Annotated in this window: 60 protein-coding genes, 1 tRNA gene and 1 riboswitch (1 of these 62 cut by a window edge); of the genes, 28 read left to right on the forward strand and 33 right to left on the reverse strand. The window is 68.2% G+C overall.

The window, feature by feature from the left end; translation table 11 throughout:
- Window positions 1–819: the 3' portion of an anthranilate phosphoribosyltransferase gene (trpD, locus tag DIZ26_RS15955; protein WP_112241938.1), read on the forward strand. The gene continues 258 nt to the left of window position 1, outside the view; 819 of the gene's 1077 nt are visible here — the last part of the coding sequence; its start codon lies off the left edge, out of view; it ends in the stop codon at window positions 817–819.
- Here the strand turns inward: trpD and DIZ26_RS15960 are convergent.
- A complete protein-coding gene (locus DIZ26_RS15960) occupies window positions 807–1349 on the reverse strand; it encodes a dihydrofolate reductase family protein (protein ID WP_112242184.1) in 543 nt (180 codons plus the stop codon). The two genes, trpD and DIZ26_RS15960, sit on opposite strands and share 13 nt — an antisense overlap.
- A gap of 113 nt (window positions 1350–1462) precedes the next feature.
- Here DIZ26_RS15960 and argG point away from each other — a divergent pair, with 113 nt between their 5' ends.
- The 5 genes from argG (at window position 1463) to DIZ26_RS15985 (ending at window position 5449) form a co-directional block, all read left to right on the forward strand.
- Complete coding sequence (gene argG / locus DIZ26_RS15965; protein ID WP_112241940.1) at window positions 1463–2902, forward strand: argininosuccinate synthase; 1440 nt, start codon at window positions 1463–1465, stop codon at window positions 2900–2902.
- Window positions 2903–2963: 61 nt separating this feature from the next.
- A complete protein-coding gene (locus DIZ26_RS15970; protein WP_112241941.1) occupies window positions 2964–3164 on the forward strand; it encodes a helix-turn-helix domain-containing protein in 201 nt (66 codons plus the stop codon).
- 26 nt (window positions 3165–3190) lie between these two features.
- Entirely contained in the window at window positions 3191–3625 is a 435-nt protein-coding gene (locus tag DIZ26_RS15975; RefSeq protein ID WP_112241943.1) for a helix-turn-helix transcriptional regulator, read from the forward strand.
- Window positions 3626–3645: 20 nt separating this feature from the next.
- Complete coding sequence (locus DIZ26_RS15980) at window positions 3646–4056, forward strand: VOC family protein (RefSeq protein WP_112241945.1); 411 nt, start codon at window positions 3646–3648, stop codon at window positions 4054–4056.
- Between the two features lie 169 nt (window positions 4057–4225).
- Window positions 4226–5449, forward strand: a complete 1224-nt coding sequence (locus DIZ26_RS15985) for a serine hydrolase domain-containing protein (protein ID WP_112241947.1) — start codon at window positions 4226–4228, stop codon at window positions 5447–5449.
- 124 nt (window positions 5450–5573) lie between these two features.
- On the opposite strand, the gene DIZ26_RS15990 is transcribed toward DIZ26_RS15985, so the two are convergent.
- From DIZ26_RS15990 to DIZ26_RS16000, 3 genes are all read right to left on the reverse strand, one after another.
- Window positions 5574–6380: a hypothetical protein gene (locus tag DIZ26_RS15990; protein ID WP_157979734.1), complete on the reverse strand. Its 807-nt coding sequence runs from the start codon at window positions 6378–6380 to the stop codon at window positions 5574–5576.
- Window positions 6377–6763: a VOC family protein gene (locus DIZ26_RS15995; RefSeq protein ID WP_112241951.1), complete on the reverse strand. Its 387-nt coding sequence runs from the start codon at window positions 6761–6763 to the stop codon at window positions 6377–6379. The genes DIZ26_RS15990 and DIZ26_RS15995 overlap by 4 nt, the downstream gene beginning before the upstream one ends.
- A 100-nt stretch (window positions 6764–6863) precedes the next feature.
- Window positions 6864–6952 (reverse strand) — tRNA-Ser (locus DIZ26_RS16000).
- Window positions 6953–7151: 199 nt separating this feature from the next.
- Between DIZ26_RS16000 and DIZ26_RS16005 the strand changes: the two genes are divergently transcribed.
- From DIZ26_RS16005 to DIZ26_RS16025, 5 genes are all read left to right on the forward strand, one after another.
- Complete coding sequence (locus DIZ26_RS16005) at window positions 7152–8072, forward strand: AEC family transporter (protein ID WP_112241953.1); 921 nt, start codon at window positions 7152–7154, stop codon at window positions 8070–8072.
- A gap of 201 nt (window positions 8073–8273) precedes the next feature.
- Window positions 8274–9503: an MFS transporter gene (locus tag DIZ26_RS16010; protein WP_112241955.1), complete on the forward strand. Its 1230-nt coding sequence runs from the start codon at window positions 8274–8276 to the stop codon at window positions 9501–9503.
- 41 nt (window positions 9504–9544) lie between these two features.
- Window positions 9545–10777 carry an MFS transporter gene (locus DIZ26_RS16015; protein ID WP_112241957.1) on the forward strand — a complete coding sequence of 411 codons (1233 nt, stop codon included), beginning with the start codon at window positions 9545–9547 and terminating at the stop codon, window positions 10775–10777.
- A 173-nt stretch (window positions 10778–10950) separates the two neighbouring features.
- Entirely contained in the window at window positions 10951–11616 is a 666-nt protein-coding gene (locus DIZ26_RS16020; protein ID WP_112241959.1) for a Type 1 glutamine amidotransferase-like domain-containing protein, read from the forward strand.
- Window positions 11617–11861: 245 nt separating this feature from the next.
- A complete protein-coding gene (locus tag DIZ26_RS16025; RefSeq protein ID WP_112241961.1) occupies window positions 11862–12455 on the forward strand; it encodes a gamma carbonic anhydrase family protein in 594 nt (197 codons plus the stop codon).
- 30 nt (window positions 12456–12485) lie between these two features.
- Here DIZ26_RS16025 and DIZ26_RS16030 read toward each other — a convergent pair whose 3' ends face one another.
- The 5 genes from DIZ26_RS16030 to DIZ26_RS16050 all read right to left on the reverse strand — a co-directional run bounded on the left by DIZ26_RS16030 (window position 12486) and on the right by DIZ26_RS16050 (window position 17266).
- A complete protein-coding gene (locus tag DIZ26_RS16030; RefSeq protein WP_112241963.1) occupies window positions 12486–13121 on the reverse strand; it encodes a sucrase ferredoxin in 636 nt (211 codons plus the stop codon).
- A gap of 421 nt (window positions 13122–13542) precedes the next feature.
- Window positions 13543–14820 carry a cupin domain-containing protein gene (locus DIZ26_RS16035; protein WP_112241965.1) on the reverse strand — a complete coding sequence of 426 codons (1278 nt, stop codon included), beginning with the start codon at window positions 14818–14820 and terminating at the stop codon, window positions 13543–13545.
- Window positions 14817–15290, reverse strand: a complete 474-nt coding sequence (locus DIZ26_RS16040; RefSeq protein ID WP_112241967.1) for a BatC protein — start codon at window positions 15288–15290, stop codon at window positions 14817–14819. The genes DIZ26_RS16035 and DIZ26_RS16040 overlap by 4 nt, the downstream gene beginning before the upstream one ends.
- Window positions 15291–15395: 105 nt before the next feature.
- On the reverse strand, window positions 15396–16436 hold the full coding sequence (gene cobC, locus DIZ26_RS16045) for an Rv2231c family pyridoxal phosphate-dependent protein CobC (protein WP_232828372.1): 1041 nt from the start codon (window positions 16434–16436) through the stop codon (window positions 15396–15398).
- A 38-nt stretch (window positions 16437–16474) separates the two neighbouring features.
- Window positions 16475–17266, reverse strand: a complete 792-nt coding sequence (locus tag DIZ26_RS16050) for a carbon-nitrogen hydrolase family protein (RefSeq protein ID WP_232828373.1) — start codon at window positions 17264–17266, stop codon at window positions 16475–16477.
- 75 nt (window positions 17267–17341) lie between these two features.
- Between DIZ26_RS16050 and mobA the strand changes: the two genes are divergently transcribed.
- Window positions 17342–17884 (forward strand): molybdenum cofactor guanylyltransferase, encoded by a 543-nt coding sequence (mobA, locus tag DIZ26_RS16055; protein ID WP_112241970.1) that lies wholly within the window; start codon window positions 17342–17344, stop codon window positions 17882–17884.
- Between the two features lie 28 nt (window positions 17885–17912).
- On the forward strand, window positions 17913–18890 hold the full coding sequence (locus DIZ26_RS16060; protein WP_112241971.1) for an NAD(P)H-quinone oxidoreductase: 978 nt from the start codon (window positions 17913–17915) through the stop codon (window positions 18888–18890).
- 1 nt (window position 18891) lies between these two features.
- Here the strand turns inward: DIZ26_RS16060 and DIZ26_RS16065 are convergent, their stop codons facing one another.
- On the reverse strand, window positions 18892–19467 hold the full coding sequence (locus DIZ26_RS16065) for a TetR/AcrR family transcriptional regulator (protein WP_112241972.1): 576 nt from the start codon (window positions 19465–19467) through the stop codon (window positions 18892–18894).
- Window positions 19468–19540: 73 nt separating this feature from the next.
- Here DIZ26_RS16065 and DIZ26_RS16070 point away from each other — a divergent pair, with 73 nt between their 5' ends.
- The 4 genes from DIZ26_RS16070 to DIZ26_RS16085 are packed head-to-tail and all read left to right on the forward strand — an operon-like array spanning window position 19541 to window position 23994.
- On the forward strand, window positions 19541–19957 hold the full coding sequence (locus tag DIZ26_RS16070; protein WP_112241973.1) for a VOC family protein: 417 nt from the start codon (window positions 19541–19543) through the stop codon (window positions 19955–19957).
- 49 nt (window positions 19958–20006) lie between these two features.
- The gene (locus tag DIZ26_RS16075; protein WP_112241975.1) at window positions 20007–20588 is read left to right on the forward strand and encodes a PadR family transcriptional regulator; all 582 of its coding nucleotides are present in this window, start codon (window positions 20007–20009) and stop codon (window positions 20586–20588) included.
- A complete protein-coding gene (locus DIZ26_RS16080) occupies window positions 20585–21304 on the forward strand; it encodes an ABC transporter ATP-binding protein (protein WP_112241977.1) in 720 nt (239 codons plus the stop codon). Before DIZ26_RS16075 ends, DIZ26_RS16080 begins: the two co-directional genes overlap by 4 nt.
- Window positions 21304–23994: an ABC transporter permease gene (locus DIZ26_RS16085; RefSeq protein ID WP_112241979.1), complete on the forward strand. Its 2691-nt coding sequence runs from the start codon at window positions 21304–21306 to the stop codon at window positions 23992–23994. The genes DIZ26_RS16080 and DIZ26_RS16085 overlap by 1 nt, the downstream gene beginning before the upstream one ends.
- 19 nt (window positions 23995–24013) lie before the next feature.
- Here DIZ26_RS16085 and DIZ26_RS37880 read toward each other — a convergent pair whose 3' ends face one another.
- Window positions 24014–24181, reverse strand: a complete 168-nt coding sequence (locus DIZ26_RS37880) for a hypothetical protein (protein ID WP_198676116.1) — start codon at window positions 24179–24181, stop codon at window positions 24014–24016.
- 25 nt (window positions 24182–24206) lie between these two features.
- On the opposite strand from DIZ26_RS37880, the gene DIZ26_RS16090 reads away from it, so the two are divergent.
- Window positions 24207–24734 carry a CGNR zinc finger domain-containing protein gene (locus DIZ26_RS16090; protein ID WP_112241982.1) on the forward strand — a complete coding sequence of 176 codons (528 nt, stop codon included), beginning with the start codon at window positions 24207–24209 and terminating at the stop codon, window positions 24732–24734.
- 40 nt (window positions 24735–24774) lie between these two features.
- Window positions 24775–25383, forward strand: a complete 609-nt coding sequence (locus DIZ26_RS16095; RefSeq protein WP_112241984.1) for a bacterial proteasome activator family protein — start codon at window positions 24775–24777, stop codon at window positions 25381–25383.
- A gap of 13 nt (window positions 25384–25396) precedes the next feature.
- Here the strand turns inward: DIZ26_RS16095 and DIZ26_RS16100 are convergent, their stop codons facing one another.
- Entirely contained in the window at window positions 25397–26209 is an 813-nt protein-coding gene (locus tag DIZ26_RS16100) for an HAD family hydrolase (protein WP_112241986.1), read from the reverse strand.
- A 602-nt stretch (window positions 26210–26811) separates the two neighbouring features.
- Between DIZ26_RS16100 and DIZ26_RS16105 the strand changes: the two genes are divergently transcribed.
- Complete coding sequence (locus DIZ26_RS16105; RefSeq protein ID WP_232828374.1) at window positions 26812–27321, forward strand: WhiB family transcriptional regulator; 510 nt, start codon at window positions 26812–26814, stop codon at window positions 27319–27321.
- A 173-nt stretch (window positions 27322–27494) separates the two neighbouring features.
- On the opposite strand, the gene DIZ26_RS16110 is transcribed toward DIZ26_RS16105, so the two are convergent.
- Window positions 27495–28295: an HAD family hydrolase gene (locus DIZ26_RS16110; protein ID WP_112241988.1), complete on the reverse strand. Its 801-nt coding sequence runs from the start codon at window positions 28293–28295 to the stop codon at window positions 27495–27497.
- On the reverse strand, window positions 28292–29566 hold the full coding sequence (serS, locus tag DIZ26_RS16115; RefSeq protein ID WP_112241990.1) for a serine--tRNA ligase: 1275 nt from the start codon (window positions 29564–29566) through the stop codon (window positions 28292–28294). The genes DIZ26_RS16110 and serS overlap by 4 nt, the downstream gene beginning before the upstream one ends.
- A gap of 105 nt (window positions 29567–29671) precedes the next feature.
- Between serS and DIZ26_RS16120 the strand changes: the two genes are divergently transcribed.
- Window positions 29672–31261, forward strand: coding sequence for a diacylglycerol kinase family protein (locus DIZ26_RS16120; protein ID WP_112241992.1), 1590 nt, complete (start codon window positions 29672–29674; stop codon window positions 31259–31261).
- Here the strand turns inward: DIZ26_RS16120 and DIZ26_RS16125 are convergent.
- The gene (locus DIZ26_RS16125) at window positions 31229–31747 is read right to left on the reverse strand and encodes a DUF4446 family protein (RefSeq protein WP_157979735.1); all 519 of its coding nucleotides are present in this window, start codon (window positions 31745–31747) and stop codon (window positions 31229–31231) included. The genes DIZ26_RS16120 and DIZ26_RS16125 overlap by 33 nt on opposite strands.
- 124 nt (window positions 31748–31871) lie before the next feature.
- Between DIZ26_RS16125 and larB the strand changes: the two genes are divergently transcribed.
- Window positions 31872–32588 carry a nickel pincer cofactor biosynthesis protein LarB gene (larB, locus tag DIZ26_RS16130; protein ID WP_112241994.1) on the forward strand — a complete coding sequence of 239 codons (717 nt, stop codon included), beginning with the start codon at window positions 31872–31874 and terminating at the stop codon, window positions 32586–32588.
- 41 nt (window positions 32589–32629) lie between these two features.
- Window positions 32630–33982 carry a nickel pincer cofactor biosynthesis protein LarC gene (gene larC, locus DIZ26_RS16135; RefSeq protein ID WP_232828385.1) on the forward strand — a complete coding sequence of 451 codons (1353 nt, stop codon included), beginning with the start codon at window positions 32630–32632 and terminating at the stop codon, window positions 33980–33982.
- Window positions 33983–33994: 12 nt separating this feature from the next.
- Here the strand turns inward: larC and DIZ26_RS16140 are convergent, their stop codons facing one another.
- The 4 genes from DIZ26_RS16140 to DIZ26_RS16155 form a co-directional block, all read right to left on the reverse strand.
- A complete protein-coding gene (locus DIZ26_RS16140; protein WP_112241998.1) occupies window positions 33995–34312 on the reverse strand; it encodes a cupin domain-containing protein in 318 nt (105 codons plus the stop codon).
- Window positions 34313–34322: 10 nt separating this feature from the next.
- A complete protein-coding gene (mptB, locus tag DIZ26_RS16145; protein WP_112242000.1) occupies window positions 34323–35882 on the reverse strand; it encodes a polyprenol phosphomannose-dependent alpha 1,6 mannosyltransferase MptB in 1560 nt (519 codons plus the stop codon).
- A complete protein-coding gene (locus DIZ26_RS16150; RefSeq protein WP_112242002.1) occupies window positions 35879–36634 on the reverse strand; it encodes a glycosyltransferase in 756 nt (251 codons plus the stop codon). Before DIZ26_RS16150 ends, mptB begins: the two co-directional genes overlap by 4 nt.
- A 170-nt stretch (window positions 36635–36804) precedes the next feature.
- On the reverse strand, window positions 36805–37407 hold the full coding sequence (locus DIZ26_RS16155) for a dihydrofolate reductase family protein (protein WP_112242004.1): 603 nt from the start codon (window positions 37405–37407) through the stop codon (window positions 36805–36807).
- A gap of 243 nt (window positions 37408–37650) precedes the next feature.
- Between DIZ26_RS16155 and DIZ26_RS16160 the strand changes: the two genes are divergently transcribed.
- Window positions 37651–38850: an arginine deiminase gene (locus DIZ26_RS16160; RefSeq protein WP_112242006.1), complete on the forward strand. Its 1200-nt coding sequence runs from the start codon at window positions 37651–37653 to the stop codon at window positions 38848–38850.
- 325 nt (window positions 38851–39175) lie between these two features.
- Here the strand turns inward: DIZ26_RS16160 and DIZ26_RS16165 are convergent, their stop codons facing one another.
- The 3 genes from DIZ26_RS16165 to DIZ26_RS16175 form a co-directional block, all read right to left on the reverse strand.
- Window positions 39176–40144 carry a DUF5926 family protein gene (locus DIZ26_RS16165; RefSeq protein ID WP_112242008.1) on the reverse strand — a complete coding sequence of 323 codons (969 nt, stop codon included), beginning with the start codon at window positions 40142–40144 and terminating at the stop codon, window positions 39176–39178.
- A 59-nt stretch (window positions 40145–40203) separates the two neighbouring features.
- A complete protein-coding gene (locus DIZ26_RS16170) occupies window positions 40204–40620 on the reverse strand; it encodes an ATP-binding protein (RefSeq protein WP_112242010.1) in 417 nt (138 codons plus the stop codon).
- Window positions 40621–40845: 225 nt separating this feature from the next.
- On the reverse strand, window positions 40846–41715 hold the full coding sequence (locus tag DIZ26_RS16175) for a glycerophosphodiester phosphodiesterase (RefSeq protein WP_232828375.1): 870 nt from the start codon (window positions 41713–41715) through the stop codon (window positions 40846–40848).
- Window positions 41716–41867: 152 nt separating this feature from the next.
- Here DIZ26_RS16175 and DIZ26_RS16180 point away from each other — a divergent pair, with 152 nt between their 5' ends.
- Both DIZ26_RS16180 and DIZ26_RS37885 read left to right on the forward strand, forming a co-directional pair.
- Complete coding sequence (locus DIZ26_RS16180; protein ID WP_198676117.1) at window positions 41868–42668, forward strand: alcohol dehydrogenase catalytic domain-containing protein; 801 nt, start codon at window positions 41868–41870, stop codon at window positions 42666–42668.
- 18 nt (window positions 42669–42686) lie between these two features.
- On the forward strand, window positions 42687–42845 hold the full coding sequence (locus DIZ26_RS37885; RefSeq protein ID WP_198676130.1) for a zinc-binding dehydrogenase: 159 nt from the start codon (window positions 42687–42689) through the stop codon (window positions 42843–42845).
- Window positions 42846–42858: 13 nt separating this feature from the next.
- Here the strand turns inward: DIZ26_RS37885 and DIZ26_RS16185 are convergent, their stop codons facing one another.
- From DIZ26_RS16185 to DIZ26_RS16205, 5 genes are all read right to left on the reverse strand, one after another.
- Complete coding sequence (locus DIZ26_RS16185; RefSeq protein ID WP_112242012.1) at window positions 42859–44196, reverse strand: LLM class flavin-dependent oxidoreductase; 1338 nt, start codon at window positions 44194–44196, stop codon at window positions 42859–42861.
- Window positions 44193–44933, reverse strand: coding sequence for an ABC transporter ATP-binding protein (locus DIZ26_RS16190; protein ID WP_112242014.1), 741 nt, complete (start codon window positions 44931–44933; stop codon window positions 44193–44195). Before DIZ26_RS16190 ends, DIZ26_RS16185 begins: the two co-directional genes overlap by 4 nt.
- A complete protein-coding gene (locus DIZ26_RS16195; protein WP_112242016.1) occupies window positions 44909–45763 on the reverse strand; it encodes an ABC transporter permease in 855 nt (284 codons plus the stop codon). Before DIZ26_RS16195 ends, DIZ26_RS16190 begins: the two co-directional genes overlap by 25 nt.
- Entirely contained in the window at window positions 45760–46842 is a 1083-nt protein-coding gene (locus DIZ26_RS16200; RefSeq protein ID WP_112242018.1) for an ABC transporter substrate-binding protein, read from the reverse strand. The genes DIZ26_RS16195 and DIZ26_RS16200 overlap by 4 nt, the downstream gene beginning before the upstream one ends.
- Before the next feature lie 81 nt (window positions 46843–46923).
- The gene (locus tag DIZ26_RS16205) at window positions 46924–47478 is read right to left on the reverse strand and encodes a flavin reductase family protein (protein WP_112242020.1); all 555 of its coding nucleotides are present in this window, start codon (window positions 47476–47478) and stop codon (window positions 46924–46926) included.
- Between the two features lie 392 nt (window positions 47479–47870).
- On the opposite strand from DIZ26_RS16205, the gene DIZ26_RS16210 reads away from it, so the two are divergent.
- Together DIZ26_RS16210 and DIZ26_RS16215 are read left to right on the forward strand one after the other, a co-directional pair.
- Window positions 47871–48386: an RNA polymerase sigma factor gene (locus DIZ26_RS16210; RefSeq protein ID WP_232828377.1), complete on the forward strand. Its 516-nt coding sequence runs from the start codon at window positions 47871–47873 to the stop codon at window positions 48384–48386.
- Window positions 48379–48948, forward strand: a complete 570-nt coding sequence (locus DIZ26_RS16215) for a methylated-DNA--[protein]-cysteine S-methyltransferase (RefSeq protein WP_112242024.1) — start codon at window positions 48379–48381, stop codon at window positions 48946–48948. Before DIZ26_RS16210 ends, DIZ26_RS16215 begins: the two co-directional genes overlap by 8 nt.
- Before the next feature lie 97 nt (window positions 48949–49045).
- Here the strand turns inward: DIZ26_RS16215 and DIZ26_RS16220 are convergent, their stop codons facing one another.
- The 6 genes from DIZ26_RS16220 to DIZ26_RS16245 form a co-directional block, all read right to left on the reverse strand.
- Window positions 49046–49726: a class I SAM-dependent methyltransferase gene (locus tag DIZ26_RS16220; protein ID WP_112242026.1), complete on the reverse strand. Its 681-nt coding sequence runs from the start codon at window positions 49724–49726 to the stop codon at window positions 49046–49048.
- A 38-nt stretch (window positions 49727–49764) separates the two neighbouring features.
- Window positions 49765–51126 (reverse strand): purine-cytosine permease family protein, encoded by a 1362-nt coding sequence (locus DIZ26_RS16225; RefSeq protein ID WP_112242028.1) that lies wholly within the window; start codon window positions 51124–51126, stop codon window positions 49765–49767.
- A riboswitch (TPP riboswitch) is annotated at window positions 51120–51235 on the reverse strand. (Overlaps the previous gene by 7 nt.)
- 21 nt (window positions 51236–51256) lie before the next feature.
- The gene (locus tag DIZ26_RS16230) at window positions 51257–51913 is read right to left on the reverse strand and encodes an alpha/beta fold hydrolase (RefSeq protein WP_112242030.1); all 657 of its coding nucleotides are present in this window, start codon (window positions 51911–51913) and stop codon (window positions 51257–51259) included.
- Window positions 51910–52764, reverse strand: coding sequence for a hypothetical protein (locus DIZ26_RS16235; protein ID WP_112242032.1), 855 nt, complete (start codon window positions 52762–52764; stop codon window positions 51910–51912). Before DIZ26_RS16235 ends, DIZ26_RS16230 begins: the two co-directional genes overlap by 4 nt.
- A 63-nt stretch (window positions 52765–52827) precedes the next feature.
- Window positions 52828–53556 carry a DUF3152 domain-containing protein gene (locus tag DIZ26_RS16240; RefSeq protein WP_232828386.1) on the reverse strand — a complete coding sequence of 243 codons (729 nt, stop codon included), beginning with the start codon at window positions 53554–53556 and terminating at the stop codon, window positions 52828–52830.
- A gap of 158 nt (window positions 53557–53714) precedes the next feature.
- Window positions 53715–54908 (reverse strand): ATP-binding protein, encoded by a 1194-nt coding sequence (locus tag DIZ26_RS16245; protein ID WP_112242034.1) that lies wholly within the window; start codon window positions 54906–54908, stop codon window positions 53715–53717.
- Window positions 54909–54976: the final 68 nt, after the last annotated feature.

Consider the following 54976-nt stretch of genomic DNA (forward strand, 5'->3'; position numbering starts at 1 on the left):
ATCGTCGGCACCGGCGGGGACGGGACCGGCGCCGCCAATCTCTCCACCCTGGCAGCGATCGTCGTCGCCGCGACGGGCACCACGGTCGTCAAGCACGGCGGTCGCGCCGCATCGTCAACCACAGCAGGCTCGGCCGACCTGATAGAGCACCTCGGCATCCCGCTCGACCTGCCAGCAGACCGCGCCGCTTCGGTCGCAGCGCTGGCCGGAATCACCTACCTTTTCGCCCCACGCTTCAACCCGGCCCTGCGCCACGTCGCCGCAGCACGCCGGGATCTCGCCGTACCGACTGCCTTCAACGTGCTCGGCCCACTACTCAACCCAGCCCGCCCTCGGCATCAACTCGTCGGCGTCGCCGACGAGCGCATCCAGCCAGTCATCGCCGCAACCCTCGCCGCCCGCGGCACCACAGCCTTCGTTGCCCGCGGCAACGACGGGCTCGACAAACTCACCACCACAGGCCCGTCCCACATCTGGATCGTCCGCGACGGCACCTGCACTCCGACCACGCTGGACCCCCGCGACCTCGGCCTCCCCCTGTCGACCCCCGCCGAACTCCGCGGCGGCGATCCCTCCACCAACAAGGCGATCCTCGAGCGCCTCCTCACCGGCGTACAGGACCCGATCCGCAACGCGGTCCTCCTCAACGCCGCCGCAGCCCTGACCACCACAACCCTCACCAACAAGCCTTTGCACGACCAACTAGCCGCTCACCTCAAAACCTGCACCAGTGTGCTCGACTCAGGCCAAGCCGCCGACACCCTGCAACGCTGGATCGCCGCCGCTCGCGGGTTCATGAAAGTCGTTCAGGGGCGGTAGCGAGTGAGGGTGACGCCGGACTTGAAGGTTTTGGTGTCGACCAGGCGGAGGGTGGGGAAGGAGACGCCGGCAGGGAACAGGCGGCGGCCGTGGCCGAGGACTACCGGGTAGGTGAAGAGGCGGAACTCGTCGACCAGGCCGGCGGTGATCAGTTGGTGGACCAGGTCGATGCTGCCCGTCGTGACGATGTCCTTGCCTGGGGCATCTTTCAATGCGGAGACCGCCGCGAGATCACGCAGGACGGTGCTGTTCTTCCACTCCGGATCCTGTAGCGAGGTGGAGACGACGTACTTCGTGACGTTGTCGAGGTACGCCGAGATGCCGGTCTCGTCGTCGGTCTGCTTCGGCCAGTAGCCGCGCAGATCCTGGAAGGTCTGCCGCCCGACCAGGAACGCGTCGGCGCCGTCCTGCTGTTTCTTGATCTCGGCCAGCTGGTCGGACATGTCCCCGTCCGCGGGACCGAACCAGCCGTCGGTCGCCTCGATCACGCCGTCCACCGTGATGTTCTCGGTTACCACTAGGTCTCGCACGATCACACCTCCGTTGTCTTCGTCGGTACCCAGGCAACGTCGGAACGACCGCACCACCCTCGACAGCTCGTCCGGGTTTGCATGATCATGCAATGGAGTGCATACTTATCCTCATGTCCAAAGTCATCGCCTCCCTGCCCGTCGGCGAGCGGGTCGGCATCGCCTTCTCCGGAGGGCTCGACACGTCGGTCGCGGTCGCGTGGATGCGCGACAAGGGCGCCGTACCGTGCACCTACACCGCCGACATCGGCCAGTACGACGAACCCGACATCGCCTCCGTCCCCGGTCGCGCCAAGGCGTACGGCGCCGAGATCTCGCGCCTCGTCGACTGCCGCGCAGCGCTGGTGGAGGAGGGGCTGGCGGCGCTGACCTGCGGCGCGTTCCACATCCGCTCGGGCGGCCGCTCGTACTTCAACACCACCCCACTGGGCCGGGCGGTGACCGGCACACTGCTGGTCCGGGCGATGCTCGAGGACGACGTCCAGATCTGGGGCGACGGGTCGACCTTCAAGGGCAACGACATCGAGCGGTTCTACCGGTACGGGCTGCTCACCAACCCGAACCTGCGGATCTACAAGCCCTGGCTCGACTCCGCCTTCGTCACCGAACTCGGCGGCCGGCAGGAGATGAGCGAGTGGCTGCTCGCGCACGACCTGCCGTACCGCGACAGCGCCGAGAAGGCCTACTCGACCGACGCGAACATCTGGGGCGCGACCCACGAGGCGAAGACGCTGGAACACCTGAGCACCGGTGTCGAGATCGTCGAGCCGATCATGGGCGTGAAGTTCTGGGACGAGTCGGTGGAGATCCCGACCGAGGACGTGACGATCGGCTTCGAGCAGGGCCGGCCGGTGACGATCAACGGCAAGGAGTTCGCCAGCGCCGTCGACCTGGTGCTGGAGGCCAACGCGATCGGCGGCCGGCACGGACTGGGCATGTCCGACCAGATCGAGAACCGGATCATCGAGGCGAAGAGCCGCGGCATCTACGAGGCGCCGGGGATGGCGCTGCTGCACGCGGCGTACGAGCGGCTGGTGAACGCGATCCACAACGAGGACACGGTCGCGGCGTACCACAACGACGGCCGGCGGCTCGGCCGGCTGATGTACGAGGGACGCTGGCTCGACCCGCAGTCGCTGATGCTCCGGGAGTCGCTGCAGCGCTGGGTCGGCGCGGCGATCACCGGCGAGGTGACGCTTCGGCTGCGGCGGGGTGAGGACTACTCGATCCTCGACACGACCGGGCCCGCGTTCAGCTACCACCCCGACAAGCTCTCGATGGAGCGCACCGAGGACTCGGCGTTCGGCCCGCTGGACCGGATCGGCCAGCTCACGATGCGGAATCTCGACATCGCCGACTCGCGGGCGAAGCTGGAGCAGTACGTCGGGCTGGGCATGATCGGGTCCGCCCACGCGGAGCTGCTCGGCACCTCCGACACCAACCTGATCGGCGAGATGTCCGAGGGCGGCGCGGACGCGATCGCCTCGCGTGGCCAGGTCGACGCCGACGACGAGCTGCTCGACCGCGCCGCGATGGAGTTCGGCACCGACTGATGCCGACCGTTTGACAACTAGGGGTTGACAGTGACAACCCCTGGTTGTCATCGTGGTCGCCATGACTGATCACGAGGAAGTTTTCGACCGGATCAAAGCCGCCCGCGACCAGGCGATCCACCACACCCGGCTGGCCCGGCAGTTCGCGATCGAGCGCCGCGATCTGATGCAGAGCCTGCTCGACCAGGGCGTCTCCCAGTCCGACATCGCCCGCGAGCTGGGCGTCAGCCGGCAGGCGATCCAGAAGATGATGGCCTGCTAGCGCCGAGATCTGGCACGATCTGTTGGGTGAGCAACAAACCGGCTTCGTCGCAGCGCCTGCGCGACCTCGCGCTGTTGCGGCGGGTCCGCGACCGGATCGACCGCGAGCACGCCCAACCGCTCGACGTCGAGGCGCTGGCACGCGGCGTCAACATGTCGGCCGGTCACCTCAGTCGCGAGTTCAAGCTCGCGTACGGCGAATCGCCGTACTCCTATCTCATGACGCGGCGGATCGAGCGCGCGATGTCGCTGCTGCGACGCGGCGACCTGAGCGTCACCGAGGTGTGTTTCGCGGTCGGCTGCCAGTCGCTCGGCACGTTCAGCACCCGGTTCACCGAGCTGGTCGGCGTTTCACCGAGCGTCTATCGGCGCGAGGTCGGCACCGCCACCGAGGGCATGCCGTCGTACTTCTCCAAGCAGGTGACCAGACCGATCAGGAATCGAGAAGCGCCGGTCGGCTAGCCGGTTCTATCGTGACAGCCATGGACATCACGATTCACGCGAGCTTCCTGCCGCACGACGACCCGGACGCGGCCCTGGCCTTCTACCGCGACATCCTCGGCTTCGAACTCCGCAAGGACGTCGGCTTCAACGGGATGCGCTGGCTCACCGTCGGCCCGGTCGGCCAGCCGGGTACCTCCATCGTCCTGCACCCACCGGCCGCCGACCCCGGTATCACCGAGGACGAGCGGCGCGTCATCACCGAGATGATGGCCAAGGGCACGTACGGCGGTCTGCTGCTGGCCACCAAGGATCTCGAGAGCACCTTCGAGCAGGTCCAGGCCAGCGACGCCGAGATCGTCCAGGAGCCCACCGACCAGCCGTACGGCGTCCGCGACTGCGCCGTCCGCGACCCAGCCGGCAACCTGATCCGTATCCAGCAGGTCAACTGATCTCCTCGCTCGCGTGACGCCTGACGGCTCTGCTCATCGACCGTCAGGCGATGCTCCCTGTCCTGCGAACTCGCCACCGCGGCAAGCCGTGTCAGCGCGGTGTAAGACCGGTGTCAGACCGGTCGGTCAGAGTTCCTTGCAGATCGAACACCGTAGGCAAGGGAGACAGATGATGGGCAACAGCGGCTTCTCCGAGGCAGGGCTGCGCAGGCTCCACGACGTACTGACGCGGCATGTCGAGTCGGGGAAGATCCCCGGGCTGGTCGCCCTGGTCGACCGAGGCGGCGAGACGCATGTCGAGACGATCGGCACGATGCAGCACGACGGCGGCGCACCGATGCGCCGGGACACGATCTTCCGGATGGCGTCCACGTCGAAGCCGGTCGCGGTGGCGGCGGCGATGGTACTGGTCGACGAATGCAAGCTGCGGCTGGACGATGTGGTCGATCAGTGGCTGCCCGAACTCGCCGACCGGAAGGTGCTAACGCGGATCGACGCGCCGCTCGACGACACCGTGCCGGCGCGGCGACCGATCACCGTACGGGATTTGCTGACCTCGACGTTCGGGCTCGGCATGGACATGACCTCGCTCGGTACGCCGATCATGGGCGCGATCTTCGAGCAGGGGCTCACGCCCGATCTGCCGACACCGATGCCCGAACCGGACGAGTGGATGCGTCGCCTCGGCACGCTTCCGCTGATGCACCAGCCCGGCGAACGCTGGCAGTACCAGATCAGCAACGACCTCCTCGGCGTACTGGTCGCCAGGGTCACCGGACAGTCGTTCGAGGCGTTCCTGCGCGAACGGATCTTCGACCCGCTGGGCATGAAGGACACCGGCTTCCACGTACCGGCCGAGAAGCTCGACCGGCTTCCGACCCTCTACGCCCCCAACCCGCAGACGGGTGAGTTCCTCGTCTGGGACGAGGCCAAGGGCGGACGGTGGAGCGAGCCGCCGGCGTTCCAGGGCGGTGGCGGCGGCCTGGTCTCCACGGTCGACGACTACCACGCGTACTTCCGGATGCTGCTCAACCACGGAATGCACGGCAATGAACGGATCCTGTCCCGGCCGGCCGTCGAGCTGATGACCACCAACCGGCTCACCCCCGAACAGAACGCCGCGCGGAACACCATGGCGACCGAGAACGTCCACATCTCGTTCGGCCAGGGGCAGCACGGCGGCTGGGGTATGGGGATGGCCGTACGCACCTACCGGGGCGACTACGCACCCATCGGCCAGTTCGGCTGGGACGGCGGCAGCGGCACCACGACGTACGCCGATCCCGAGAACCAGCTCACCGGCATCCTGCTCACCCAGGTCGGCATGTCGGTCCCGGACCCCGCTCGCTTGATCCACGACTTCTGGACCACCCTCTACCAGGCCATCGACTGACCGGCGTTCCACGAGTCGATGAAGCGCAGCGCCGGCTAGTTCGGTGCCGTCCCCGTAGTCCGGGTAGGTCTTGGCGACCTGCTCGGGAACTCATCGCCCGATCCCGTTCTCTGCCCGGCGCCGGTCAGAGTGCGAGGCTGGCGCGGACCGCGTTCATCGCCTGGTCAGTGGACCAACGGGCGAGCTCGGGCCAGCTGTGATCGCGACGGAGGCCCTGGATCAGGCGGGTGCCGACGAAGTACCCGATGCGGTGCGGCGTCTCCCCACTGAGCGTGAGATACCGCCTGCTCACCTGCTCGTCCTCGGACTCCAGCTCGGCCAGGATCGCCGCCCGCGCCGTTGTCTCGTGTCGCTCGCAGTCGGCGAGCCAGTCGTCGTACCCAGGACCGAACCAGAGGTGCTCCGCCAAGCTGTACTGCGGGAACAGCTCTGCGGTCAGTGCGGTCGCGAAGCCCTCGCTGTAGATGCGCTGGCCGAGTGGACCGTCCTCGGACCACGGCTGCTCCGGGAGCGGGAACTGCAGCGCATGCGCGATCTCGTGCGCCGCGAGGATCTCGGCGGCGCGCTCGTCCGGGATCAGCTCGACCGCGAGGTAAAGAGTGCCGTCGTTGACCCAGCCGTTGGAGGTGCCGAGTCCAACCATCGCGACGCCCTCGATGTCGAGGTGCTCCGCCTCGAGCAAAGGTACGACCCGGTCCGCCGCCTGCTCGATCCAGCGCCTCCCGTGCGGCGCGTTGGCCCGGATTCGTGTCTCGCGTTCCGGGTAGCTCGCCAGCGCCTTCTCTACCTGCTCTCGCGTAGGCGTGCGGCCGGAGCGGGTGAAGTCGTTGAGTACGTCTGGATGCTGCTCGACGTACTCGCCCCACTGCCGGTCCGGGTCGCTCCAGAACTCCAGGAAGGCGGGCACGAGGTTCCGCACTACTACGCTCATTCACTCCCCCAGACGGTCGCTCGTGCCGTGAACTCCTCCGGGTCGCTGTGGACCGGAATGACGCAGAGCAGGTGGCCGCCGGGGGCTCGGAGGGTGCGGCAGCCCTGCCAACTCGACACCTCGACGGCGCCGAGCTTCAGCAGGCGCTCGACCTCGGCGTCGACGTCGTCGGTCTCGATGTCCAGGTGATAGCGAGGGTCGTCGTCGATGGACTGGATCGCCAGCACGTAGCCGGGCAGCCCGTGGTGCAGTGTGACGAACTGCGGCTCGCCGTCCGGCGACGACGTCCGCACCCCGAGCGCCTCCGCCCAGAATCCTCTTGCTTCGTCGACGTCGTCCCGATGCACATCGATCAAGAACGTCGACACCCGGCTCCTGTGCATGCCGACCAACCTAACCTTGGCTGGAGTCACCCGGCTCAGGATCCGGTGAACCCACGAAACGTGGGTTCACCTATCGCCGATGTCTTGAGACATCACAGTGCGGAGGGTGTGGGATTCGAACCCACGATTACGGTCACCCGCAATACCGGTTTTCAAGACCAGCGCACTCGGCCACTATGCGAACCCTCCAGGCGGCCAGGTCGGTGAACGACTTGGCTGCCGAGGGTCGAGGATAGCGCCTCGAGGCGCGGGGCGGACGCGGAGCACGCGAGATGCCGCTCACCCGAAGTACTGGTTTTCAAGACCGGCGCAGTCGGCTGCCTCGGTACTGGTTCGATTGGTGGGACCGGTGGATGGAGGTGGTTGGTCAGCACATAGTGTGGGGCGGGTGCAGGGGGTCTTCGTCGGGTTCGCGACGATCGGTCTGCTGATCGGGTTGGGGATTCTGCTCGCGCAGCTCGGGATCATCGACGAGGCGGGGCAGCGGACGCTGTCCACCTTGGCGTTCTTCGTGGCGAGTCCGGCGCTGTTGCTGACCGTGTTGGAGTCCAGCGACCTCGGGGCGGTGTTCTCCGGCAACGTCGTCGCGCTAGCCGGTGCAGTGGTGGTGTCGGTGGCAGTGATCGTTGCCGTGAGCGTCATCAAGGGCCACGACCTCGCCACCACGACAGTGGCAGCCCAGTGCGCGGCGTACGCGAATGCCGGCAACCTGGGCCTTCCGATCGCCGCCTACGTGCTCGGTGACGCGGCCCTTGTCGCTCCGCTGCTGCTACTGCAGCTCCTCCTCCTGCAGCCGCTCGCACTGACCCTGCTGGACGCCGCTGTCAGCCCCATCCGCCTGTCGGTGGGCGCAGTCCTGGCCCGCCCGTTCAAGAACCCCATCACCGTAGGTTCAGCACTCGGACTCGCCCTGGCTGTGTCCGGCCTCCGGCTGCCGCAGGTGCTCAACGACCCACTAGAGCTGGTAGCTGGGATGGCAGTGCCCTCCATGCTCCTTGCGTACGGCGTATCGCTGCGGCTGGGTCCGCTGCCCGGCCGCGGCGTCAGCGCTGGGCAGCTGGGTCTCGTGGTGGGGTTGAAGATGGTGGTGCAGCCCATGTCGGCCTACCTGATCGGCCGCTTCGTCATCGGCCTTCACACCGAAGCACTACTGGCCGTCACCGTCCTCTCCGCGCTACCGACCGCGCAGAACGTCTTCGTGATCGCCTCCCGCTACAACCGCGGCGCACTGCTCGCCCGCGACGCCATCTTCGTCAGCACCATCGCCAGCGTGCCCGTAGTACTCCTTGTCACCGCACTGATCGCCTGACGCCACCCGCAGCTAGGCTGACGTCACCAGAGGCAAGACAGGGGGTTGGGAGCAATGTCTACGTCGTCCGAAGGCAAGGCTCACGCCGTCCGGTCCGCTCGCTGATCACTAGCTGGTGACCTCCGGAGCATCGGACTGGCGGTTCGGTGGCGTCGAACGACGTCGCCCGTCCTGTCCTTCAGCCTGCCCTCTGGAGCTTGGATGAGGTCTCTCCTGTCCACTGTCCTGCCCGCCGAACTCGGGTCGGACTTCCGCAAGATCTGGCCTGCTGCCGCGATCTCCAACCTCGGTGACGGCGCGATGCTCGCAGCCGGCCCGCTGCTCGTCGCCTCGATCACCGACGAGCCGGCCGCGGTCGGTGCGGCGGCGTTCGTCCAGCAGCTGCCATGGCTCCTGTTCGCCTTGTTCAGCGGCGCCCTGGTGGATCGGCTCGATCGCCGGCTGATGATCGTTGCTGCCGACACCTTTCGCGCCGCGGTCGTCGGCCTGCTCGGCCTCGCGGTACTGCTGCACCATTCGCCGTTGTGGGCGGTCTATCTGACCCTGTTCCTGCTCGGCACGGCCGAGACGCTGGCGGACAACGCGGCCGGAGCGCTCCTCGTCACCGCCGTACCGAAAACGCAACTCGGTAAAGCAAACGCCCGCCTCTTCGCGACCGGCACGATCTTCAACCAGCTCGGTGGCCCACCGATCGGCGCGCTCCTGTTCGCGATCGGCAGTGGAGTGCCGCTGATCCTGGACGCGATCACCTTCGCAGCGGCGGCCGCCTTGATCGCTCGCGTCGCCGACCGCCCGCGGACGGACTCAACCGCCCGCCCTCCGCTGTGGACCGAAGTCCGAGAGGGTATCCATTGGCTCTGGAACCACGCCGGAGTACGCACCCTCGCCTGCGCGATCCTGGTCATGAACATCACCTTCTGCGCTGCATTCGCGACCTGGGTGCTGTATGCCCGGGAGCGGCTCGGGCTCACCGATACGCAGTACGGGCTACTGGTCTCGGCCGGTGCGATCGGAGCCGTCGCCGGCATGCCCGTGTACCACCTGCTCGAACCACGGGTGGGCAGCCTCACCCTGCTCCGGGCGGGCCTGGTGATCGAGACGACGGTGCACCTTGTCCTGGCGCTCACCAGGAACCCGTGGGTCGCCGGTACGACGATGGCCGTGTTCGGCGTACACGCCGTTGTCTGGGGCATTGTGTCGACCACCGCGCGCCAACTTGCTACTCCAGAGGCACTGCTGGGCCGGGTGAACAGCGTGTACCTGCTCGCCTCGGTGGGAGGCGCAGCGCTCGGGGCGCTGCTCGGCGCAGTACTGGCTCAGCGGTTCGGACTGGTGGCGCCGTTCCTGGTCGCGTTCGTGGCGATGGTCGCTGTGACTGCGGTGGCGTGGCGGCCGCTCCGCCAGGTCTCTGTGCGGTCAGGGGCCAAATAGGGTTGGGCTGCTGGCCTGGGGGTTGCTACGGTCGTCGCCTCATGCCCACCGCCACGGCCCTCGGTCTGCCGAACATCCGCGGCCGGTTCCCGCTGCTCGCCGGACTGATGATCGACTCCTTCGGCGGCGGCTGCGCCGGTCCGCTGCTGCTGCTGTACTTCGTACGCGTCGCCGGCATCCCATTGGGCACAGCCGGTGTGCTGCTCACCGTCGCGACCCTGTTCTCGATCGCGGCACCCGCTGCGGTCGGCGTGGTGATCGACCGGGTCGGGCCGCGCAACCTCGTAGTGGGCGCCCAGTTCGCGCAGGGGATCGCCTTCGTCGGCTTTTTCTTCGGCCGCTCGCTGTGGTTGCTCTTCCTCTGTGCACTGGTCACGACTACCGGACAGCGGGTGTTCTGGTCAGCGATCTTCAGTCTGCTCACGGACGTGTCCGACCCGGGTGACCGGGACAGGTGGTTCGGACTGGGCGGGATGATGCAGGCGGCCGGCTTCGGGCTCGGGGCGCTCGCTGCGGGCGCTCTACTGAGCTTCGACGGCGATCGGCCGTTCCTGATCGCCATGGCGGTGAATGCGGTCACATTCTTCATCGCCGGCGTACTGCTGCTACGCCTGCACGTCGCACACTCCCGTAAGGCGGCTGCCGAGGCAGGCGGCGGCCCTGCACCGCTACTGCGCAAGGACAAGGCATTCCTGGTGCTGATCGGAGCCAACACAGTACTGGCGCTCTGCACGATGCTGATCGGCGTCGGGCTCCCTGTGTACGTGACCGAGGCGCTGCCCGCTCCGAAGTGGATCGTCGGGGTCCTGCTGGCTGCGACGTCCGTAGTACTGGCTACAGGGCAGACGCTGGTGGTGCGGCACACGGAGAAGCGGCGGAAGACCCATGTACTCGTCCTGGCCGGGCTGCTGTGGATGGTCTGGGGAGTGTTGATGGCTGGGCTGCTCCATCTCCCCACTGGGCTCGTCGTGCCGGGGCTGGTGCTGGCGACGATGGTGTTCGCCGCTGCCGACGTATTGCATGCGGCGACTAGCAACGCCTTGGCGGCCGCTGTCGCGCCGAAGGTGGGACATGGGAAGTACTTGTCGTACTGGCAGTACTCGTTCACGTTCGCGAGCGTGCTGGCACCCGGGTTCTTCGCCCAGTTGTTCGAGGTACGGCGTGAGTTTCCGTGGCTCGCGATCTCGCTACTGGCCCTGCTCGCGGCGGGGACGATCGTCGCGCTCGAGCGGGTCCTTCCGCATGCGGCTGTCCGTCGCGACCAGCAGGGGTGAGCGGAGCGTCCGAAATTTCCTGGCGGAAGTTGTCGGATCCGGTCCGTAGTGTTCGTAGACAGGTGAATGGTGGCCTGTCGAAGGCGCCACAGAGCAAGACAAGGGAGTCACGCGATGACGCGTCCGCGGTGCCTAGGTCACACGAATCCGTCGCACTCGGCCGAGGAGGCGTTGTGAAGCTTCTGCTCACCTCCGGAGGCATTACGAACGAGAGCATCCGTGCTGCGCTGGTCGGGCTGCTGGGTAAGCCGATCTCCGAGTCCCGTGCGCTCTGCATCCCCACGGCGCAGTGGGGCCATCCGATGTTGGGACCCGCCTCGGTGTGGGGCTTCATCGCCGGCGAGCCTCCGCGGCATATGACCAGCCTGGGCTGGGCATCCGTGGGCGTTCTGGAACTCACCGCGCTGCCCAGCATCGGCGAAGAGCGGTGGGTGCCGTGGGTCCGAGAGGCCGACGTGTTGCTGGTGGACGGCGGCGACACGGCGTACCTGTGCCATTGGATGCGGGAGTCAGGGCTGTCGGAGCTCATGCCGTCGCTGCCCGACACGGTCTGGTTGGGGCTCAGCGCCGGCAGCATGGTGATGACACCGCGGACTGGTGACGACTTCGTCCACTGGGCTTCCGCGCCGGACGACCGCGGGCTGGGGGTCGTCGACTTCTCCATCTTCCCGCACGTGGACCACGAACAGATGCCGGACAACACGATGGCCGAGGCAGAGAGATGGGCCGCCGGCATCGGCGGCCCGGCGTACGCCATCGACGACCAGACCGCCATCAAGGTCGTCGACGGGACCGTCGAGGTCGTCTCCGAAGGACACTGGAAGGCCTTCCCCGCTTAGCCGCCGATTGACTCGTCAGGCATTGTTGCGTTGATCGAACAGGTGTTCTAATGTCCATTCTGTAGCTCGCGGATCCTCCACCTGCCACCCAAACCTTCGTCCTCCCGGCCGAACCTCCCACCACTGATGTGGACGGCCGATCCGGACGACGGCCGCCCGGGCAGTGAGGGCCCGGGCTGTGGATCCGTCGACCGCAGGTAGAACTGAGCCAGGACTGTTGAGGTGGTGCAAAGACGGGAGAACACATGCTGTACGAACATCGCGGCCGGCGACCGGTAGTGCCGGAATCGGCCTACGTCGCACCGTCGGCTGTGCTCTGTGGAGCAGTAGTGCTCGGCGAGGGCAGCAGGGTCTTGCACGGCGCGGTGCTGACTGCCGAGAACGGCGAGGTTCGCCTCGGAGAAAACAGTGTGGTGATGGAGAACGCCTTGGTCCGCGGCCGGGCCGACCATCCTGCGCTCATCGCCGACGCGGTCCTGGTCGGTCCACACGCTCACGTGAACGGCGCCACGGTCGAGGAAGAGGTCTTCATCGCCACGGGCGCCGCGTTGTTCCCAGGCTCGGTGGCCGGCGCGGGCTCCGAACTGCGGATCCACAGCGTGCTGCACGTCAACTCGCGACTGGAACCGGGCACGGTCCTGCCGATCGGCTGGATCGCGGCCGGCGACCCGGCCCAGCTCTTCTCGCCCGACCGGCACGAAGAACTCTGGGCGGTCCAACGCGAGCTCGACTTCCCCGGCACGGTGTACCGCGTTCCCCGAGGCACCCCGATGCGCGAAATCATGGCCCGCCAATCGCAGTACTACGGAGCACACCTGGACGACACCCCTGTGGATTGAGCCGGGCGGGAGTCGATCAAGGTCCGTCGGTCAAGGTCCGGCGAGCGGGGACTCGAGGGTGTACTGACGGAGGTGGCCTGGTGGTTGGGCTGCGCAAGTCATGCGGGCGTCGATGGTGACGGTGTGGGCGGCGATCTCGACCAGGAGGGGGTGGTCGTCAGGACCGGCGAGGGTGACCCGCCAGCGGGCGGCACCGGACTGCTGGACGGCGAGCGGGCGGAGGGCGCCGACGGCAGTTGAGTGGCCGGCGGCTCGGGCGAAGTGTTGCGCGGCCTGGGCCGGAGCGGTGACGGCACCACTGCCCCGGTAGTACTCAGGGACGACAAAGCCTTCATCGTACTGCTTGGCCAGGTCTACCGCCTGCGCCTGCGAGACGTGGCCGTAGAAGAGGCTGTGCGGAAGGAGGACGACGTTCGCGGCGAAGCGGTCGCCGCCGACGTGGCTGCACTCCCAGGTCCGCTCGGGATAAGCCGCGGAGAGGGCTGCCGCAATCGGTCGACCTCGTACGGCGCAGCACGCGTCATGGCGACCGTGAGTGCAGACGAGATAGATCGGTTCGCTGCTCGGCTCACCCTCGACCCTTCCGGCCAGCACATCCAACAGTTGCTCGTCCGACGACAACGAGCCCCAGCGCACGGACTCCCGCCCGGGCCGGCTGTCGACCATTGCCCACCGACGGGGAGCGGTCCGATCGACGCGCCCGTAACGGCGAATCAGTACCGGCCGAATCCCAGCTTCACGACACAACCGAGCAACCTCTATCCCGAGCGCACCGGGTGCCGACCCAGACACACCTCCGCCCGATCCAGGCGTGGAAGGTCCTCCGGAGCCGCCCGGCTTGGCGAGGGTGCGGAGTGCCTCGCGGGGCCATGGGTCGTGGCTTTCGATCAGGAGCCAGCGCACGGCCGGAGGTGCCGAGGCCATCAGCAGGTCGCCGCGTCGCTCGGCAGTTGCCGCACAACCGGTCTCCGGCTGGTACCTCGGCTCACTCACGACGTTCACTCACGACGGCTCACCCACGACAGCCCACCCACGACGGCTCACCCACGACAGCCCACTCACGACGACTCACTCACGAAAACAGCAGCTAAAGGCCGGCAACGACAACAGCCTCGGTCATCAACCGTCGAACCAGCACCAGCTGATCGGCCTCATCCAGCCCCGGCAACTCACCCACGCGGACGACGTCGCCCGAGCACACCCTGGCGACCGCCTCGCTAGTTGCTGCGGGCAACGAAATCGTACGATCCGGAAGCTGCATCAGCACCGGATCACCCGGGACGAGCCGGAAACGCAGCCCCGCACGCAAGCGAACCGCAGTACCGACGGCTAGCGAAGTGATGGCTGCTGCGTGAGCCAATGGCCCCAGCGGCGCAGGTCGATTGCCGGACCAGGTGCGACGGCGCAGGCGGGTTGCGAGCTCGTCGGCCGAAGCAGCACGGATCTGCTCGGTCAACAACGGCACGACCTTCTCCAACTGCTGGGCGACCTGCTCCGGATCCCCGGAATCGAAGCCGAGCGGCAGAGCGGTCCGTAGCTCGGCCTCGTTCGCCGCGAGTGCGGCCAGCTCCTGCACGAGTAGGTAGCGCGTGAGCGTGTGCAGCCCTACAGTCAGGTGCGCACTGACCCCACCAAGAGCCTTGGCCGAGTGCAAGAACCCACGCGGCACATAGAGCGCATCGCCAGGACGCAGTACTGCGTCGATCACCGGCTGCTGATCGCGAGCAGCGGCAGCAACAGCAGCGGAGTGATCCGTCCAAGGCTGGTTCCGCAGCGGGTCGACATGCACTGGAGCATGAACAGTCCAGTGCTTCTCCCCAGCCACTTGCAGGACGAAGACGTCATGTACGTCGTAGTGCGCAGCGAACCCCTGCGACTCCGGCGGCGTGATGTACGCGTTGATCTGCACCGGGTGCCCGGCCTCGACCGACAGTTGCGTAGCAAAGTCCACCAGCGGCGGCCAGGTGCGATGCAGTGCTTGCAGTACGACGGTATGCCCACTGGCGAAGAGCGCAGCGACCTTGTCGTCGCGCACCTGATCACCGATCTCCGCACCGACCCCAGCGGCCCCGGTGAACTGGCTGTCGCCGACAACCGAGCCGTCCTTGGCGATTCGCAGGAACGGCGTACGGAGGCCACGGCGGGACAGGAGCTCGTCGGCCGCGCCCAAGCTGAACAAGTCCGCAAAGCCGCCGGCGGGGATGTCCGGAGCAGGAGACAGCAGCGCCTGCGCACCCCAGTAGTTCGCAGCAAACTCCTCGAGGTCACCGGTCACACAGCGCCGGAGAGCCGGGCAGCCGTCCGACGGCTGCCCGCCCGATCGCTGCCCGGTCGATCGCTGCCCGGTCTCCGGCTGGGTGTTCACCAACTGCCGGAGTTCCCGCTCGCACCGCCATCGGCACCGCCGTCTGTGGCACTGGGATCCGCACCGCCGTCGGCAGGCCCGTCGTCACCACTGCCGGCACCACCATCGGCACCGCCGTCACTGACACCCTCCGAGGCGCCACCGTCAGCCGGTCCCTCGGAACCGCCGCCACCCGCACCACTGTCGGCGCCACCATCAGCACCGCCGTCACTCACCCCGGAGGAAGCACCGCCGTCCGCGGGGCCCTCCGCGCCGCCGTCGGCGCCACCGTCGTGTGCACCGGCCGCTGCCCCGCCGTCAGCCAGTCCCTCGTCGGAACCACCCGAGTTCCCGTACTGTCCGCCATCGCCGGCACCACTGTCAGCGCCACCATCGGCACCACCGTCGTGCGCACCAGGTGTCGCGCCGCCATCGGCCAGTCCTTCGCCGTCGCCGGACGAGGTCGTCATGTCGTCGTCGTTCAGACCCATGATGCTGCTCCCTTCGAGAAGTGCTTTCGGTGTACCCCCTGTGCGCAAAGTAGACCGGGCCTAAACCCCTGCCGCAGTTACAGCGAGCACTCGGTTGAGCGGCAATCAGCCGAGCACGTCCCGCCAGACCTTCAGGAACCCGTCGGTGACCGGCTCGGGCCGAACCGCGATCCGCAACCACTCCGGCCCGAGCCCCGGAAACGTGTCCCCTCGCCGCACCGCATAGCCCCGCTCACGCAACGCCTCACGGATCGCGGCCGCACCCTCCACCCGCACGAGCACGAACGGCCCACGCGGTACGCCGTACGTCGTACCGTCGGCGCCCAAGCCGGCCAGCAGATAGGCGCGCTGGCGTTCGATCTCCAGCGCAGCCTGGGCGGACTCGGCCATCGCACGCTCGTTGCTGCAAGCAATCGCGGCAGCCAACGCAGGAGTGGACACGGGCCAGTGCGGCTGTACTGCGGCGAGTTGCTCGATCAGCCCAGGCGCGGCGATCACGTAACCGATCCGGAGCCCGGCCAATCCCCACGTCTTGGTCAGACTGCGGATCACGACCAGGCCAGGAATCGAGGCACCGACCAGTGACTCGGGCTCGCCCGGAACCGCATCCATGAACGCTTCGTCGACGACCAGGATCCGGTCGGGGCGAGCGAGTTCGCGCAGGTCGTCGGCGGGATGCAGGACGGAGGTCGGGTTGGTGGGATTGCCGATCACCACGAGGTCGGCGTCGGCCGGGACGAGGCCCGGGTCGAGGACGAAGCCGTTCTCCGGCCGGAGTACGACGCGGTCGACGAGGTGACCGGCGGACCGGAGCGCCGATTCGGGCTCGGTGAACTGCGGATGGACGACAACCGGGTGCTTCGGACGGAACGCGCGGGCGATCAGCACGAACGCCTCGGCCGCACCAGCAGTCAGCAGGATCTGCTCGGGCGCGCACTGGTGGCGGGCGGCGATCGCGGCGAGGGCGGCGTCCTGACGCGGGTACGCCGCGAGATCGGTCAGGCCGGCGCTGATCTCGTCGAGCAACCAGGGCGGCGGCGTACCGGCTCTGACGTTCACCGCGAGGTCGACCAGGCCTGCTCCGACCTCCTGGTCACCGTGATGCTCCAGATCGAACCCGTCCAGCTCAAACCCGTCCACCGTCACCCCAGGAGGCTAACCCGACCGCCGAGGGGAGGTACGAGTCAGCGTGGAGAGACTGTGTAGCGACGGTTTTGCAGGGAGGGGTTCTGGGTCCGAATCCGGGTCAGGCGGTCTGCGCTGATCTCGGCGGTGGTATGTCCGTCGGCCTCACCGACGGCGGCGATCGCGACGCCTTGCGGGTCGATGATCTGGCTCAGGCCGCAGTACTTCTTGCCGTTCTGTGCGGCCGCCACGACATAACAGGTGTTCTCGATCGCGCGGGCCGTGAGCAGGGTCGTCCAGTGATGCTCTTTGAGCGGACCGCGGACCCAGGCCGCCGGGACCGCGAGGATCTGGGCACCGGCATCGACCAGCGCCCGCGACAACTCCGGAAAACGCAGGTCGTAGCAGGTCATCAGCCCGACCTTATGTCCGGCGATCTCGACCACGACCGGCGCGACATCACCCGGCGTCAGCTGATCCGACTCGCGATACCCGAACGCGTCGTACAGGTGGATCTTGCGATAGGCGCCGAGCAGCTCGCCGTCGGCAGCGACCGCGAGGAGCGTGTTGTACGGGCGCGCTTCGTCGCAGCTGCGTTCGAACATGCCCGCCACGATCGCCGTACCGTGTTCGGCCGCGCTCTTGCGCAAGGTGCTGACGAACTCGCCGTCCAGCGGTTCGGCCAACGGCCCGACCGATCCGCCGTCCACGGCGAAGTCCGCCATCATCGCCTCGGGCAGGACGACGAGGTCCGGCTCGTCCCGCGCGGCATCGGCGACCAGGCGCCCCAGCACCTCACGATTGGCGGCCTTGTCCTGCGTGCTGGCGGTCTGCACCACGGCGATCTTCACTCCACCATGGTGCCGCATTCGGGCCGATCCTGAACCTCCTGTGGTGGGCACCAGGGGAAGCGGGAGACTGGGACCGTGGACTTCGATGCGGTGGTGCTGGCCGGCGGCGCGTCTGCGCGGTTCGACGGCGTCGACAAAGCGCTCATCCAGGTGGACGGGGTCACCTTGCTGGATCGGGTGCTGACGGCAACCACTTCGGCGAGGTCGACCGTCGTGGTCGGCCCTGAGCGCCCGGTTTGCCGTCAGGTCGACTGGGCGACCGAGGATCCACCATCAGGCGGTCCGGTCGCGGGTATCGCGGCTGGATTCGGCAACGGCGAATCGCCTTTGGTTGTAGTGGTTTCGTGCGACCTGCCCTGGCTGACCGAGGCCGACGTCGCGACGCTGGTCGCAAACATCGACGACCACGACGGATTCGGTCTCCGCGACAGCAGTGGCCGTGAACAACGCCTCGCCGCCGCATACCGCCGTACTGCGTTGGCTGCGGCCATCGAGGCGATCGGCGATCCCCGCAACCAGTCCGTACGCCGCCTGTTCGCCGGCCTCGACCTCGCCTGGAGCGACCCGACATCCGCCGCCGACGACGCGGACACCTGGACAGACCTGACCCCGTCCTGACCGGCCGCCAACCAGTACGGTGGACGGTATGCGAGCTGTGGTGTGTGAGGGTGCCGGCGGGGTCGAGATCCTGAAGGTCGGCGAGATCGCGGATCCGACGCCGGCCGTGGACGAGGTGGTCATCGACGTGGTCGCGGCCGGGGTGAACCGGGCCGATCTCCTGCAGCGGCAGGGCCACTACCCGCCACCGCCTGGCGCACCGGGCACCCTCGGCCTCGAGGTCTCCGGCACGATCGCCGCGGTCGGCGCCGAGGTCGAGGGCTGGTCGGTCGGTGACGAGTGCTGCGCGCTGCTCGCGGGTGGCGGGTACGCGGAGAAGGTCGCCGTACCGGCTCCGCAGGTGATGCCCGTGCCGGAAGGTGTCGACCTGATCAGTGCCGCCGCGCTCCCCGAGGTGGTGGCGACCGTGTGGTCGAACGTGTTCATGACCGCGCACCTCAAGGAAGGCGAGACGCTGCTGGTCCACGGCGGTGCGTCCGGGATCGGCACGATGGCGATCCAGCTCGGTGTCGCGCACGGCGCCCGCGTGCTCTGCACGGTGGGCAGCACCGACAAGATGGAGTTCTGCACCCGGCTCGGGGCCGACGTGGCGATCAACTACAAGGAGGCCGAGTGGGCCTCGGTGGTCAACGAGGCGACGAACAAGGCCGGCGCGGACGTCATCCTCGACATCATCGGCGCGAAGTACCTGCAGGACAACGTGAAAACGCTGGCGTACGACGGCCGGCTGGTCGTTATCGGCCTCCAGGGCGGCAACCGGGCCGAGCTCGACCTCGGCCGGTTGATGAGCCGTCGCGGTTCGATCACCGGCACCGGCCTGCGGGTCCGGTCGGTCGAGGAGAAGGGCCGGATCATCGCCGAGGTGGTCGGCCACGTCTGGCCGCTGGTCGCCGCGAAGAAGGTCCGCCCGATCGTCCACCGCACCTTCGGCCTCGACGCCGTCGCCCAGGCCCACGAAGCGCTCGAGCAGTCCGCCCAGACCGGCAAGGTCCTCCTCACCCTCTGAGTCACCCCTCGGGACGGACGAGCCGGCGGACGATCCGGGCGGTGACGGCATCGACGTCGTACCGGCGACCCGTGCCGGGCGTGAGTTGGTCCAGGACGAGACCGTCGACGGCGAAATGCAGCAGCCGCACTTCCTCGGCGCCTCCTGGTAGACCGGCCTGCACATGAAACGACACATCGGCATCGAACCCTTGCTGCAACGTGCGCGACAGGATCTCGTGCAGGCCTGGATTCCGCGCGGCCTCGAGACGCAGGTCGAACAAGGCGAGCGAGAGTTCCGGCCGGCCGAGAAGCCGCTCGACGATGTAGCGCACGTAGTCGACGACAAGGTCGATCGACGGCTCGCGCTCGGCAAGCGGTGCGAGCACCGCCTGATCGGGCGCCAGGCGCTCGAAGATCCGCTCGCCGAGGGCACCAAGCAAGGCATCCCGGGTGCGGAAGTAGTTCGACGCCGTACCCGCGGGCAGGCCGGCGGCGGCGTCGACCGCTCGATGGGTCAAACCGCGGGCGCCTGATTCGGCCAGTACGGCGAGGCCGGCGTCGGCCAGCTGGATGCGACGTTCCGTGTTCCTGGGCACGTTGACAAGCCTACCAGCTGTGCACTACAACTGTCGTGATTAACAACAACAGCTGTAGTAGTCAGGAGAACGAATGCAACCCGCAGCCTTCGGCGCGACCGTGGTCACCTCCCGCCCCGCGGAGGTCGCCGCCTTCTACCAGGAGCACTTCGATCTACAGATCACCATCGACCTCGGCTGGTTCATCTGCCTGCGGCGCGGCGATGCCGGCTGGGAGATCGCCATCAGCGAGCGCGGCCACGAGTCGGTTCCGGCCGCGGTGTCGGCAGCGAGGGACAGCACCAACGTGTTCGGCTTCGTCGTCGAGGACGCGGACAAGCTCGCCCAGTCGCTCACCGAAGCCGGCGTCAGGCTCGAGGGCGAGGTCGTCACGGAGCCCTGGGGTCAACGTCACTTCTTCGTCCGGGACCCGGAAGGCACCTGGATCGACGTCATCCAGTTGGTGGCGCCCGACCCAGCCTGGCTGGCCGCCAACACGCCCGCCACCTGACACACCGGGACATTGACCTGCGGATACTGGGTATGCATACTCAGTATCTATGTCGATCAAGCACGGCCTGCTCGCGTTGCTGCGGACGGAAGCCAAGTACGGCTACCAGCTGCGCGGCGAGTTCGAGGCCGCCACCGGCGCCACCTGGCCGCTGAACATCGGGCAGGTCTACACGACCCTGACCCGGCTGGAGCGCGACGGCCTCGTCGCCGCGGCTCCCGGTGAGGGGGACGGTGACGGGCGATCGATGTACGAGATCACCGACGCGGGCCGCGCCGAGCTGACCAACTGGTTCGAGACCCCGGTGACGCGTGAGTCGCGGCCGCGGGACGAGCTCGCGATCAAGCTCGCCCTCGCGCTCGCCGTACCGGGCGTGAACGTGACCGCGGTGGTGCACCGACAGCGGACCTCCACGATGCAGGCATTGCAGGAGCTGACCCGGCTGAAGCGGCAGAGCGCCGACGGGGAGATCTCCTGGCGGCTCGTGCTGGAGTCGATGATCTTCGCCGCCGAGGCCGAGATCCGCTGGCTCGACCACTGCGAGGCGATGCTGTCGCGCCACCAGAAGTCGCAGCCGCCCAAGGCCGGCACACCCAAACAGCAGAACACGACCCCGGGGGTCAGACGATGAACGTCATCCTGGACATCCGCAACCTGACCCGGCAGCATGGCACCGGCGACCAGGCGGTGCACGCCCTCCGCGGCGTCGACCTGTCCGTCGCCGCCGGCGAACTGGTCGCGGTGATGGGCCCCTCGGGCTCCGGCAAATCCACCCTGCTCACCTGTGCGGGCGGACTCGACCAGCCCACCAGCGGCGAGATCCTGATCGACGGCAACGACCTCGCCACGCTCAGCCGCAACGCGGTCGCCGCGCTGCGCCGGCGCCGGATCGGCTATGTGTTCCAGGACTTCAACCTGATCCCTGCCCTCACCGCGGCCGAGAACGTCGCGCTTCCGCTCGAACTGGACGGCACCCGTGCCCGTACTGCCCGCAAGTACGCCGAAGCAGCCCTGCTGGAAGTGGCCATCCCCGAGCTGGCCAACAGGTTTCCCGACGACATGTCGGGCGGTCAGCGGCAGCGAGTCGCGATCGCCCGGGCGATCGTGGGGGATCGCCGGCTCCTGCTGGCCGACGAACCGACCGGAGCCCTCGACTCCGACACCGGCGAGGCCGTCCTCCAGCTCCTTCGCGACCGCTGCGACCAGCACGGCATCGCCGGCGTCCTCGTCACCCACGACGCCCGGCACGCCGCCTGGGCGGACCGCGTCGTCTACCTGCGCGATGGTGTCCTGGTAGGCCAGGCCGGCCCGCTGCCCGAGGCCGACGTACTGCTGGAAACCCACTGATGGCCAACCCCTGGGGCCCGGCCCTGCGCATTGCCCGCCGTACTGCGCTCCGCTCGCCAGGCCGCACCGCCTTGATCGCCGCCCTGATCGGGCTGCCCGTGATGGCCGCCAGTTGGCTCGGGATGATCTCGCTCAGCATGTCCCCGAAGGGCGAGGCGCTGGCGACGGAGCAGATCGGCAGAGCCGATGCGCAGGTCGTCGTCACGCCGCACCGAACGGTCAAGCTGGACAACCAGCAGGACATCGACGGCAGCTACCTCTACAGCGATGATCCCGCGGCCGATGACCAGCGCGATCCCAACACCGTCGACGTCTCGAAGCTGCTTCCCGCCGGTACGACGATCGCTGTGCGAACCGCTTCGGTCACCACGGCCACCATCGCGACGAACGGCTCGGCGTCGGCGAACTACCAGGTCGACGTGGTGGATTCCACCGGCGACCTGTCGGCGGGAACCTACCGGCTCGACCGCGGTCGGTTGCCAAGAGCAACGAATGAAGTAGCCTTGAGCCCCCAACTGGCCAAGCACCTCGGCCTGCTCACCGACGGGAAGCTCGAGCCGGATGCCGAGGTCTCGACCGATGACGGTCCGACCTACCGGGTGGTGGGAATCGCGACGACGCCTGGCGCCACGAGGAGCCTGTCCATCTGGGCGCCCCCGGGTTCCCCCTTGAGCCGGGTCGGCGCGGACGCGGAGCTGCGCTACGTGGCAGATCTGCCGGACGGCACGGATCTTCAAGCCCTGCAGGAGAAACTGCTCGCCTATGGCGTAGTGGTCACGCCGCGCGCGGCCATCGTCCACCCGGGCCCCAGCAACGTCTCGTACAGCGGCGGGGGAAGCGCCGCCGTGATGCTGGTGGTCGGCTTCGGCGTCCTGGAGATCGTCCTGCTCGCCGGTACCGCGTTCGCGGTCAGCGCTCGACGCCAGACGCGGACGCTCGGTCTGGTCCTCGCGGCCGGCGGCACACCTGCCGACGTACGCCGGATCGTCCTCACCCAAGGCGTCGTCATCGGTCTCGCCGGGGCCGGTGGCGGAATCGCGGTCGCGGTGCTGGCGATGGTCGCCGGGAAACCGCTGTGGGAACTGCTGTTCGCACGACTGATCAGCGACATCCAGTTCCCGGTCGGCCGACTCGTGATGGTCGGCGTGATCGGCGCCGTCGCCGGGGTGCTCGCGGCCGTCGTACCGGCTCACTCGGCGGCCAAGCAGTCGCCGATGGCGGCGCTGGCCGGACGATTCGCCTCCGCGGGGACCGGAGTACGACTGCGGCGACCTGCCTTGTTCCTGGTCGCCGGCGGCGTCGCTGCCGTGGTCATCGGTACCAGCTGGATGGCGGCACTCTACGCGCAGCATCAGAAGGAAGCGGCCGGTGATCCCAACGCCTACCAAGGCGGAATCACTCCGGAACGGCCGATTGCCCTGATCCTGCTCGGGATCACCTGCGTGATCGCCGGTCTGGTCTGGGTGCTGCCGAACCTGATCGCCCGGGCCGCGACCATCGGCCGCGCGCTGCCGCTGAGCGGACGACTCGCGCTCCGCGACGCAGCCCGGCACCGGCACCGCACAGGACCGGCGGCTGCCGCGATCATGATGTCGGTCGCCGGTACTGCGGCGATGGCCTTCGCGCTGGCGAACTCCTTCGCCGCGTCGGCCAAGGACTACGTACCGACCGGGCGCGACGGCGACGCGATCATCCGGTTCAACGGCGACAACACTGGAAACGGCGACACCGGGACCGTGATCTGGACCGCCGCGCTGGAGCGGAACGTCGCGGACGCCTTGCCGACCAAGAGCATCAGCCGGCTCGGACCGGTGAGCCCGATGGGCGCAAAGCCAGAGCGTCAGGGCCCGCAGGGCCAGTTCGTCTACACGGAGCCGCTGGTGGCATTCCCCGTCGGCCTCTCCGACCAGGCCGGTGACATGGTGGCCGCACCGTTGCTGGCGGTCGATCCGGACTTCATCGCAAGCCTGGGCGGCAATGGCGCCCAGGTGGCCGCGGAGTTGCGGGCCGGGAAGATCATCGTCGAGACGCCAGGATTCGAAGGCGACCACGCCCGGCTCGGCACCTGGAGCGACAAGCCCTCGGCGAAGGAGAAGAGGATCGCGGTCAGCACGCTCACGCCGTCGCACCAACTGGCCGCCTTCGACCGGCAGGCGCTGGTCGGCACCGAAACGGCCAGAACGCTGGGCACGATCAACGTCCAGCAGACCCATCTCGCGCTCACCCGAGCGCCGACCAAGTCCGAACTCCAGACTGCGCGGAACTTCCTCGGCTCCGAGAGCGCCTTGAAGATCGAGAAGGGCTACCAGAGCCCGGCGGACAAGGCGCTGGTCATCCTGCTCTCGGTGGCGGCCGTGGTGACGCTGCTCGGCGTGGCCATCGCCGTCTCGCTGTCGGCTGCGGAGGGGCGGGCCGACCTCGCGACGCTCGCGGCGGTCGGGGCCAAACCGCGCCAGCGGCGCAACCTCGCGGCCGCTCAGGCCTGGCTGATCGGCCAGCTCGGCTGCCTGCTCGGCGTGTTCGTCGGCGCGCTCTACGGCTACACGGCTCGGGTCGCCTTCGGTTCGCCGTACTTCGCGATCCCCTGGCGCGAACTCGGCGGCATGGTGGTGCTGATCCCGTTGTGCGCGGGGCTGCTCGCCTGGCTGCTGACCCGCTCCCGGCTGCCGATGGTCAGCCGGATCGACTGATCAGCGCAGAGTTGTTGCCTCAGGCATCGATGATGGCGAGCTCGGGATAGGCGACCGGATAGGCCGGCGTACTGGTGATCCGCCGCCGGCCGCACTCGCAACGTTGGTAGACGACCAGTCCTTCACTCACCTGGTGGGCGGATTCGACAGTCCATCGATGCCGGTGAGCTTCAGCTGTAGTGGTCATGGACTCATCGTGATGTAATGCCATTGTGCATCTCAACCCTTACGGCGCCGACGCGGTCCTGCTCGCCGTCAACCTGGTCACCAACCCGGCCCGTACGCCGGACGAGCTGGCCGAGCGCTGCGAGGAGAGCGGCGTCGAGAGTCGCCTGGTCCGCACCCGGGCAGTCACCGAGGCGGACCTCGCCGCAGTACGCAGTGCGCTCGACGAGTGGCTTGCCGTGGTGGATGCGCCCGACGAGGAAACCAGAGTGCGGCTGGCCAACGAGATGCTCGCCAAGTACACCGAGCATCCTCGGCTGACGAACCACGCCGGCGACGGTTGGCACATGCACTACCGGCCGGACGACGTACCGGTGGGGCGGCTCGTCGCCACGCTCATCAGCACCGGCACGGCACTGCACCTGGCCGGTCGCGGAATCACCCGCCTGGGCCGCTGCAGCACTGACGGCTGCGACAACGTGTACGCCGACCTGTCGCGTGGCGGGCGTCAGCGCTATTGCAGCCCTGCTTGCGCCAACCGGGACGCCGTTCGCCGGCATCGCTCGCGGCACTAGGCCACCGAAGTCGCTGGCGGTGGGGTTCTAGGATGGGCAGATGAGTGAGAGCAGCAGCGAAAGCCAGGGGATGCCGATGGCCGGCGCCCAGACCGAGGACGGCAAGGTCCTGATCGTCGGTCCGGACGGTATGGCCGTCGAGGGGCCACCGCGCGGCGAGAACGAGGACCGTCACGACGACGAGCCGCGCTCGGTGACCGAACTGGTCGAGCAGCCGGCCAAGGTGATGCGGGTCGCGAACATGATCCGCCAGCTGCTCGAAGAGGTGAAGTCGGCGCCGCTCGACGAAGCCTCCCGCAATCGGCTGCGGTCGATCCACGAGGCGTCGATCAAGGAGCTGGAAAGCGGCCTGGCGCCCGAGCTCGTCGAGGAGCTGGAGCGGCTCAGCCTGGACTTCACCGAGGACAGCACGCCCACCGAGGCCGAGCTGCGGATCGCGCAGGCCCAGCTGGTCGGCTGGCTCGAAGGTCTGTTCCACGGCATCCAGACCGCCCTGTTCGCCCAGCAGATGGCTGCCCGCCAGCAGCTCGAGTCGATGCGCCGCGCGCTGCCCGGCGGCCAGCAGGTGCCGCAGGAAGAAGGTGCCTTCCCGGGCGCTCCGCAGGCCGGTAACACCGACGGGCCCGGCAGCGGCGGGATGTATCTCTGAAATTCCCGCCGTTTCAGCCGGCGAACAACTCTTCGAGGACGGTGGCGACACCGTCCTCGTTGTTTGCCGGGCAGACGACGTCCACCATCGCGAGAACTTCCGGGTGAGCGTTCGCCACGCCGTACGACGTGCCGGCCCAGGCCAGCATCGGCAGATCGTTGAGCGAGTCTCCGAACGCGATCGTCTCGTCGGCCGCAATCCCTTGTTCTGCGGCGAAATCGGCCAGCATGGTCGCCTTCGAGACGCCACTGGCGGAGATCTCCACCAGGCTGTGGCCGCCGCTGTGACTGGCCGCGACCCGGTGCCCGACCAACGGGCTGATCTTGGCCAGCAGATCGTCGGAGTGCCAACTGGGGTGGCGGACGAGGAGCTTGGCGGCCGGCTCGGCCAGTAGTTCCTCGAGTTCGGCGACCAGCGTGTCAGCGGGAGTGGGCCAGCGATTCAGGTACCTCGGTTCCTGTCCGTAACGGTTCGATCGCTCAATGGCGAACTCCACCTCGGGAATCTCTGCCCGGATCGCCCGGGCGACCTCCAGCGCAATCGCCGGATCGATCATCGCTGTCCGGATCGCCTTGCGCTGAACGACGTCGTAGAGAATGGCGCCGTTGGCAACGATCGCGACACCATGGGCGCCGACCAGATCGGCGAGGTCGTGCAGCCACCGAGGTGGCCGGGCGGTGACCATCACGAAAACACTTCCGGCTTCCTGCGCCGCGAGCACCGCGGCCTTGGTCCGCGGCGAGATGGTGCGATCGTCGCGTACTAAGGTTCCGTCAAGATCTGTGGCGATGAGACGCGGCGGGCGGGTCTTTCGTTGCTCGGGCACCAGCCCACCGTATCCGGTCGCCAGGCGGTCCCTAATACCCTCCCGGGACCCCTTTGCGCAACCATTTGGACATCGCTTTCCGTGCAATCTGCTTGACCGTTGAACAACGTCATCAGACCGTTACGGCAGGATGCTGCAAAGGCAGCTAGTTCCCCTGCGCAGCAGGGTTTGCGCGTGATTTCATGCGGTGGTCTAGCGGGAACCGGGGGCGATTCATCCGCGTCGTACGCCTGTTCCGGATCGCAAGATCTGGTGCAGCCCCATCCCGGCGAACAGCGTCGCGGAACTGATGCTGAATTTGGTGCAACCAAATCCACATCAGCGACGTCAAGAGTTATGGATCGGTGCGTCTCGCGCCGGACGACAGGGTGGGTCGGCAACAGACAGGTCGGTCCATCAGCTAGTGGGCTCGAAGGGTACGAACGTCATTCACCGTTCGTTCACGCGAGTCCTGGAACTTGGGGAGCCACATGACTGTCAACAGCGCCACGATAGCGGGGCAAGGGAGCAGCGTCTCCCGAGCGGCTGTCGACACATCTTCCATCACGGAGGGGGCCATCACCGGCTGCGGTGCTCGGACGGACATCTTCCAGCACCGTCTGATGGAAGAGCCACCACCCGCCTCTGCCACCCGGCGGACCCGGGAGCGCTACGAGCAACTGGTCCGTGAGGCCAAGGCGCTCTGCGCGTCCTGCCCGCTGTTCACCGACTGCCTGTTCAGCGCCGTCGCCGAGCACGATGTCAGCGGTTTCGTCGCCGGTACCACGGCGGCGCAGCGCCGGTCGATGCGTAACCTGCTGGACGTCGAGGTGCAGGCCGACGACTTCGACCAGCTGGCCGGCGCCCGGGGCACGCGTCGCCCGGTAAGCCACGAAGAAGTACTGCGCCTACGCACGCAGTACCCGAACGACAGCCTCGAATCCCTGGCCATGCGGCTGGGATGCTCGCTGTCGACGGTGAAGCGCCACCTGCGCAGAGCCCGGCGCGGCCAGAGCCCCGCCAGCAAGGCACCGCGTCGCCGTCCGGAGGTCAGCGCCGTCCTGGACGCATTCGACGCCGTGGTGGACCAGCCACGCCAGGCACCGCGGCCCGGCACCACCCGCGTCGCCTGACGAGCTGAGTGGCCTGAAACCTGAACATCGGCACCTGATACTCGGCCCGCCAGCGGACTATCAGCAGCGAAGGCCCGAATCCCCTGCAGTCGCAGGAGGTTCGGGCCTTCGGCCTGTCCGGGGGACTATTTCATCAGGATCGAAAAGCTGGCCCGGGCGCGCTCTGTGCGTTATCAGAACCAGCGGTTGAGAACAGCGGCTACGCCGTCGTCCTGCACCGACTTGGTCACCTCGTCGGCGGCCACCTTCACCTCGTCGGGCGCGGACCCCATCGAGATGCCGAGCCCTGCGTAGACGAGCATCTCGATGTCGTTGCGTCCGTCGCCGATCGCCAGCAGGTCGGCCGGGTCCAGGTCGTACTGCGCCAGCGCGACCTTCAGGCCGGTGCTCTTGTCCACGCCCTCAGGCGCGATGTCGAGCCAGGCCGTCCAGCCGACGAAGTAGCTGACCCCGTGCAGCCCGAGCCGGCCGGCCAGGTCGACGAAGTCCGCCTCGGACGCGTCCGGATCGCGGATGATCAACCGGGTCACCGGTTCGGGCGCGAGCTCGGCGTCACTGACCACGCGGATCGCCGCACCGGTGCCAAGATCGCCGTCCGGGAACGGCGCGGTCACCCGGTAGCCGTGGCGGCCCTCGCCGTGCTCTTCGACCGCCATCCGCGCGTTCGGGGCGTGTTCACGCACCGACGCGATCACCGTCGACGGATCGAAGGTGCGTTCGTCGACCACCTCGCCGCTGGGATAGCGGACCGTCCGCGCACCGTTGCTGGCGACAACCAATCCTTCGCGCAGCCCGAGCAACTCCGCCACCGGCTTGGTGGTCTGGTACGCCCGGCCGGTGGCCAGGATGATCGGCACCTGGCCGGCCGCCCGGCGTACGGCGTCGATCACGGCCGGCGAGATCCGCTCGTCGTGGTCGATCAACGTCCCATCGATGTCGAGGGCAACGGCCTTGGGCCGCCAGCCGTCGATCATCTGGCCACCGGTTCGAGAACGTCACGGCCACCGACGTACGGCCGCAGCGCCGCCGGCACCCGGACCGAACCGTCCGCCTGCTGGTGCGTCTCCAGGATGGCGACGAGCCAGCGGGTGGTCGCCAGCGTTCCGTTCAGCGTCGCGACCGGACGGGTCCTACCCTCGGCGTCGCGGTGCCGGATGTTCAGCCGGCGCGCCTGGTAGTCGGTGCAGTTCGAGGTGGAGGTGAGCTCGCGGTACGCGCCCTGCGTCGGCACCCACGCCTCGCAATCGAACTTCCGGTACGCCGACGTGCCGAGGTCACCGGTCGCGGTGTCGATCACCCGGTAGGCCAGCTCCATCTTGTCCAGCATCTCCTTCTCCCAGCCGAGCAGCCGCTGGTGTTCGGCTTCCGCGTCCTCGAGGCTGCAGTAGGAGAACATCTCGACCTTGTCGAACTGGTGGACGCGGATGATCCCGCGGGTGTCCTTGCCGTGCGAACCGGCCTCGCGGCGGTAACAGGACGACCACCCGGCGTACCGGACGGGTCCGTTCGAGACGTCGATGATCTCGTCCATGTGGTAGCCGGCCAGCGGGACCTCCGACGTACCGACCAGGTAGAGCTCGGGCTCCTCCAGCCGGTAGACGTCGTCGTGGGCGTTCAGGTAGCCGGTGCCGCCCATCACCTCGGGCTTGACCAGGGTCGGCGTGATCATCGGGGTGAAGCCGTTCTCCACCGCCTGGGCGATCGCCAGTTGGAGCATGCCGAGCTGGAGCAGCGCACCGACGCCCTTGAGGAAGTAGAAGCGCGCGCCGGAGATCTTCGCGCCGCGCTCCATGTCGATCGCGCCCAGCAGTTCGCCGAGCTCGAGGTGGTCACGGGGCTCGAAGCCCTCGGCGGCGAAGTCGCGTGGCTTGCCGATCTCCTCGACGACGACGAAGTCCTTCTCGCCGCCGACCGGAGCCTCGTCGGAGACCAGGTTCGGCAGGCCGCGGGAGAGCTCGTCGAAGCGGGCCTCGGCCTCGTTCGCCGCGGCCTCGGTCGCCTTCACCTCGGCGGACAGCGTCTTGGTCCGCTCCAGCAGCGCGGTTCGCTCGTCGCCCTTGGCCTGGGCGACCTGCTTGCCGAGCCCCTTCTGCTCGGCGCGCAACGATTCGAACGCCGCGATGGACGATCGACGATCACCGTCGGCCGCCAGCACCTGGTCGACCAGGTCGGTACTCTCGCCACGCTTGGTCAGGGCCGCACGGACGACATCGGGGTTCTCACGGAGCAATTTGGCATCGATCACACCGGAAGAGTATCGGGGCGTGTCAGCGGCGGCGAAGTCTATTCGGGATGATGAGCTGGCACCAGCCGATCAGACGTGTGGTTTCGAGGGGGTTTCGAGCGGCCGATGAATCATCATCCACCCAGTCAGCTCGGCCGTGCCCTGACGGTGGTGCTGGGTGCTCTGCCGTTCACGATCATCACCCTGCTGGTCTTCGGCGACTGGCCGCCGCTGCGTCGCTGGGACCTGTCGGTCGCGGCTGAGGTAGCGGAGTACGGTGCCGCGCACCAGAACGTCGTGCGGTTCTGGGAGGTCGTCGCCGCGATCACTGTGCCGTGGACCGCGCGCGGCATCATCGTGGTGGTCGCGGCCTACCTCTGGCATCGCCGGGCGAGGTTGCTGGCCCTCTGGTTGGTAGTGACAGCAGGTGCCGAGCTAGGGCTGGCGCAGGCCGTGCAGCACATCTTCGACCGTGCCCGGCCCACCGAGATGCTCGTCGAGGCGAACGGCGGGTCGTACGTCTCCGGCCACGCCACCGCGGCCTTCGTACTCGTCGGCGCCCTCGGCGTGGTGCTGCCGTCCGTGCGCGGCTGGCGGCGGCGGTTTCGTCTCCTGGTCACCCTGCCGACCATCGCCGTCGTCTGGATCGTCTCGGTGGACCGCGTCGTCCTGGACGTGCAGTACGTCTCCGATGTTCTCGGCGGCTGGGCCCTCGGCCTCGCGATCCTGACCGCCAGTTCCATCGGCTTCGGCCTGCGGCCCGGCCTGCGCCGCCGCAGGCGACGGACCGTCGTCGACGGCGACTGGTCCGCACCGCCGCGCGCTGCGGTGATCGTCAATCCGATCAAGGTCGGCGACGGGGTGGCGTTCCGCCGCAAACTCACCCGCGCGCTGGCCCTGCGCGGGTACGACGATCCGCTGTGGCTGGAGACCCGGATCGACGACGCCGGGAACGCGATGGCCAAGCGCGCGATCGAGAACGAGTCGGACCTGGTCCTGGTGGCCGGCGGCGACGGCACGGTCCGAGTGGTCTGCGCCGCGCTGGCCAACACCGGGATCCCGGTCGGCGTGATCCCGGCCGGAACCGGCAATCTGCTGGCCCGCAACCTGCACATCCCGCTCGACCTGGACGACGCCCTGGAGCGGATCCTGGACGGCCGGGACCGCCGGATCGACCTGGTGACCGTGCGCGGCGACGGCCTCGACACCGACAGGTTCGCGGTGATGGCGGGCCTTGGCCTGGACGCGGCGATCATCTCGGAGGCGCCGCCGCATCTGAAAGCGCAGATCGGCTGGACGGCGTACCTGGTCTCGGCGGCGAAGAACATCAACCATCCGTCGGTGCAGGTACGGATCAAGCTGGACGACGCCGAGCCGGTGGAGCGCCGGGTGCGGACTGTCGTGATCGGCAACGTCGGCATGTTGCAGGCGAACATCCCGCTGCTGCCCGATGCGCGTCCGGACGACGGGCTGATCGACGTGGTGGTGATCGCGCCGCGCCGGGTGACCCAGTGGCCGCTGGTGTTCTGGCGGGTGATGACCCGGACCAAGCGAACCGAGATGTACCTCGAACGCTTCACCGGCCGGAAGGTGGAGATCACGGCGGCGGCGGCCGTCCAGCGTCAGCTCGACGGCGACGGGATCGGCGCGGGCCGCTCGCTCACGGCCGAGGTCGAGCCGGGCTCACTGGTGGTCCGGGTCCCCAAGCGCCGGTGACGCCTCCTTGCGGAGCGTCTCGATCGCCTCTTCCTCCTCGGGCGACAGCTTCGAGTCACTCTCGAATCCGGAGACCTCTTTGGCGTACGAGCGGGCGTCGTTGCGGCTGTTGATCGACGTCAGTACGACGCCGTCGCCGTTGTCGTCCAGCAGCGCCATCGACCAGGACAGCCGGCCGCCCATGTCGCCGTACGCGTCGTAGCGGACCACGGCGAGGTGCTGCAGTGTCTCCCGCAGCTCACTGCGGGCGTCCTCCAGCTCCTTGCTGAGCCTGCGCAGCTCGGACTTCACCGTGCCCGGCTTCTGCGGCTCCTGGAACTGCGGCTCCACCTGCGGCTGCGGTGCCGGGACAGGGGTCGCGGGCAGCTTCTGGGTGGTCTTGGGAGCACCGGACTGCGCCCGGAGCGCCTGGATGGCGAACACGAGGGCCAGGGCCGCCACGAAGAGGGCAGCGATCCCGAAAGCACCGGCTAACGTCGAAGACACGGGTGGCAGCCTAATGGCTCACGGTGGCTCACCATGCATCAGCGCGAGTGACCAGCCGCGTGCGCTGCGTGAGAATGTCAGGTCCGAATCGGTGATTTCCTGCTGGGCCACGTAGATTCGCAGCGTGACTCATTTGCCTGACCCAGGTCCGCAACCAGGCGTGCACGATCTCGGCTACGCCCGGCTCGACACCGACCGGCTGGAGCGCACCGGCGACGCCGAGGTCGTCTACGGCGCCGGCAAAACGCCTGCGCAGGTCGTCGAACTGCTCCGCACGCTGCACGACACCCACCCCGATCACGCAGTGCTGGCGACCCGCTTGACCGTCGAGGCACAGGAAGCCGTCGCGGCGGCCTTGCCGGAAGCGGTCGTGGATCCCGTCGGCCGTACTGCGGTCCTCGGCTCACCGCCGGTACTACGCGGCACGGTCGCCGTGGTCGCCGCTGGTACTTCGGATGCTCCGGTCGCGGCCGAGGCTGCGACGACTGTCCAGGTTTTCGGAGCCGGCGTGGATCTGATCACCGATGTCGGGGTCGCGGGGTTGCACCGGATCCTCGGTGTGCGTGAGCGACTGGACGCCGCCGACTGCCTGATCGTGGTGGCCGGGATGGAAGGCGCGCTGCCGAGCGTCGTCGGCGGGCTCGTCGGGGTGCCGCTGGTCGCAGTACCAACGTCTGTCGGGTACGGCGCTTCCTTCGGTGGGGTGGCCGCGCTGCTGGGGATGCTCAACTCGTGCGCGCCGGGAGTGACCGTGGTGAACATCGACAACGGGTTCGGGGCTGGGGTGTTCGCGGCTCGGGTCGCGCGCCGGGCAGCTCCGGCGGAGGTGAAGACGCAGTGAGAGTCGCCTGGATCGACTGCTCTGCTGGAGCCTCGGGCGACATGCTCCTCGGCGCATTCCTGAGCGCCGGCGCGGACCGCGAACTCGTCAACGCGGCCGTGCGCGCGGTGGACCCGTCTTTGTCGGTGACCGCCGAACAAACCAGCCGCCATCAGATCGCCGCCACCAAAGCCTCGGTCCGAGTCGACGGGGAGTTACACCCCGAGAACTCGGCACCTTCGTCGCCGGTTGAAGGCACGGAGGGTGCTGGGTCTCAGGCGGCGGACCACGGCCATGGCCATGGCCACGGGCATGATGGCGAAGGCGGGCACGCGCATGCTGGGGATGCTGAGCATCGGGACGATGGCGAGACGGGCCGTGGGCACGAGGCCGGGCATGGGCATGGGCATGGGCATGGTCATGGCGGGCATCGTGGGCACGGGCCGACTCGGAGTTGGCGCGATGTTCGGGAGTTGATCGAGGCTGCTGGGCTTTCGGAGGCTGTGCGGGAGCGGGCGTTGGACACGTTTGCTCGGCTGGCTCGGGCTGAGGCGGCTGCGCATGGGGTTGAGCCGGATGCGGTGCACTTCCACGAAGTGGGCGCGCTTGATGCGATCGCCGACATCGTCGGGGTAGCGGCGGCCTCCGTCTCGTTGGAGCTCGATCGGATCGTGGTCTCGACGATCTCGCTCGGCGGCGGTCGTCAGGTGCGCGGGCAGCACGGAGGCATCCCGGTGCCCGGCCCCGCGGTGCTGCATCTGCTCTCCGAGGCGGATGCTCCGGTCGTCGGCGGCACCGCGCCGTACGAGATGACCACGCCGACCGGGGCCGCGTTGCTGGCCTCGCTGGCCGACGAGTTCGGGCTGATGCCGCCGATGCGGATCCAGCAGACCGGAGTCGGCGCGGGCGGGCGGGACCCGATCGAGGTACCGAACATCGTCCGGGTGGTGATCGGCGAGTCCGTCGAGCAGCCCGGCACCGAGGTCGTCTACGAGACCAATGTCGACGACCTGGATCCGCGGATCTGGCCGCAGGTGCTGGCGCGGCTGATGGAGGCCGGCGCGGCGGACGCGTGGCTGACCCCGATCCTGATGAAGAAGGGGCGGCCCGCGCACACCCTCTCGGTGCTGGTGAGTCGGCCGAACGCCGAGGTCGTCCGGGCCGTCATCCTCGCCGAGACGTCCGCGATCGGGCTGCGCGAGTTCGACATCCGCAAACATGCCGCCGACCGCGAGTTCGCCAGTGTCGACGTCGACGGGCAGCGGATCCACGTCAAGATCGCCCGGTACGGCGGTCAGGTGGTCAACGTGCAACCGGAGTACGACGACGTCGTTGCGGCCGCATCGGTGTTGAAGCGGCCGGTGAAGAACGTCCTGGCCAAGGCGATCGCCGCCGGCCACGACCTCTGGAGCTAGCGGCCGGCTCGATCAGCGACCGGAGTACGGCGGGGCGAAGAAGACGAGCAGGGCCAGGTCTTCGGTGATGTCGACGAAGCGGTGTTCTTCCTCGGCCGGGACGAACAGCACATCACCGGGACCGACCTGCTCGGATCCGCTCGGCGTCACGAACGTCGCCCGGCCCGTGGTCACCACGTAGATCTCGTCCTCGTGATGCGGCGCCTGGTCGTCGACCGCGCCCGCGAGCAGCGAGTACGTCCCCACCGACAGCGATTCCGTCCGCAGATGTTCCGCGAAGTGATTCGGCTCTGCCTTGTGGAAAACGCCCGCCCCTGGCAGCTTCTGCATCCGGCAGATGCTAGTGCGCCGCGGCCTTTTCCGTCACGGCTTTGGCCTTGCGTTTCGGCCAGTCGTACGGCCACCAGCGCGCGCCGCCACGGCGGGCCCAGATGATCAGCCCGATCAGTACGCCGAGCTCGATCGCGGGGCAGATCGTGTCCCGCAGCCGGGCGCTGAACCACTCCAGCGAATCGGACAACGACGCCGCCACCTGCCGCGCGTTGGGATCGCGACCCGGCACGTAGGCGATCGCGAGCATCGTCGTCCGGATCACCATCAGCTTGTCGACCTTCGACGCGGCCACCGCAGCCAGCGCGACCCAGGCGATCAGGTCGTACCAAGGGAGCGAGTACATCGCGGTGAGCAGCCAGGCGATTGCGTAGATCGCCGTGTACCGAATGGCGTCGGGCGTCCGGTCCTCAGGGTGCGTCTGCGGCACCAGCGACTTCGGGAACACCTGGGAGAGCAGGATCGCCACCACGATCAGCCCGACCCAGGAGGCGATCGCGAGCAGCGTGCGGACCAGCGCGCCGGGGAGGAACAGGTCGAACAGACTCAGGATCACCTTGTGCGGCGTCCCGGTGGAGATGAACGACGTCTGCGACCGGGCCTGCTGGAACGCCTGCAGCCCGACGATCGAGTACAGGCCGGCCATCGACACGGCGCCGCCGAGGCAGAAGAAGATCGCGCGGCGTCGATCGGCGCGCAGCGACCAGAGCATCGCGACGCCGACCAGCCCGATCGACAGCTTGGTGCAACCCGCAACGCCGAGCATGATCCCGGCCCAGAACACGTGCCGGCGGAACAGCACGAGCGCCCAGACCGCGAACATCACCGCGATCGCGTCGTTGTGCGCGCCGGCCAGCACCGACCACAGCACGAGTGGGTTGGCCATGCCGACCATGACGACGCGGCGTTGATTGACCGGATTCGAACCGACCAGCTTGAGCAGCAGCAGCCCGGTGACGATGAGGCTGATCGCGACCGACAGCTGGAGCATCCAGACGGTCAACTGCATCGAGTCGCCGCCGACCCAGGAGGAGAACCACTGGATCCAGGTGGCGATCGGCCCGTACACGCTCTTCGCGCCCTGCCAGGGCCGCTCGGTCGCCGCGATCACCGGGTCGTAGCCCAGCCGGATGGTGTCGGCCGGCGCGGTCGTGTACGGATTGCCGCCGAGCGACATGATCCGCCCGTACGCCGCGTAGATCAGCACGTCGCCCGAGGCCATCGGCGGGACCAGCGTGATGGCGGCCGTCGTACCGATGCCTAGGGCAACCAATTTGCGGACGCCCGGTGCCCAGCCTGCTTTGAGCGCACGGGTCGCCAGATACACGCCGTACCCGCCGAGCAGGATCGCGACGTAGATCATCACCGAGACGAGCCAGTCGTTCGGCTTGGTGTCGAACCAGTACGACGGGAGCCAGGCGTGCCGGTTGGTCAGCGTCAGGACCACCACGGACGGACCGAGGAGGCCCGCTGCGACGATCAGCACCGTCGAGGCGAGGTACAAGGCGATTGCGCGGCGGCCGTCTCTCAGCGCGGTCGGCTGTTGCTCCACGACTGCGTCGGCGCTCATTGCGGCGGCTTCCGGGAAGGCAGGGCGCTCCGGGCAGCGAGCGCACGCCGTACGTGCAGGAACTGGCGACCCCGATGCAGTTGTCCGCGCCAATCCGTCCCGGTGGCGCGATGCCTTACTTCGATCGGCACCTCGATGATGCGGAAGCCCTTGCGTCCCAGGTCGATGCTCAATGCGGTCTCGACACCGAAGCCGCTCGCCAGCGGAAGGGCCGCCTCGAACGCCGTGCGGGTCAGGCACCGCTGTCCGGACAGCGGCTGCTCAGGCGACCAGCCGGTCGCCTGCTCGATCCCCGACCGAGCGAGTCGTACGACGAATCCGTGTCCGCCGGCCTTGCTGCCATCGGCGCGGACCTGCGCGGGCAATGTGCCGATCGTCATGTCCGCGCGGCCGGCCACGACCGGCTCGATCAGCGGCTCGGCGCCGGTCGCGGAATCGGTCAGATCGGCGTCCAGGAAGAGCAGGTGCCGCGCTCGCGCACCATCTCGCTCCGCAACGGCTGCCGCCCCCGTCTCCATCGCCGCCGCCTTCCCCCGGTTCCGTTCGTGCCGTACGACGATCGCGCCGGCCTGCTCGGCGGCCGCGGAGGTGCCGTCGGTGGACCCGTCGTCGACCACGACGACGAGGTCCACACCGGCGATCTTCTGCACCGCGGCCACGGTCGCGGCGATCCGCTCGGCCTCGTCCTTCGCCGGGATCACGCAGGCGACAGCGCCGACGGGCTCGACGGGAGGCAGCTCAGTACCGGACACAGCACCGCAGCCTAGTTGTTCCCGGGCCGATCGCCGTCCTCAGCACCACCCGGCTGTGGATATCTCATTCTTTCGAATGGTCAGCCGGCAGCCTGTGGACAACCTCGGCCCGGCCGGCGGACTTCGGTGCATCTTCTCTGGCAGAACCGAAAGGAGCCGCCATGAACGGATCAGGAACGGGTGCGGTCGTAGAGCAGCGTGAGCGCGCCGGACTCGGTGGGCGTGGAGTGCGAGAGCTTCCACGAAGTGGCTGGGATGCCGTCCTCGAAGAGGCGGGCGCCACCGCCGACCAGCTCGGGGGCGAGGGTGATGCTCAGCCGGTCCACCTCGTCGGCCGCGAGCAACGCACGGATGACGCTGCTGCTGGCGAGGACGACGATGTCGCCGCCCGGCTCCGCGCGGAGCTGCTTCACCACGCCCGCCGGGTCGGCGTCGACGAACCGCGAGTTCTGCCAACCGGATTCGGTCACGGTGGACGAGAAGACGACCTTCTCGACCTCGTTCAGCCACTTCGAGAAGGCGCGGTCCTGCGGGGCGGCGTTCTCGTCGTCGGCGACCGCCGGCCAGAAGCCGCCGAAGCCCTCGTAGTTCTTCCGTCCGAGCAGTGCGGTGGTGGCGGTGCTGGTCACCCGCGTCATGTGGTCGCGGGCCCCTTCGGTGATCGCGTGCGGAACGATCCAGCTCATGTCGTAGTCGCCGCCGGCGCCGTTGACCCGGCCGTCGAGCGAGAGCGTGATGTTCGCGGTCACCGTGCGGGTGTTGTGCTGCGTCATGTCGGTTCCTCCGGTTCGGGACCCCCTCACGGCGTCCTCTTGACCACAATCCTGTCGGCGCCGCCGGGGCAGAACATCGGCCACCTGGCCGATATCCGCCGGCCCCTGGCCGACCTCGCGCCCGCGAATTGGAGATCCGGCAAAATTGTCGGACAATCAGACAGAATCACGACGCCCGCGCGATTGCGGCAGGGCTGCCGTAGCTTGGTGGGACGATCCGGTGTCGGACGAGAGGGTAGGGGCATGACTGAGGCGTATGGCATCGACAGCGAGGTCGGGCCGCTGCGGACCGTGATGCTGCACCGGCCCGGGAACGAGCTCCGGCGGCTCACGCCACGCAACAACGACAAGCTGCTGTTCGACGGCATCCCGTGGGTCGGTCGCGCGCAGGACGAGCACGACGCGTTCGCCCAGGCGCTCCGCGACCGCAACGTCGAGGTGCTGTACCTCGGCGGTCTGCTGACCGAGGCCCTCGGCGACTCCGATGCCCGGACGGCCGCCGTCAACGGCGCCATCGAGGACCTCCGCCTCGGCGACACGCTCCGCGACTACCTCCGGAGGGCGCTGGCTTCACTCGACCCGGCCGCGCTCGCCGAGGCACTGATGGCCGGCGTCCGGAACGACGAGGTGCGAGCCGGGGGTCTGGTCACGTCGTTGCTGGCCGACGAGGACTTCCTGATCGACCCGCTGCCGAACCTGCTCTTCACGCGGGACTCGAGCGTGTGGATCTCCGACTCGGTCGCGGTCACGTCGCTGGCCATGCCTGCGCGGGTTCGTGAGACCCAGTTGACCGAGCTGATCTACAAGTACCACCCGCGGTTCGCCGGTGCGGACAAGGTCTACGACCACACACTCGAGCACGTCGAGGGCGGTGACGTCCTGGCCCTCGGCCCGGGCGTTCTGGCTGTCGGCGTGGGCGAGCGGACCACTCCGGCCGGTGTGGAGCGGTTGGCCCGGCGCGTTTTCGCCAAGGGGCTCGCGCACACCGTGCTCGCCGTGCCGATCGCCCAGCAGCGCGCGACGATGCACCTGGACACCGTCTGCACGATGGTCGACGTCGACGCGGTGCTGATGTATCCGAACATGGCCGAGGAGATGCGCGCGCTGGCCGTCACCACCGACGGCGAGGAATTGCACGTCGCGGAGCCGGAGCCGTTCCTGGTCGCGGCCGCGAAGGCGCTCGGCATCGACACGCTCCGGCGGATCGACACCGGCCTCGACCCGGTCACCGCGGAACGCGAGCAATGGGACGACGGCAACAACACCCTCGCGCTGGCTCCCCGGGTCTGCATCGCCTACGAGCGCACGGTCGAGACCAACGCCCGCCTCGAGGAGTCCGGCATCGAGGTCATCCGCATCTCCGGCTCGGAACTGGGCTCCGGCCGAGGCGGCCCCCGCTGCATGTCCTGCCCCATTCTCCGAGACCCCCTCGCCACCCCCTGACAAACCCGCCACTCGCCCGACGTACCGGCTACGACCGGCGCTGAGGGGGATGTGAGATCGATTTCAGGGGGCGGTGAAGGGCTCGACACGCGGAGTGAAATCGGGGGTTGTCGTCGGGGCGGGTTATGAGTACTCTTCATGCCTAGGCCCAGGCCCTGTTGCTCCCCCGTCAGCAGGACTTGGGCCGTCCACGTAACAGAGGGCCCCTCGCCCGAAGCGAGGGGCCCTTTGTCTTGTCCTGACGGATCGTGGTGCTGGCCCTGTCCTAGCGGATCGTCAGGTGCCGGCTCTGGCTTGTCCCGTCAGGTGCCGGCTCTGGCTTGTCCTAGCGGATCGTGAGCTGGCGGCTCGCCAGGCCGGCACGGGCGGCGCGTTCCTCGGTGGTGAGCGGCGCTTCGGTCGCCAGCGCCTTGTCCAGCGCCGCCGCGAAGTCCGCGACCGGCTTCTCCAGGTCGGCGGCCTCGGCATCGGCCGGCAGTTCCCAGACCGGAGCCAGTACGCCGAGGGCGCGGAAGGAGCCGATCAGGCGGCTGCCCTCCACCAGCGACGACGATCCCGCGGCGTGCAGGCGCGCCAGCGCGTCGAGCAGCGTGTCCTCCGAATGCGGGAGCACCCAGCGCAGGTACCGCCGGTCGCCGATCTGCGTCCAGTACGCCGCTTCGACGGACTCCAGTCGCACGGTCGGAGCAGCAGCCGCGTTAGCCCGCTCCAGCCCGGCGGCAACCTCGCCGGTCGGGTCCTCGACGTTCTCACCGATCCAGTAGTCGAAGCCGTCGTGCACCTTGACCTCGATCGGCTTCGAGGTGTCGATCAGGTCCTGCAACCGCGGGCCGTCCTTGAGCAGGTCGCCGAGCTGGATCGGGTTGCCCGGCTCGGTCTGCAGCGCAGCAGTGATCGCGTGGCCCAGGTCGCGGCTCGGGTCGCCGGTCGCGGCGTGGGTCTGCAGGCCGATCCAGATCGTCTCGTCGTCGCGGACCAGACCCGGCATCGCCATCGGCAGCAGGGTGACCAGGTTGACGGTGCGGCCCTTGTGCTCGCCGGTCAACGTGACCTCCGCCGTACCGGCCGGGACGATCTCGCGGAACGCGATCAGGTCGCACTCGGCCGGCAGCCCCTCGAACGGGCGGACCACGAAGCTGTCCGCCGCCTGGGCCTGCTCACGCCCGTGGCACTGCTTGAACCGCTTGCCGGACCCGCACGGGCAGGGTTCGCGTGGGCCGACGTCGGCGAGGTCGGCCGGATCCAGCGTGAGGGTCGTGGTGTTCTTGGCGCGGTTGCGCGACTTCTTTCCCATGCCCGCAGTCTTGCAGGATCTCCGGCCGGGCAGTTAGTTCAGCCGGGAACGACGGTAGTTCAGCCGGGAACGACGGCGAAGACGGTACGCCGGGTGGCCGCCGTCCGGACGCCCCATTCCGAGCTGAGCACGTCGACGATCGCCAGGCCGCGGCCGCCGATCGATTCCGGGTGCGCTTCGCTGACCCGGCGCGGCTCGGTGTCGCCGCAGCCGTCGGTGACCTCCAGATGGATGCCTGCCTTGTCGATCCACCAGGTGGCCCGGACCTCACCGGCCGGCAGCGCGGGTGCGTAGCGGATGGCGTTCGAGAGCAGCTCGGACAGCACCAACTGCGCGTCGTCCAAGGCATTCCCGGCGACCCGGTACCGCTTCAGATAGCCGGCCAGACGGCGGCGGGCATCCGCTACCGCGGACACTTCGTGCGGCAGTACGACGTCCACAACACTCACGTCGGCGGGCAAGGTCGCAGAGGACAAGCAGGGTCTCCTCAGTCAATGGAACAGCACTCAGACATCTGCCCCCGATCCGGTCGGTGAAAACACCCTTTGGTATTCCGTTACACAGTGGCGCTTCAGATCACACGTTTAGCAAAGAAACTGAGATATAAGCAGCGAAATGGAACGTACAAATAACCCATTGCATTCACTTGATCACACAGCAGAACCGTTGGCGCCGGTGGTTCAGGTACGCTCCGCAACCGGTTAGCGGCGGGTCCGCAGCCGGTCCTTGAGCGTCTTGCGCTGCTCGGGCTGCGCGGAGGGGCCGTCCGCGGGGTTCTCCGCGAGGATCTCGAGGGCCAGCTCCGGGCGGTCGCTGATGATGGCGTCGACGCCGATGTCGCGGCAGTGCCGGACGTCCTGCTCGGTGTTCACCGTCCAGACGTGCACCTGATGTCCGTGCTTGTGCGCGCGATCGACGTACTCCGGGTGCGCGGTGACGATCTCCAGACTCGGGCCCGCGTACGAGACGCCGGTCGGCAGCGAGCCGTCGCGGAACCGCAGCGGCACGCGATCCATCAGCAGCACGGTCCGCAGGCCGGGCGCGAGCACCCGCATCCGGCGCAGCGACAGCCAGGAGAAGCTCATCACCCGCACCGGCGACTCCGAGCCGACCTTGGGGTGCGCCCAGCCGAACCGGTCGAGCATCTCGATCAGGCGGCGTTCCACCAGGCCGGCGTACCGGGTCGGGTGCTTGGTCTCGATCGCCAGTTCCAGCGGGCGGCCGGCGTCGTGCACGGTCGCCAGCAGCTTCTCCAGCGTGAGTACTTTGGTCATGTCCGAGTCGGGCAGCTCGGCCTCGTCGTCCAGCTCCGCCCACGGATTCTTCCACGAGCCCCAGTCGAAGCTGTCGAGTTCCTCGAGGCTCATCGTGGACAGCACGCCGCTGCCGTTGGAGGTCCGGTCGATCCGCCGGTCGTGTACGCAGACCAGATGACCGTCGGCCGTGAGCCGGATATCGCACTCGAGCCCGTCCGCCCCCGCCTCTACCGCCCGGCGGTACGCCGCCAGCGTGTGCTCGGGACTGACCTCACTCGCGCCACGATGGGCCACCACTGCTGGGCGTTTCCCCATACCGAGAACTCTGGCACGTCGCCGCCCGGCCCGAATACAGCCACGCCTGACTTGTGGGAAACCGATTACACGGGCAACCCACTCGTGCACGCCGCGTTCCCGACACAGCGCCCGCAACCGGGTGTGCAGATGTCGTGCGTGACGATGTGGAGATGAAGATGCGGGCGGTGGTGCTGGAAGGGCCGGTGGCGGCTGGGGAGTTGCGGGTTTCCCGGGTGGACGTGCCGGAGCCGGAGGCCGGGTGGGTGCGGATCAAGGTGGAGGCGTTCGGGCTGAACCGGTCCGAGTACCACCTGCGAGCCGGACTGGCGACCGGGGCGAAGTTTCCGATCATCCCGGGGATCGAGGCTGCTGGGACCATCGACCTGGCGCCGGGTGGCGAGTTCACGCCCGGGCAGCAGGTGGTCGCGATGATGGGCGGGATGGGCCGGCAGTTCGACGGCGGCTATGCGGAGTACACCGTCGTGCCGGCCACCTCGGTGATTCCGGTGCAGACCGACCTCGACTGGGCGACGCTCGGCGCACTCCCGGAGATGTTGCAGACAGCCCATGGATCGCTCCACACCGGCCTGGGGATCCAGCCAGGGCAGACGTTTTTGGTGCGTGGCGGCACGTCTTCCGTAGGCGTCGCGGCGGCTGTGCTCGCGAAGGACTTCGGGCTGACCGTCCTCTCGACCAGCCGCAATGCAGGCCGGCTCGACCTGCTGCGGGACCTCGGCGTCGACCATCCGGTGCTCGACGACGGAAACATCGCCGACAGCGTACGGAAAATCGTTCCGGAAGGCGTCCAAGCGGCGCTCGAACTGGTCGGCACGAACGTTCTGCCGGACACTCTCAAGGCAACGGCGGTCCACGGCACGGTCTGTTTCACCGGCATGCTGAGCGACGCGTGGACGATCCCCGACTTCTATCCGATCGGCTACCTGCCGAACGGCGTCCGGCTGACCGCGTAAGGCCGTCAGAGCAGCGACCTGCCGCCGGAGGCCTTCCAGCGGTACGTCGACCTCGTCGCGGCCGGCCGGTTGCCGATCCGGATCGACCGCGTCTTCGCGATGGAGGAGATCGCCGAGGCCCACCAGGTGATGGAAGCCGGACAGGCCGTCGGCAAACTCGTCGTCCGCGTCAACTGAGCGGGCCGGCTGGTCAGGCTGTTGCCTCCTGCAACAACTTGGTCCGGCCGGGCGGGCGCGGCAGGTTGTAGTGGTCGCGGAGGGTCGTGCCGGTGTACTCGATGCGGAAGAGTCCCCGGTGCTGGAGGATCGGTACGACGTGATCGGTGAAGGCTTCCAGACCGGACGGCAGGACAGCTGGCATGATGTTGAACCCGTCGGCGGCACCGGCGTCGAACCACTCCTGGATCGCGTCGGCCACCTGTTCCGGCGTACCGCTGAAGGTGCGGTGGCCGCGACCACCGCCGAGCCGGCCGATCAGCTCGCGGACGGTCAGCTTCTCCCGGCGGGCCAGCGTGACGATCAAGGTGTAGCGACTCTTCGCCCCTTCGATCTCGTCCTCGTCGGGCAGGTCGGCCGGCAACTGCTGGTCCAGCGGCAGGTCCTCGGGCTTCAGCTTGAGCGTCTTCGCCAACTGGTCGCGGGCGTACTCCGGGCGGATCAGCTCGTCCAGCTCGCGTTCGAGCCGCAGCGCCTCCTCGACCGTGCCGCCGATCACGGGGACGATGCCCGGCAGGATCTTGATCCCCTCGGGATCCCGCCCGACGGCCGCGGTACGGGCCTTCAGGTCGGCGTAGAACTCCTGCGCATCCGCAAGCGTTTGCTGTGCGGTGAACACAGCTTCGGCGTACCGCGCCGCCAGGCCCTTGCCGTCCTCGGATGAGCCGGCCTGGACGATCAGCGGGTGGCCCTGCGGGGAGCGCGGCAGGTTCAGCGGACCGCGGACCTGGAAATGCCGGCCGACATGGTCGATCGGGTGCACCTTGTCGTTGTCGCCCCAGACCCCGGACTCCTTGTCGGCCAGGGTCGCATCGTCCTCCCAGGAGTCCCACAGTTTGTAGGCGACCTCGAGGAACTCGGCGGCCCGGTCGTACCGTTCGGCGTGCGCGGGCTGGTCGGCCAGGTTGAAGTTCTTCGCCGCCTCCGGTCCGGCCGTGGTGACCACGTTCCAGCCGGCCCGGCCCCCACTCACGTGGTCCACGCTGGCGAATCGCCTGGCCAGGTTGAACGGATCGTTGTACGTCGTGGAGGCCGTCGCGATCACCCCGAGCTTCGAGGTCACCGCGGCGATTGCCGTCAGCAACACCGTCGGTTCCAGCGAACCGGCCGGACGCCGACCGACGTTCCCGAACAGCACCGGCGAGTCGGCGAAGAAGATCGAGTCGAACTTCCCGCGCTCCGCGATGCGGGCGAGGTTCTGGTAGTGCGTGACGTCGGTGTTCGCGAGCGGGTTGCTCTCCGGCAGCCGCCACGATGCCTCGTGGTGACCGGTACTCATCAAGAACGCGTTCAGGTGCAACTGCCGGGTCATAGCGATACTCCCAGGGCATCGAGGAGGCGGGAACGGACAGCGGCGAATCCGGGATCCGCCGGCGAGCGAGGCGTCGACAACTCGATCGTCTCGGTCGCGACGATGCGACCCTCGTCGAGCACGATCACCCGATCGGCAAGCACAATCGACTCGTCGACATCGTGGGTGACGAGCAGTACGGCGGGTTGGTGCGCGGCGCAGAGCTTGCGCAGGAGCGCGTGCATCTTCAACCTGGTAAGGGCATCCAGCGCACCGAACGGCTCGTCCGCCAGCAGCAGCTCCGGTTCACGAACCAGCGACCGCGCCAACGCGACGCGCTGCTGCTCACCGCCGGAAAGCTCACTCGGCCACGCGTTCTCACGCCCTTCGAGCCCCACCTCGGCAAGGCTCTTGCGCCCGCGCTCCTCAGCGCCGGACAACCCCAGCACCACATTGTCGAGAACACGGGCCCACGGCAACAATCGCGAATCCTGGAAAACCACAGAAACGTTCTCCGGTACGACGAGGTCGCCGCTGCCCGCCACACCGTGGTCCAGCCCGGCCAGTGCCCTGAGCAACGTGCTCTTGCCGGAGCCGCTCTTTCCCAACAGGGCAACGAATTCACCGGGTTTGATGGAGAGGTCGAGCTCGTCGAGCACCACCCGGTCGGCGTACCGGCGTACCAGGTTGGTCACTTCGACCGCGACCGTCGCGTCGCGGGTCAGGGTCGTCGTCAGTCCGCCAGTGTGCGTCGCCATGTCAGCGCCTTCCTCTGAATCAACCGGACAGCACCGTCGGAGAGCAGCCCGAGCACCCCGTAGAGCACCAGCCCGACGATGATGATGTCGGTCTGTCCGTAGGTGCGGGCCAGCTCCATCATGTAGCCGATTCCGCTGGTGGAGTTGATCTGCTCGACCACTACCAGCGACAGCCAGGCAGCGGTCACCGCGAACCGGAGTCCGAGCAGAAATCCCGGCAAGGCACCCGGCAACACCACCTTCCGCACGAACTCCCAGCGCGAAAGGCCGACGGTTTGCGCCAATTCGACGTACCGGCTGTCGATCGTGCGCAGGCCGTTGTGGGTGTGCAGGTAGATCGGCACGAAGACGCCGAGCGTGATCGTGGTGATCTTCATCGATTCGCCGATGCCGAGCCAGAGGATCAGCAGCGGCAGCAGCGCGAGGGACGGGATCGCCCGCTTGATCTGGATCGGCCCGTCGAGGATCGCTTCACCGACCCGGCTTAGGCCGGACAGCAACGCGAGGACGACGCCCAGCGCGATGCCAAGGCCCAGACCGGCTGCTGCGCGCTGGGTCGACGTCAGCAGGTTGGACTGCAGCCGGCCGTCAGCGAGCAGGTCGCCGGTTGTGGTGACGACCGTCCACGGCGCCGACAGCACCCGCGGATCGAGCCAGCCGACGGCCGATCCGATACTCCAGATCGCCAGCAGCAGAACGGGTCCGATGGCCGCGCCGAATCTGATCGGCTTCCCCGGGCCGAGCCGGCGCCGCCGTCGTACAGGCCGGGTGGCAACGGTCGCGCGCTCTTCGGCCCGTACGCCGGTGAGCGTCGCCAGCTGGCCGCTCATCGGCCGGCTCCGGTGGCCTTGATGGCATCGGCTGCCACCGATTGGAAGCGCAGGTCGTACAGGTCGGCGGCCTTGATCACCGGTTTGCCGAGCTCGGCTGCCAGCAGGTCGATCGTCTCCTGGTGCCGGGCGATCGCGTCGCTCCAGTTGGCGCTGATGTCGGGACGTCCGGCGTTGTCGACGAGCCACTGTCCGTCGGCGGCGGTGAGGCCCTGGTCCTTCACGTAGTACCCGGCGATCCACTCCTTCGGGTGCTTGTCGATCCAGTCCTGCGCCACACCCCAGGCGGCGACATATGCCCGGATTGCTGCCGCCTTGCCCGCGTCCTCCAGCGACTCGGTCTGCACATACAGGTGACCAGCGTCGTCCCGCAGGCCGTGCTGGATCGTGGTCCCGCCGTCCTTGCCGTACTTCGTCAGGTACCGCTTGATCTGTACGCCGCCGATGGGGGCGACCTCGACCTGCTTGGCCGCCAGCGCATTCGTGTACACGTCGCCGGTGCTGGGCAACTCAACGAGCTTGACGTCGTCCTTGGTCAGGCCGGCCTTCTTCAGCACCTTGAGCACCAAGGCGCCCTGCGCCTGGCCGGGACTGAAGGCGATCTTCTTGCCGCGGAGATCGGTCAGCGTCTTCACGTTCACGCCGGGCGCGACACCCAGTTCGTAGATCGGGTGCTTGATCGGGTCCTGCCGGAACTTGGAGGCGACGATCTTCACGTGCAGCCCGGTCCAGGTGGCGTGGATGGACGGGATCTCGGCGACCGAGCCGACGTCCAGCGCGTGTGCCCGGAAGGCCTCGATCGTCTGCGGACCGCCGCTGATGTTGGCGAACTGGACGAACGACGAGACCTTGTCCAGTTGGCCGGACAGCTCGAGTGCCTTCTGGGTGGTCGGATCGCCGACGACGATCTTGGTGCCCGCGGGGACGGTGGTCGGCAGGGCGGCGTCGAGGGCGAGCTTCGGGCCGGTGCCGGCCTTGGCGTCGCCACCGCAGCCGGCGAGCACCAATGCGGCGGCTGCGGCGATCGCCGCGATCGCGCCGGCGCGCAGTCTTCTGCGGGTGTTTCGGGTGGTGGACATGACGGAGTCCCTCTCAGATAAGGCGCTGACAGAAAGGTCGAGGTGAGGTCGGCCGACCGACGTGCTGTGGTCGGCGCGAAGTCAGGCTGAGCGGTTGGTCGTGGCGTAGCGGCCGTCGTGGTAGAGCAGCGGGTCGTGTTCGCGGCGCTCGGCGTGGGTGGCGAGACGGGCCACGACGATGTGATGGTCGCCGACCGCGAACCGATGCTCGACGAGGGCGCGCAGGTAGCTCGGAGCGTCGTCCAGGACGGGCTCACCGGTCCGCAGCCGCGACCAGCGGGTCGGTTCGGCGAACCGGTCGATGCCGCTGGTCGCGAACCGGCCGGCGATGTCGTGCTGCTCGGCGTCGAGGAAGTGGATCACCAGGCTGGTCGCCTTGCTGACCGTCGGCCAACTGGACGCCGTGGTGGCGATCGAGAAGGACACCAGCGGCGGCAACAGGCTGACCGACACCAGCGAAGTCGCCGTGAAACCGACCGGGCCGTGGCCCGAGTCGGCGGTGATCACCACGACGCCGGCGGCATGCCGGCGGAAGACAGAACGGAAGACGTTTGCGTCGACGGTCTTCTCGTCGAGGCGGTCGGGCACCACGGAAAGCCGGGTGTTCTGGGCAGGATCGAGCGCGTGAACGGACATGTCTCTCCCTCGGACGGGGCAGGGACGACCGGCAGCGGACAGGCAGGGGGCACCGCGACCGGGCGAAGGGATGTCAGCCGGCCGGAACGGGCCGCTGTACGGCGTACGGGCTGGAGCGGGTGGCTCGGAGGCGGCCCGGTCCAGCAGGTGTCAGCGACAGGTGGCGCTGGAGGTGCGCATCTGGTCGATGACGCGGCGGCGGGTGAGCAGACAACTGACCAGCACCGGCAGCGGAGCGCCGCCGTGAACCCGGGCCGAAGTCGTCGTCATGTCAGTAACTGTCTCATCAAAGTCGACTGAATAACTAGACAATCTCGCCATCCGAAACACCTGCCCAAATTTGCCCGCTTCGTGGGACACCGTGACGGCCGGGTGGCTCACAGGATTGGGGGGTGGTGCGTTCTACTGGCGTGATGGTTTCGGAGCAGGTGCAGCTGCCACCCTTCCAGGCGCTGATCGACGAGCACTGGCGGGACGTGATCCGGCTTGCCCGGGCGCTGGCCGGCGCGGTCGACGGCGACGACGTCGCGCAGCGCGCTTGGGAGAAAGCGTTTGCGGCGTACCCGGCACTGAAGTCGGCGCGGAATCTGCGCAGCTGGCTGCTGACCATCACGGCCCGCTGCGCCACCGACCTCCATCGCGCCCGCAAACCGCAGACGCCACTCGACGACGCGCCGCCGATCGCCGTAACCGGACCGGACGCCGACGACTGGCCCGACCCCGACCTCTGGCGAGCCGTGAACGAACTACCTGAACGACAACGGCTCGCCGTCACGCTGAAGTACGTCGGCGACCTGGACCACCACGGCGTGGCCGCCGCTCTGGACACCACGCCTGCCGCATCCCGCCGACTCGTCAGCGATGCGCTCACCACCTTGCGCGACAAACTCGGAGTACACCATGTCTGATCTCGAGAGCCGGCTGAGCCGCCTCGCCGTCCCTGCCAACGCCAGGCCGCCCGTCCTGCCCACCGCCGACGTCGCCTACGCCTTGCACGACACCCCGATCGGCACGCTGCTCCTGGCCGTTGCCGGCGGCCGCGTCGTCGCCAGCTCGTTCGGTGACGAGGAGACCTTGACGACCCGGCTGGCCCGGGCGATCTCCCCCCGCGTACTACGTCAGCCGGGTGCCCTGGACGACGTACGCCGCCAGCTGGACGAATATCTCGACGGGCGGCGGCACTCCTTCGACCTGCAAGTGGACCTGACGCTGGCCAGCCCGTTCCAGCGACTCGTCCTGAGCGACCTGCCGCTGCACACCAGCTACGGCCACACCACGACGTACGGACAGCTCGCGGGCGAGATCCACAAACCGAAGGCGGCTCGGGCAGTCGGTACGGCGCTCGGCGCGAACCCGTTGTGTGTCGTCCTGCCCTGCCATCGGGTGATCGGCGCGAACGGAAACCTCACCGGATACGCGGGCGGCCTGGAAGCGAAGCGTTTTCTGCTGAACCTTGAATCGAAAAGCTGAGTTTTCGATCGGCGCCGGAGCGACATTTACACTCGTCCGACAAGAAGAGGCAGGCCCCTAGTGTGGAGTGGGGACCTGCCTCTTCTTGCTCACTTCATCAGTTGTTGGCCGGTTGGTGGATTTCCAGGATCAGCCGGCGGCGGCCGCCCCAGTCGCGTTTGTAGACCTTGAAGTCCTCGACACCGGCGGCGGCACAGAGACGGCCGTAGCTGGCTTCATCGTGGATGAAGTGGACGCTGCTGGTGCCGAAGTGTTCGGTCGTGACGATCCGGTGTTCAGGGCCCTGGCGGATGCCGTTGGCGATCTCGGACGCGGTGGCGGGTCCCCAGATCGGACCCTCGATGACAGCGAGGCCGCCGGGGCGGAGTACGCGGCAGATCTCCCAGATCGTGGACATCTGCTCGTCCTCGGCGAACAACTCGTGGAAGGCGGTCCACAGGCAGATCACCGCGTCGAAGGAGTCCGACTTGTACGGCAGGTCGGTCATCGAGCCGATCGCCCAGTCGATCGAGAGTTCCTCCTCGGCGGCTTTCGCCCGGCCGGCCTCGATCAGGTTCGGGGCGATGTCGAGGGCGCGGACCACCTTGCCGGCGCGACGCAGCGGCAGGCTGATGCGGCCGTAACCGCAGCAGAGATCCAGTACCGACTCGCGACCCACGAGGAGTTCCTCGACGGCCTTGACGACGGCGGCGTCACGTTCGGGCGTGGTGCGACTGGCTAGCCCCTCGACACCGAGTTCTTCGTACTCGGCCCGGCTGCGCAGTGCAGAGTTCAGCATTGCGCAAGTATCCCGGCACTGCTGGGTCACTGTCAGTATCAGGTGCCAGATCGAGACCCGACCGCTTCCTTGCGCCCGATCCGGCCGAAGACGACGGCGGCCAGCATCGACACGACGATGGACGTGTACGTCGCGCCGAGCCAGCCCGGAACCGCGTGTCCGTTGAAGATCTTGCCCTGCAGGTCCAGCCAGAACGGCGACCAGCCGTCGACCGTGCCGGGGTTGACCAGCTGGTAGGCAACGAAGCCGAAGACCCAGGCGACCGTCGGCTGCCAACGGAACCGGGCGGTGTCGGAGACGTCCCAGCGCATCTTGCTGACCACGAAGAAGTCGGCGATAGCGACCGCGAACAAGGGGATGAAGACGGAGCCGATCAGGTAGAGGAACTGCGTGTAGTTGCCCAGGTCAACCAACAACGCGAGACCCGTCGCGAGTACGCCGATGGCGACCGAGATCCAGCGTCGGTCGATGTGCCCGATGAGGTTGTGGGCGGCCATCGTGGTGGAGTAGACGTTCGCGTACGCCTCGTCGACCTCGTCCACCAGCAGGACGAACAACGCGATCGCGCCGGCCGGCAAGGTGACCAGCGCCGTGATCACGTCGGTGCTGTTGGTCTGCAGGGTGGCGACGGCGAGCACACCCAACGCGTAGTACACGATCGCCGCAAGGCCGTAGCCGAGCGCGGAACCTCCGAAGGCCGCCTTGTTCGTGCGCGAGTGACGCGTGTAGTCCGCGGCGAGCGGCGCGAACGAGACGACGCCCGCGGCTGCGAGGTCGACGGCCGGCCAGAAGCCGAACACCTCGTCCTGCGGCAGGGAGTGCACCGGCTTGCTGAGCACCGCGACGAACAGGTAGATCGACGCGATCAGCACCAGCCAGACCATGAACTTCCGCAGCAGTTTCACGCTGCCCAGCGGGCGAACCGCCATCACCGTGGCGATCGCGCCGGCCAGCAGCACGAACACCCAGCGCCAACGGTCGCTGGTCACCGCGACCGCGGCCTGCGAGATCACGATGATCTCCATCGTCGCCCAGCCGACGTTCTGCGCGATGTTGAGCACCGTCGGCGCCATCGAGCCGCGCCGGCCGAACAGCCCGCGCAGGCAGGTCATCGCCGGCGCACCGGTCTGCGAACCGAACACGGCAGCGCCACCGAGCACTAGGGCGCCGATCCCGCAGCCGACCACAACGGCGAGCAGACCCTTGACCAGCGAGCCTGTGTACGCCGCGACGAGCGCGCCCGTCACCGGTCCGAACAGCGAGATCCCGAAGTTGCCCCAGAGCGTGAACTGGTCGAGGAAGCCCAGAGTGCGCGGGGCATCCGTGGTGAGGACGAGCGGCGCCTCGGTCGTGCTCTGGGCATCACGACTGTGTGCATTGGGCATGGCAGTTGTGGTCATCGTGACCTGCTCCCTACGCCGGCATTACCCGGTCAGGTTCATGCGGTCGGCGACCCTGCTTGTCGCCCTCTCAGCCCGCAATACGGTGCGAGCTCCCGCGGAGGTTTGTTACCGCGTCAACGATAACGCGTCAGTCGCTTTGTATACACCTGCGGATGTACGCGGCCAGCTCCGGCCCGTTGGTGAGCACCGGCATATGTGACCCACTTGGCAAGGTCCAGGCCTCGCCGGACGACTTGTCGGCCACCTCTTGGACCCACTGTGGCGGCGCGAGCCGGTCGTGCTTGGACCGTACGACAACGGTCGGCGTCCGCAGATCCGCCAGGGCGGCAGCCAGATCGTAGTGCCGCGCCGCCGCTATCGCCCGTGCCATCGAGGGGAAGCCGGTGCGGAAGTACTGTCGTGCAAGCGTCGGCACCAGGCGCGGCGGGTCCCAGACGGCCGAAGCCATCCAGCGAGCGGCCAGGGCCGGCCACGTGGACATGTTGCGGTCCCCACTCGGTCCGACCAGTACTAGCGCCTTCGCCAGCTCCGGGTGAGCTATAGCCGCGGCTACTACGATCTGGCAGCTCGCCGAGTGACCTACTAGGACGACGGGGCCCTCTTTGATCCGTACTGCGAGGCGCTCGGCCAGCGCGGAGGTGCTCAGATCAACGCCCCGCGGTGCGCGTTCGCCGTACCCGGGCAGCGTCACTACCTCGTACTGTGTGTCCAGGTACTGCACTGTGGGCGCGTAGGACTCAGGCCCGAGTCCCAGTCCGGGCACCAGGACTACTGGGGTCGTCATTCCCAGGGTGGGCGGTCGGGAGCCGCTTGCACGACTGGGTTCGGCACTGCCGGCTTCAGCTCGCGGTACCCGAGTGCGAAGCCGACTGCCAGCATCAGCAGCCCAGTGCCACCCCAGCCGTACGCCGTGGGTAGGCGGTCCAGTGAGTCGTCGACGGCCCCCATCCCGGTCGACAGCACCATCACGAACCACACCAGCAGGGGAATGAGCGAGACAGCGACCAGGCCGAGGCCGATCAGCTCTATCGGATCCGGCTCGTTGCCTGCCCCGTTATCTACCCCGTTGCCTGCCTCGCGGACGGTCTTGCGGCGGTTCAGGAAGTCGCGCAGCCACATGCCGAGTGCGGCCAGGCCGACCAGGACGGTCAGCAGCTGGCCGATGGTGTCGATGACATCCGTGCGCAGTGGGTGGTTCAGCGGTGAGCCGGGGAGCTGGGCGATCTCCCGGATCGACACCCGCTGGATGGAGATGACCAGGAGTCCGTAGACGGCCGCGATCACGGCAGCGAGCAGAACGACCCGGGCAGCGCGAGGATCACGCCGTACCGAGCGCTGCTGGTCGCGCCCGTACGTCGGTAGCTCGTGCGGCTGTGGGTGTGCGGGCGGACCGTACGGACTGCCGGGACGGTAGCCGGGTGGCTGGGAGTAGCCGGGGGCGACGGGGTACTGCTGCGGTGGTTGCTGACCCGGGTACTGCGGTGGTTGCTGACCCGGGTACTGCGGTGGTTGCTGGCCGGGCGGGGCGGAGTACGGGCTGTTGCTGCCGTATGGGACGGGGGCGGCGTAGTGCTTCTGCTCCGGCTCGTCGGGGTCGTCGCCACGCCCGTAGGTGGGGAACTCCGGTGACGACATCGCTGCTCCCTCGACTCGACCCTCGCTGGTGCCTGCTGGTCTCAGGTTCTCACGGCGGAGGCGTCAGGTGGCTTTGATGGTCGGCCAGGCGTTCGGGAGGCAGCCGGCCAGTCCCTTGGTCTGCTGCAGCATCACCGGGGCGGGCGTGTTCTTCTGCGCGCAGGTGGAGTGGCCGTGGCCGAGCGCGTGGCCGACCTCGTGGTTCACCAGGTAGCTGCGGTAGAGGTCGACCTGGCCGGCATACGCCGGTACGGCGTACATCCAGCGCTTGGCGTTCAGCACCACGCGATCCTCGACCCGGCACGAGACCTCGCCGCCGGTGACGAGCGGCAGGCAGAGCTTGTCGGTCAGCGTCGGCGTGGCGAGGATGATCCGCAGATCCGCATCGGGTTTGTCGGTCCGCTCGAAGCTGACCGGATGAATCGCCTGCCAGCCGCGCGGATCGGTCAGCGTCCGGTGGATCGTCGCCGCGACCGCCGCCCCGTCGACCGACAGCCCTTCCTCGATCTCGACGCGATAGGTCAGCTTCTCCCGCACGCCGTTCGCCTTGCTGAACCCGCCGACCACAGCAAGCCGCCCGGTCGACACAGTGACGTTCGGCTTCGCCCCCTTCGGCAAGGTAGGTGCCGGCCGCAACGGCGTCGTAAACGTTGCCGTCGGCCCCTGACCAGGCGCCACCTTGGGCTCCTCGACCGGCGCACCAGCAACCCGCCGCTCATCCGCTGCAAACTGCGAGGCCAGATTCTGCTGCCGCCCAGTCTCCGGATGCACCACCATCACCACACCCAACACAGCCAACGCAGTAACCGAGAACCACTGCGCCCGATAGGACTTCCTCCGACTGTGCCGCGCCCCACGCACACCGCCCCCAAGACGCTGCCCCCTCCGCGCGATACCCACCCCCCGACCCTACCGACCCCAAACCGTTACCTAAACCTTGGACGTGGATATCAGGCTGTGCGGGTGCGGAGGAATTTGCCGAAGTGGGGGACGGTGAAGGCTACTGTGCCGCGTTCGGCGGAGAAGACGAGGCCTTTCTTGATCAGGCCGTCTCGGGCGGGGGACAGGGATTGGGGTTTGCGGCCGAGAGTGGTGGCTACTTCGGCGGTGGGGACGGGGCCGTCGTCGACGCCGATGCCTAGTTCGGCCATGGCTCGCATGTATTCGCGTTCGGCCGGGGTGGCGCGTTCGTAACGGGAGCCGAAGAAGCCGACGGTGAGTTCGCGCGACGCTTCCGGGGCTGCGACGGCGACGTCCTTGATGGTGATGGGGCTCGCCGGAGCGTGGTCCCAGGTGGCGTGGGCGAAGGCTTGGACGAAGTACGGGTAGCCGTCGGTCTGCGCGTACAGCTCGTCGAGCGCCTCCTCGTCGTACATCACGTCCTCGCTCTCCGCCGGCACCATTAGCGCGCGGTCGCAGGCTTCGCGGGCGAGGCGGTCGACTCGGACGTAGCGGAAGAGGCGTTCGGAGTACGACTTGGAGGCGGACAGTACTGCGGGCAGGTGCGGCAGGCCGGCGCCGACGACGACCAGCGGCGCGCTCTGCTGCGAGATCTCGTGGCAGGCGGCGCACAACGCGGACAGGTCGTCGGCACCGATGTCCTGCATCTCGTCGATGAACAATCCGACGCCGACGCTCAGATCACCGGCGAGGTCGGCCGCGTCGGTGAAGAGTTCGATCAGGTCCATCTCGAGGTCGCCGGAGTCGGCTCGGCCCTTGGCGGCGGCGACGTCCACCGGTGGGTGCCAGCGGATTCCCTTGCGGTCGTTCTGGGCGGTGCGGAGCGCGAAGGCCTTCAGTACGGCGCTGAACTGGTCGACCCGTTCGTCGTCGCGGTGCCGGTGCCCGAGTTCGCGCATCGCGGTGTGCATCGCCTGCGCGATCGGCAGCCGGATGCTCTGGTCGGGGCGCGCCTCGATCTTGCCCGTGCCCCAGGCGCGCTTGATGGCCTGGCTGCGCAAGGTGTTCAGCAACACTGTCTTGCCGACGCCGCGCAGCCCGGACAGCACCAGACTCCGCTCGGGCCGGCCGGCGGCGACGCGTTCGAGCACCACCTCGAACTGGCGTACTTCGGTGTCGCGACCGGCCAGCTCAGGAGGCCGCTGACCGGCGCCGGGCGCGTAGGGATTCCGGATCGGATCCATGCATTCCACTCTATGAGCGCGTCTAGCGTTTTCCTTAGATTGACCTAGCCACCCCCAGAGCGTGTCGC

It is taken from the genome of Kribbella monticola (genome assembly GCF_003261635.1).
GTDB lineage: Bacteria > Actinomycetota > Actinomycetes > Propionibacteriales > Kribbellaceae > Kribbella > Kribbella monticola.

Bases quoted from the DNA above. Each gene is read 5' to 3' on its own strand.
- DIZ26_RS15985 (WP_112241947.1), top strand. From the start codon at position 4,226: ATGATGGGCAACAGCGGCTTCTCCGAGGCAGGGCTGCGCAGGCTCCAC.
- DIZ26_RS16165 (WP_112242008.1), bottom strand. From the start codon at position 40,144: ATGGGAAAGAAGTCGCGCAACCGCGCCAAGAACACCACGACCCTCACG.
- DIZ26_RS16070 (WP_112241973.1), top strand. From the start codon at position 19,541: ATGCAACCCGCAGCCTTCGGCGCGACCGTGGTCACCTCCCGCCCCGCG.
- DIZ26_RS16110 (WP_112241988.1), bottom strand. From the start codon at position 28,295: ATGATCGACGGCTGGCGGCCCAAGGCCGTTGCCCTCGACATCGATGGG.
- DIZ26_RS16120 (WP_112241992.1), top strand. From the start codon at position 29,672: ATGAATCATCATCCACCCAGTCAGCTCGGCCGTGCCCTGACGGTGGTG.
- DIZ26_RS16190 (WP_112242014.1), bottom strand. From the start codon at position 44,933: ATGGCGACGCACACTGGCGGACTGACGACGACCCTGACCCGCGACGCG.
- DIZ26_RS16220 (WP_112242026.1), bottom strand. From the start codon at position 49,726: ATGCTGAACTCTGCACTGCGCAGCCGGGCCGAGTACGAAGAACTCGGT.
- DIZ26_RS16015 (WP_112241957.1), top strand. From the start codon at position 9,545: ATGCCCACCGCCACGGCCCTCGGTCTGCCGAACATCCGCGGCCGGTTC.
- DIZ26_RS16160 (WP_112242006.1), top strand. From the start codon at position 37,651: ATGACTGAGGCGTATGGCATCGACAGCGAGGTCGGGCCGCTGCGGACC.
- larC (WP_232828385.1), top strand. From the start codon at position 32,630: ATGCTCCTCGGCGCATTCCTGAGCGCCGGCGCGGACCGCGAACTCGTC.
- DIZ26_RS16180 (WP_198676117.1), top strand. From the start codon at position 41,868: ATGAAGATGCGGGCGGTGGTGCTGGAAGGGCCGGTGGCGGCTGGGGAG.
- DIZ26_RS16025 (WP_112241961.1), top strand. From the start codon at position 11,862: ATGCTGTACGAACATCGCGGCCGGCGACCGGTAGTGCCGGAATCGGCC.
- DIZ26_RS37880 (WP_198676116.1), bottom strand. From the start codon at position 24,181: ATGACCACTACAGCTGAAGCTCACCGGCATCGATGGACTGTCGAATCC.
- DIZ26_RS16095 (WP_112241984.1), top strand. From the start codon at position 24,775: ATGAGTGAGAGCAGCAGCGAAAGCCAGGGGATGCCGATGGCCGGCGCC.
- DIZ26_RS16245 (WP_112242034.1), bottom strand. From the start codon at position 54,908: ATGGATCCGATCCGGAATCCCTACGCGCCCGGCGCCGGTCAGCGGCCT.
- DIZ26_RS16060 (WP_112241971.1), top strand. From the start codon at position 17,913: ATGCGAGCTGTGGTGTGTGAGGGTGCCGGCGGGGTCGAGATCCTGAAG.
- DIZ26_RS16205 (WP_112242020.1), bottom strand. From the start codon at position 47,478: ATGTCCGTTCACGCGCTCGATCCTGCCCAGAACACCCGGCTTTCCGTG.
- DIZ26_RS16225 (WP_112242028.1), bottom strand. From the start codon at position 51,126: ATGACCACAACTGCCATGCCCAATGCACACAGTCGTGATGCCCAGAGC.
- DIZ26_RS15990 (WP_157979734.1), bottom strand. From the start codon at position 6,380: ATGAGCGTAGTAGTGCGGAACCTCGTGCCCGCCTTCCTGGAGTTCTGG.
- DIZ26_RS16040 (WP_112241967.1), bottom strand. From the start codon at position 15,290: ATGGGTCTGAACGACGACGACATGACGACCTCGTCCGGCGACGGCGAA.
- DIZ26_RS15970 (WP_112241941.1), top strand. From the start codon at position 2,964: ATGACTGATCACGAGGAAGTTTTCGACCGGATCAAAGCCGCCCGCGAC.
- DIZ26_RS16195 (WP_112242016.1), bottom strand. From the start codon at position 45,763: ATGAGCGGCCAGCTGGCGACGCTCACCGGCGTACGGGCCGAAGAGCGC.
- DIZ26_RS16175 (WP_232828375.1), bottom strand. From the start codon at position 41,715: ATGGGGAAACGCCCAGCAGTGGTGGCCCATCGTGGCGCGAGTGAGGTC.
- DIZ26_RS16235 (WP_112242032.1), bottom strand. From the start codon at position 52,764: ATGTCGTCACCGGAGTTCCCCACCTACGGGCGTGGCGACGACCCCGAC.
- DIZ26_RS16230 (WP_112242030.1), bottom strand. From the start codon at position 51,913: ATGACGACCCCAGTAGTCCTGGTGCCCGGACTGGGACTCGGGCCTGAG.
- DIZ26_RS16085 (WP_112241979.1), top strand. From the start codon at position 21,304: ATGGCCAACCCCTGGGGCCCGGCCCTGCGCATTGCCCGCCGTACTGCG.
- DIZ26_RS15995 (WP_112241951.1), bottom strand. From the start codon at position 6,763: ATGCACAGGAGCCGGGTGTCGACGTTCTTGATCGATGTGCATCGGGAC.
- mptB (WP_112242000.1), bottom strand. From the start codon at position 35,882: ATGAGCGCCGACGCAGTCGTGGAGCAACAGCCGACCGCGCTGAGAGAC.
- DIZ26_RS16140 (WP_112241998.1), bottom strand. From the start codon at position 34,312: ATGCAGAAGCTGCCAGGGGCGGGCGTTTTCCACAAGGCAGAGCCGAAT.
- DIZ26_RS16200 (WP_112242018.1), bottom strand. From the start codon at position 46,842: ATGTCCACCACCCGAAACACCCGCAGAAGACTGCGCGCCGGCGCGATC.
- DIZ26_RS16105 (WP_232828374.1), top strand. From the start codon at position 26,812: ATGGAAGAGCCACCACCCGCCTCTGCCACCCGGCGGACCCGGGAGCGC.
- DIZ26_RS16155 (WP_112242004.1), bottom strand. From the start codon at position 37,407: ATGACGCAGCACAACACCCGCACGGTGACCGCGAACATCACGCTCTCG.
- DIZ26_RS16215 (WP_112242024.1), top strand. From the start codon at position 48,379: ATGTCTGATCTCGAGAGCCGGCTGAGCCGCCTCGCCGTCCCTGCCAAC.
- argG (WP_112241940.1), top strand. From the start codon at position 1,463: ATGTCCAAAGTCATCGCCTCCCTGCCCGTCGGCGAGCGGGTCGGCATC.
- DIZ26_RS16030 (WP_112241963.1), bottom strand. From the start codon at position 13,121: ATGGTCGACAGCCGGCCCGGGCGGGAGTCCGTGCGCTGGGGCTCGTTG.
- DIZ26_RS16185 (WP_112242012.1), bottom strand. From the start codon at position 44,196: ATGACCCGGCAGTTGCACCTGAACGCGTTCTTGATGAGTACCGGTCAC.
- DIZ26_RS16080 (WP_112241977.1), top strand. From the start codon at position 20,585: ATGAACGTCATCCTGGACATCCGCAACCTGACCCGGCAGCATGGCACC.
- DIZ26_RS15980 (WP_112241945.1), top strand. From the start codon at position 3,646: ATGGACATCACGATTCACGCGAGCTTCCTGCCGCACGACGACCCGGAC.
- DIZ26_RS16010 (WP_112241955.1), top strand. From the start codon at position 8,274: ATGAGGTCTCTCCTGTCCACTGTCCTGCCCGCCGAACTCGGGTCGGAC.
- DIZ26_RS16075 (WP_112241975.1), top strand. From the start codon at position 20,007: ATGTCGATCAAGCACGGCCTGCTCGCGTTGCTGCGGACGGAAGCCAAG.